This window comes from Microbacterium sp. 2FI (assembly GCF_005502885.1).
Classification (GTDB): domain Bacteria; phylum Actinomycetota; class Actinomycetes; order Actinomycetales; family Microbacteriaceae; genus Microbacterium.
The window spans coordinates 1-56,938 of the sequence record NZ_SCMR01000005.1; the positions used below are offsets into that span (position 1 = coordinate 1).

53 protein-coding genes and 1 riboswitch (1 of these 54 cut by a window edge) are annotated in these 56,938 nt (G+C 70.3%); of the genes, 29 read left to right on the plus strand and 24 right to left on the minus strand.

The window, feature by feature from the left end; translation table 11 throughout:
- Window positions 1–109: 109 nt before the first annotated feature.
- The 9 genes from FFS15_RS06220 (at window position 110) to FFS15_RS06260 (ending at window position 6,935) form a co-directional block, all read left to right on the plus strand.
- Entirely contained in the window at window positions 110–895 is a 786-nt protein-coding gene (locus FFS15_RS06220) for a fumarylacetoacetate hydrolase family protein (RefSeq protein ID WP_137844152.1), read from the plus strand.
- Window positions 880–1,689 carry an HpcH/HpaI aldolase/citrate lyase family protein gene (locus FFS15_RS06225; protein WP_137844153.1) on the plus strand — a complete coding sequence of 270 codons (810 nt, stop codon included), beginning with the start codon at window positions 880–882 and terminating at the stop codon, window positions 1,687–1,689. Before FFS15_RS06220 ends, FFS15_RS06225 begins: the two co-directional genes overlap by 16 nt.
- Before the next feature lie 76 nt (window positions 1,690–1,765).
- Window positions 1,766–2,563 (plus strand): transglutaminase-like domain-containing protein, encoded by a 798-nt coding sequence (locus FFS15_RS06230; RefSeq protein WP_137844154.1) that lies wholly within the window; start codon window positions 1,766–1,768, stop codon window positions 2,561–2,563.
- 39 nt (window positions 2,564–2,602) lie between these two features.
- Window positions 2,603–3,154 carry a hypothetical protein gene (locus FFS15_RS06235; protein ID WP_137844155.1) on the plus strand — a complete coding sequence of 184 codons (552 nt, stop codon included), beginning with the start codon at window positions 2,603–2,605 and terminating at the stop codon, window positions 3,152–3,154.
- A 131-nt stretch (window positions 3,155–3,285) separates the two neighbouring features.
- On the plus strand, window positions 3,286–4,143 hold the full coding sequence (locus tag FFS15_RS06240) for an ABC transporter substrate-binding protein (RefSeq protein WP_137844156.1): 858 nt from the start codon (window positions 3,286–3,288) through the stop codon (window positions 4,141–4,143).
- A 25-nt stretch (window positions 4,144–4,168) separates the two neighbouring features.
- A complete protein-coding gene (locus tag FFS15_RS06245; protein ID WP_137844157.1) occupies window positions 4,169–5,059 on the plus strand; it encodes an amino acid ABC transporter permease in 891 nt (296 codons plus the stop codon).
- Window positions 5,056–5,799 (plus strand): amino acid ABC transporter ATP-binding protein, encoded by a 744-nt coding sequence (locus FFS15_RS06250; protein ID WP_137844158.1) that lies wholly within the window; start codon window positions 5,056–5,058, stop codon window positions 5,797–5,799. The genes FFS15_RS06245 and FFS15_RS06250 overlap by 4 nt, the downstream gene beginning before the upstream one ends.
- Window positions 5,800–5,847: 48 nt before the next feature.
- On the plus strand, window positions 5,848–6,288 hold the full coding sequence (locus FFS15_RS06255) for a MarR family transcriptional regulator (protein WP_137844159.1): 441 nt from the start codon (window positions 5,848–5,850) through the stop codon (window positions 6,286–6,288).
- Window positions 6,285–6,935: an NAD(P)H-dependent oxidoreductase gene (locus tag FFS15_RS06260; protein ID WP_137844160.1), complete on the plus strand. Its 651-nt coding sequence runs from the start codon at window positions 6,285–6,287 to the stop codon at window positions 6,933–6,935. The genes FFS15_RS06255 and FFS15_RS06260 overlap by 4 nt, the downstream gene beginning before the upstream one ends.
- A 4-nt stretch (window positions 6,936–6,939) precedes the next feature.
- Here the strand turns inward: FFS15_RS06260 and FFS15_RS06265 are convergent, their stop codons facing one another.
- Complete coding sequence (locus tag FFS15_RS06265; RefSeq protein WP_137844161.1) at window positions 6,940–7,812, minus strand: bifunctional methylenetetrahydrofolate dehydrogenase/methenyltetrahydrofolate cyclohydrolase; 873 nt, start codon at window positions 7,810–7,812, stop codon at window positions 6,940–6,942.
- A gap of 2 nt (window positions 7,813–7,814) precedes the next feature.
- Window positions 7,815–9,089, minus strand: coding sequence for a serine hydroxymethyltransferase (gene glyA, locus FFS15_RS06270; RefSeq protein WP_137844162.1), 1,275 nt, complete (start codon window positions 9,087–9,089; stop codon window positions 7,815–7,817).
- 35 nt (window positions 9,090–9,124) lie between these two features.
- Window positions 9,125–9,208: riboswitch (ZMP/ZTP riboswitch) on the minus strand.
- A gap of 91 nt (window positions 9,209–9,299) precedes the next feature.
- On the opposite strand from glyA, the gene FFS15_RS06275 reads away from it, so the two are divergent.
- The 5 genes from FFS15_RS06275 (at window position 9,300) to FFS15_RS06295 (ending at window position 16,074) form a co-directional block, all read left to right on the plus strand.
- Entirely contained in the window at window positions 9,300–10,814 is a 1,515-nt protein-coding gene (locus tag FFS15_RS06275) for a beta-N-acetylhexosaminidase (protein WP_137844163.1), read from the plus strand.
- The gene (nagA, locus tag FFS15_RS06280; protein WP_137844164.1) at window positions 10,811–11,944 is read left to right on the plus strand and encodes an N-acetylglucosamine-6-phosphate deacetylase; all 1,134 of its coding nucleotides are present in this window, start codon (window positions 10,811–10,813) and stop codon (window positions 11,942–11,944) included. The genes FFS15_RS06275 and nagA overlap by 4 nt, the downstream gene beginning before the upstream one ends.
- A gap of 318 nt (window positions 11,945–12,262) precedes the next feature.
- Window positions 12,263–14,251, plus strand: a complete 1,989-nt coding sequence (locus FFS15_RS18950; RefSeq protein ID WP_137844165.1) for a sigma-70 family RNA polymerase sigma factor — start codon at window positions 12,263–12,265, stop codon at window positions 14,249–14,251.
- Window positions 14,252–14,314: 63 nt separating this feature from the next.
- Entirely contained in the window at window positions 14,315–14,707 is a 393-nt protein-coding gene (locus FFS15_RS06290) for a YrdB family protein (RefSeq protein ID WP_137844166.1), read from the plus strand.
- Window positions 14,704–16,074: an FAD-linked oxidase C-terminal domain-containing protein gene (locus FFS15_RS06295; RefSeq protein WP_249353785.1), complete on the plus strand. Its 1,371-nt coding sequence runs from the start codon at window positions 14,704–14,706 to the stop codon at window positions 16,072–16,074. The genes FFS15_RS06290 and FFS15_RS06295 overlap by 4 nt, the downstream gene beginning before the upstream one ends.
- A 6-nt stretch (window positions 16,075–16,080) precedes the next feature.
- Here FFS15_RS06295 and FFS15_RS06300 read toward each other — a convergent pair whose 3' ends face one another.
- The 6 genes from FFS15_RS06300 to FFS15_RS06325 all read right to left on the minus strand — a co-directional run bounded on the left by FFS15_RS06300 (window position 16,081) and on the right by FFS15_RS06325 (window position 22,551).
- The gene (locus FFS15_RS06300; RefSeq protein ID WP_137844168.1) at window positions 16,081–16,860 is read right to left on the minus strand and encodes a glucosamine-6-phosphate deaminase; all 780 of its coding nucleotides are present in this window, start codon (window positions 16,858–16,860) and stop codon (window positions 16,081–16,083) included.
- Window positions 16,853–17,788, minus strand: a complete 936-nt coding sequence (locus FFS15_RS06305) for an ROK family protein (protein ID WP_137844169.1) — start codon at window positions 17,786–17,788, stop codon at window positions 16,853–16,855. The genes FFS15_RS06300 and FFS15_RS06305 overlap by 8 nt, the downstream gene beginning before the upstream one ends.
- A 43-nt stretch (window positions 17,789–17,831) precedes the next feature.
- Window positions 17,832–18,803, minus strand: coding sequence for a carbohydrate ABC transporter permease (locus tag FFS15_RS06310; RefSeq protein ID WP_137844170.1), 972 nt, complete (start codon window positions 18,801–18,803; stop codon window positions 17,832–17,834).
- The gene (locus FFS15_RS06315) at window positions 18,800–19,774 is read right to left on the minus strand and encodes a sugar ABC transporter permease (RefSeq protein ID WP_137844171.1); all 975 of its coding nucleotides are present in this window, start codon (window positions 19,772–19,774) and stop codon (window positions 18,800–18,802) included. Before FFS15_RS06315 ends, FFS15_RS06310 begins: the two co-directional genes overlap by 4 nt.
- Before the next feature lie 182 nt (window positions 19,775–19,956).
- The gene (locus tag FFS15_RS06320; protein WP_137844172.1) at window positions 19,957–21,246 is read right to left on the minus strand and encodes an extracellular solute-binding protein; all 1,290 of its coding nucleotides are present in this window, start codon (window positions 21,244–21,246) and stop codon (window positions 19,957–19,959) included.
- Between the two features lie 105 nt (window positions 21,247–21,351).
- Window positions 21,352–22,551, minus strand: a complete 1,200-nt coding sequence (locus tag FFS15_RS06325) for an ROK family transcriptional regulator (RefSeq protein ID WP_137844173.1) — start codon at window positions 22,549–22,551, stop codon at window positions 21,352–21,354.
- 126 nt (window positions 22,552–22,677) lie between these two features.
- Between FFS15_RS06325 and FFS15_RS06330 the strand changes: the two genes are divergently transcribed.
- Both FFS15_RS06330 and FFS15_RS06335 read left to right on the plus strand, forming a co-directional pair.
- Window positions 22,678–23,157 carry a hypothetical protein gene (locus tag FFS15_RS06330; RefSeq protein ID WP_137844174.1) on the plus strand — a complete coding sequence of 160 codons (480 nt, stop codon included), beginning with the start codon at window positions 22,678–22,680 and terminating at the stop codon, window positions 23,155–23,157.
- Between the two features lie 123 nt (window positions 23,158–23,280).
- Entirely contained in the window at window positions 23,281–24,768 is a 1,488-nt protein-coding gene (locus FFS15_RS06335; RefSeq protein ID WP_137844175.1) for a L,D-transpeptidase family protein, read from the plus strand.
- A gap of 48 nt (window positions 24,769–24,816) precedes the next feature.
- On the opposite strand, the gene FFS15_RS06340 is transcribed toward FFS15_RS06335, so the two are convergent.
- Entirely contained in the window at window positions 24,817–27,036 is a 2,220-nt protein-coding gene (locus FFS15_RS06340) for an NADP-dependent isocitrate dehydrogenase (protein WP_137844176.1), read from the minus strand.
- A 156-nt stretch (window positions 27,037–27,192) separates the two neighbouring features.
- On the opposite strand from FFS15_RS06340, the gene FFS15_RS06345 reads away from it, so the two are divergent.
- Window positions 27,193–27,645, plus strand: coding sequence for a GNAT family N-acetyltransferase (locus tag FFS15_RS06345; protein ID WP_137844177.1), 453 nt, complete (start codon window positions 27,193–27,195; stop codon window positions 27,643–27,645).
- Between the two features lie 171 nt (window positions 27,646–27,816).
- Here the strand turns inward: FFS15_RS06345 and FFS15_RS06350 are convergent, their stop codons facing one another.
- From FFS15_RS06350 to FFS15_RS06365, 4 genes are all read right to left on the minus strand, one after another.
- Complete coding sequence (locus FFS15_RS06350; RefSeq protein WP_137844178.1) at window positions 27,817–29,634, minus strand: ABC transporter ATP-binding protein; 1,818 nt, start codon at window positions 29,632–29,634, stop codon at window positions 27,817–27,819.
- Window positions 29,631–31,454: an ABC transporter ATP-binding protein gene (locus FFS15_RS06355; protein ID WP_137844179.1), complete on the minus strand. Its 1,824-nt coding sequence runs from the start codon at window positions 31,452–31,454 to the stop codon at window positions 29,631–29,633. Before FFS15_RS06355 ends, FFS15_RS06350 begins: the two co-directional genes overlap by 4 nt.
- 344 nt (window positions 31,455–31,798) lie before the next feature.
- Window positions 31,799–32,299, minus strand: coding sequence for a methylated-DNA--[protein]-cysteine S-methyltransferase (locus tag FFS15_RS06360; RefSeq protein ID WP_137844180.1), 501 nt, complete (start codon window positions 32,297–32,299; stop codon window positions 31,799–31,801).
- Window positions 32,296–33,825, minus strand: coding sequence for an AlkA N-terminal domain-containing protein (locus tag FFS15_RS06365; RefSeq protein WP_137844181.1), 1,530 nt, complete (start codon window positions 33,823–33,825; stop codon window positions 32,296–32,298). Before FFS15_RS06365 ends, FFS15_RS06360 begins: the two co-directional genes overlap by 4 nt.
- Before the next feature lie 174 nt (window positions 33,826–33,999).
- Here FFS15_RS06365 and FFS15_RS06370 point away from each other — a divergent pair, with 174 nt between their 5' ends.
- Entirely contained in the window at window positions 34,000–35,424 is a 1,425-nt protein-coding gene (locus FFS15_RS06370) for an NAD(P)/FAD-dependent oxidoreductase (protein WP_137844182.1), read from the plus strand.
- 6 nt (window positions 35,425–35,430) lie between these two features.
- Here the strand turns inward: FFS15_RS06370 and purH are convergent, their stop codons facing one another.
- The 7 genes from purH to sucC form a co-directional block, all read right to left on the minus strand.
- On the minus strand, window positions 35,431–37,035 hold the full coding sequence (purH, locus tag FFS15_RS06375) for a bifunctional phosphoribosylaminoimidazolecarboxamide formyltransferase/IMP cyclohydrolase (RefSeq protein WP_137844183.1): 1,605 nt from the start codon (window positions 37,033–37,035) through the stop codon (window positions 35,431–35,433).
- Window positions 37,036–37,066: 31 nt separating this feature from the next.
- Window positions 37,067–37,666 (minus strand): phosphoribosylglycinamide formyltransferase, encoded by a 600-nt coding sequence (gene purN, locus FFS15_RS06380; RefSeq protein WP_137844184.1) that lies wholly within the window; start codon window positions 37,664–37,666, stop codon window positions 37,067–37,069.
- Window positions 37,667–37,670: 4 nt separating this feature from the next.
- Entirely contained in the window at window positions 37,671–39,032 is a 1,362-nt protein-coding gene (locus tag FFS15_RS06385) for a DUF6350 family protein (RefSeq protein ID WP_212743119.1), read from the minus strand.
- 168 nt (window positions 39,033–39,200) lie between these two features.
- Entirely contained in the window at window positions 39,201–39,944 is a 744-nt protein-coding gene (locus tag FFS15_RS06390) for a formylglycine-generating enzyme family protein (RefSeq protein ID WP_137844185.1), read from the minus strand.
- 16 nt (window positions 39,945–39,960) lie between these two features.
- Window positions 39,961–40,401 carry a nitroreductase family deazaflavin-dependent oxidoreductase gene (locus tag FFS15_RS06395; RefSeq protein WP_137844186.1) on the minus strand — a complete coding sequence of 147 codons (441 nt, stop codon included), beginning with the start codon at window positions 40,399–40,401 and terminating at the stop codon, window positions 39,961–39,963.
- A gap of 97 nt (window positions 40,402–40,498) precedes the next feature.
- Window positions 40,499–41,401: a succinate--CoA ligase subunit alpha gene (gene sucD, locus FFS15_RS06400; protein ID WP_137844187.1), complete on the minus strand. Its 903-nt coding sequence runs from the start codon at window positions 41,399–41,401 to the stop codon at window positions 40,499–40,501.
- Between the two features lie 23 nt (window positions 41,402–41,424).
- Window positions 41,425–42,588 (minus strand): ADP-forming succinate--CoA ligase subunit beta, encoded by a 1,164-nt coding sequence (gene sucC / locus FFS15_RS06405; RefSeq protein WP_137844188.1) that lies wholly within the window; start codon window positions 42,586–42,588, stop codon window positions 41,425–41,427.
- 139 nt (window positions 42,589–42,727) lie between these two features.
- Here sucC and FFS15_RS06410 point away from each other — a divergent pair, with 139 nt between their 5' ends.
- The 10 genes from FFS15_RS06410 (at window position 42,728) to FFS15_RS06455 (ending at window position 52,741) form a co-directional block, all read left to right on the plus strand.
- Window positions 42,728–43,411: a TetR family transcriptional regulator gene (locus FFS15_RS06410; RefSeq protein WP_137844189.1), complete on the plus strand. Its 684-nt coding sequence runs from the start codon at window positions 42,728–42,730 to the stop codon at window positions 43,409–43,411.
- Between the two features lie 72 nt (window positions 43,412–43,483).
- Complete coding sequence (locus tag FFS15_RS06415; protein WP_137844190.1) at window positions 43,484–46,195, plus strand: cation-transporting P-type ATPase; 2,712 nt, start codon at window positions 43,484–43,486, stop codon at window positions 46,193–46,195.
- A gap of 12 nt (window positions 46,196–46,207) precedes the next feature.
- Window positions 46,208–46,813: a hypothetical protein gene (locus FFS15_RS18755; RefSeq protein ID WP_212743120.1), complete on the plus strand. Its 606-nt coding sequence runs from the start codon at window positions 46,208–46,210 to the stop codon at window positions 46,811–46,813.
- A 168-nt stretch (window positions 46,814–46,981) separates the two neighbouring features.
- A complete protein-coding gene (locus FFS15_RS06425; RefSeq protein ID WP_137844191.1) occupies window positions 46,982–48,097 on the plus strand; it encodes an alcohol dehydrogenase catalytic domain-containing protein in 1,116 nt (371 codons plus the stop codon).
- Between the two features lie 19 nt (window positions 48,098–48,116).
- Entirely contained in the window at window positions 48,117–48,866 is a 750-nt protein-coding gene (locus FFS15_RS06430; RefSeq protein WP_137844192.1) for an SDR family oxidoreductase, read from the plus strand.
- Window positions 48,863–49,321 carry a MaoC family dehydratase gene (locus FFS15_RS06435; protein WP_137844193.1) on the plus strand — a complete coding sequence of 153 codons (459 nt, stop codon included), beginning with the start codon at window positions 48,863–48,865 and terminating at the stop codon, window positions 49,319–49,321. Before FFS15_RS06430 ends, FFS15_RS06435 begins: the two co-directional genes overlap by 4 nt.
- A gap of 30 nt (window positions 49,322–49,351) precedes the next feature.
- On the plus strand, window positions 49,352–49,999 hold the full coding sequence (locus FFS15_RS06440) for a QsdR family transcriptional regulator (protein ID WP_137844194.1): 648 nt from the start codon (window positions 49,352–49,354) through the stop codon (window positions 49,997–49,999).
- Window positions 49,999–50,406: a thioesterase family protein gene (locus tag FFS15_RS06445; RefSeq protein WP_137844290.1), complete on the plus strand. Its 408-nt coding sequence runs from the start codon at window positions 49,999–50,001 to the stop codon at window positions 50,404–50,406. The genes FFS15_RS06440 and FFS15_RS06445 overlap by 1 nt, the downstream gene beginning before the upstream one ends.
- Window positions 50,407–50,495: 89 nt before the next feature.
- Window positions 50,496–51,536: a phosphotransferase family protein gene (locus FFS15_RS06450; RefSeq protein ID WP_137844195.1), complete on the plus strand. Its 1,041-nt coding sequence runs from the start codon at window positions 50,496–50,498 to the stop codon at window positions 51,534–51,536.
- Window positions 51,536–52,741, plus strand: coding sequence for an acyl-CoA dehydrogenase family protein (locus FFS15_RS06455; protein WP_137844196.1), 1,206 nt, complete (start codon window positions 51,536–51,538; stop codon window positions 52,739–52,741). The genes FFS15_RS06450 and FFS15_RS06455 overlap by 1 nt, the downstream gene beginning before the upstream one ends.
- Window positions 52,742–52,766: 25 nt before the next feature.
- On the opposite strand, the gene FFS15_RS06460 is transcribed toward FFS15_RS06455, so the two are convergent.
- From FFS15_RS06460 to FFS15_RS06475, 4 genes are read right to left on the minus strand one after another with little or no spacing between them, the layout of a single operon-like run.
- Window positions 52,767–53,501: a glucose 1-dehydrogenase gene (locus tag FFS15_RS06460; RefSeq protein ID WP_137844197.1), complete on the minus strand. Its 735-nt coding sequence runs from the start codon at window positions 53,499–53,501 to the stop codon at window positions 52,767–52,769.
- Window positions 53,498–54,496, minus strand: a complete 999-nt coding sequence (locus tag FFS15_RS06465; RefSeq protein WP_249353787.1) for an NADPH:quinone oxidoreductase family protein — start codon at window positions 54,494–54,496, stop codon at window positions 53,498–53,500. Before FFS15_RS06465 ends, FFS15_RS06460 begins: the two co-directional genes overlap by 4 nt.
- Entirely contained in the window at window positions 54,483–55,073 is a 591-nt protein-coding gene (locus tag FFS15_RS06470) for a TetR/AcrR family transcriptional regulator (RefSeq protein WP_137844198.1), read from the minus strand. The genes FFS15_RS06465 and FFS15_RS06470 overlap by 14 nt, the downstream gene beginning before the upstream one ends.
- 17 nt (window positions 55,074–55,090) lie before the next feature.
- Window positions 55,091–55,843, minus strand: coding sequence for an SDR family oxidoreductase (locus tag FFS15_RS06475; protein WP_137844199.1), 753 nt, complete (start codon window positions 55,841–55,843; stop codon window positions 55,091–55,093).
- A 131-nt stretch (window positions 55,844–55,974) separates the two neighbouring features.
- Between FFS15_RS06475 and FFS15_RS06480 the strand changes: the two genes are divergently transcribed.
- Window positions 55,975–56,938 carry the 5' portion of an AI-2E family transporter gene (locus tag FFS15_RS06480; protein ID WP_137844200.1) on the plus strand. Its footprint extends 188 nt past the window's final position, so 964 of the gene's 1,152 nt are visible here — the first part of the coding sequence; its start codon is at window positions 55,975–55,977; its stop codon lies off the right edge, out of view.

A 56,938-nucleotide genomic window follows, 5' to 3' on the forward strand; every position in this document is an offset into this window, starting at 1 on the left:
GCCCCTGCCCCCGACCCGGCCCCCAGCCGTTTACGGACGGGACACGCCGCGTGTTCGCCCGCTCGGCGCAGCGTGTCTCGTCCGTAAGCGGATCGCAGAGGAGAGACGGATGCTGACACCCGACGACATCGCCGCGATCGCGCGGGAGCTCGCCGTAGCCGACCGCACGCACGGCGTGATCCCGCGGATCACGGCTCGGTATCCCGCTGCGACCGTCGAGGACTCGTACGCCATCCAGGCCGTGTGGCGGGACGCCAACATCGCCGCCGGACGCCGGCTGGTCGGGCGCAAGATCGGGCTCACTTCGAAGGCCATGCAGCAGGCGACCGGCATCAGCGAGCCCGACTACGGCGTGATGTTCGACGACACCGTGTACAGATCGGGCGCCGACATCCCCGTCGATCACTTCTCGAACGTGCGGGTAGAGGTCGAACTCGCCTTCGTACTGAAGGAGCCGCTCGAGGGCCCCGACGCCACGCTCGACGACGCGCTCCGCGCGATCGATGTCGCCGTGCCGGCGCTCGAGATCCTGAACTCGCACATCGAGCTCGACGGGCGCACGATCGTCGACACGATCGCGGACAACGCGGCATACGGCGCGATGGTGCTCGGCGACGAGCGCAGGCGCCCCGACGAGATCGACCTGCGATGGGTGCCGGGCGTCCTCTCGCGCAACGGCGAGATCGAAGAGACCGGGGTGGCCGCCGGCGTGCTCGGTCACCCGGCGACCGGAGTCGCGTGGCTCGCGAACAAGCTCCACCAGCACGGCGCCCGGCTCGAGCCGGGCGAGATCATCCTCGCCGGGTCGTTCACGAGGCCCGTGTGGGTCTCGCGCGGCGACACCGTGCGCTGCGACTACGGACCGATGGGAGTCATCGAATGCCGCTTCATCTGAACCCGACACTTCGCGCGCGCCTCGACGCCGCCGACCGCCCCCTCATCGGAATGTGGGTGACCTCGGGCTCGCCACTCGTCGCCGAAATCTGCGCCGGGTCCGGCCTGGACTGGGTGCTCATCGACATGGAGCATGCACCGAACGGGCTGGAATCCGTGCTCGCGCAGCTGCACGCCGTCTCGGCATACCCCGTGACACCGGTCGTGCGCGTGCCTATCGGAGACGTCGTCACGATCAAGCAGGTGCTCGACCTCGGGGCGCAGAGCATCCTCGTGCCGATGGTGTCGTCGGCAGGCGACGCGAGCGCCGTCGTCGAAGCCGTGCGGTATCCCCCGCGCGGCCGGCGGGGCGTCGGCTCGGCGCTCGCGCGCTCTGCCCGCTGGAACCGCATCGACGGCTACCTCGAAGGCGCCGACGAGCACGTGTCGCTGTTCGTGCAGATCGAAACGGCGGCGGGTGTGGATGGCGCGGCCGAGATCGCCGCGGTCGACGGCGTCGACGGCGTGTTCGTCGGCCCGAGCGATCTCGCGGCATCGATGGGGCTTCTCGGCCGGCAGACGCATCCCGATGTCGAAGCCGCCGTTCGACGCACCTTCGACGCCGTCCGTGGCGCCGGAAAGCCCGTCGGCGTGAACGCGTTCGACCCGGTGCTCGCAGATCGGTACCTCGCCGCCGGGGCGTCGTTCGCCCTCGTCGGCGCCGACGTGTCGCTCCTCGCCCGCGGCTCCGAAGCCCTCGCCGCCCGCTTCATCGGCGACGGCGGGAGCGGCACGGAGGATCGCGCCTCGTACTGACCCGACGCAGCGCGCCGCTGTCAACCCCCACGGCCCGGTAACGTCCCCGGCACCATGACGTGTCACGCTGTCTGACATGAAGAGAGACGTCGCGAGCCGCATCGAACTGAATGTCACCGAGCCCGCAGAGCTCGTCTTCTCGGTGGCGGTGAACGCCGACTACGCACCGACGACCGAGAACGTCACGTTCACGCTGGACGGAGAGCCACTCCCCGCCGAGGAGGTTCCCGACGCACACGGGACGCGCCTCCATAGCGTTTCGAGCCCCGTCGGCACCCTCGTCGCGACCTATGAGGCGTCGATCCAGGGCGAGGCGGCCTCGGCGCCGGCGAGCGCGACTGATCTGATCACCTACCGCCGGCCCAGCCGCTATGCCGAATCCGACGCTCTGGGCCCGACCGCGTTCGCCGAGTTCGGCACCATCGCCGATCCCGCAGAGCTCCTCGCTGCCGTGTCGGCCTGGGTCGGCACCCACCTCTCATACGTCAGCGGATCGAGCCTGCCGACCGACGGCGCCACCCGCACTCTGCTCGCCCGTCAGGGCGTCTGCCGCGACTACGCCCACCTCACCGTCGGCCTGCTGCGCGCGCTCAACGTGCCCGCGCGACTTGTCTCGGTATACGCCCCGGGCCTCTACCCGATGGACTTCCACGCGGTCGCCGAGGCGTGGGTCGAAGACGGCTGGCACGTCGTGGATGCGACGACGCTCGCCCCGAGATCGTCGCTCGTGCGGATCGCCACGGGACGGGATGCCGCAGACTCGGCGTTCCTCACCGTGATCTCGGGCCGCACCGATCTCGTCGACATGCAGGTCACCGCGGTCGTCGATGTGCTGCCCGACGACGATCTGACCCAGCTCGTCACCCTGCGCTGACGCTCGCACGACGCCCACCGGGCATGGCACAGTGATTCCATGAAGAAGTGGGCTGTCCGATTCCTGTCGCTGCTGGTGTTCAACGTCGTGGTGCTGCTGCTGATCGGGTTCTTCACCCCCGCGCGCGTGGGATGGTCGGCGCTCTGGGCCGGCGTCATCCTGACCGCGCTCGTGATCTGGATCAAGCCGCTCGTGCACAAGTGGTTCGCCTCGATGGCGGCGAAGTCCGCCGGTCAGCGCACCAAGGTCGGTGAGAAGCTCGTCGAGTTCTTCGTCGCGTTCGCCGTGGCGTTCCTGGTCTGGATCGTCACCGTGCTGCTCTCGGGCGTGAGCGTCGGCGGGTTCCTGTGGGGCTACGTTCTGCCGCCGATCATCCTGCTCATCGGGTGGGCGATCTACGACGCGATCGACGACAAGGTCGAGGCCCAGACCGCCGCGCTCTACGACAAGGCGACCGGCGGCAAGGCGACGACGACGGATGCCGCGTCCCCCGCCATCCCGAGCCCCGAGACGGCTTCCGCCCGACGCGAGCTGAACGACGGCCTGACCGAGGAGCAGCGGCGCATGCTTGACGAGCTCGGCAAGGGCTGACGCCTCAGCATCCGCGCTCCTCGTAACATTCCGACGTGCGAGGGCCGTCCGCCCGGTCCCGCGCCCAAGATGGATGAAGCGGCCCCCGACAGCACGGCGTGCCGCACCGAACCCGACTCCCGGAGGCTCGAATGTCGCGTCGCACCCCCTCTCTCCGCATCGCCGCCGCCGGCGCGGCGCTCGCCGTCCTCGCACTCACCGGCTGCGCCTCAGGCGCCCCGGCCGGCGGCGAATCCGATGCACCGGCCGACGCGGGGTGGGTCACCGACGGCGTCTTCACCGTCGCCACCGGCGAGCCGGCGTACTACCCGTGGGTCATCGACGACGCGCCCGAGAGCGGCGAAGGGTTCGAGGCCGCCGTCGCCTACGCGGTCGCCGCAGAGCTCGGCTTCGCCGCCGAGGACGTCGTGTGGGTGCGCACCGGCTTCGAAGAAGCCATCGCGCCGGGACCCAAGGACTTCGACGTCAACCTGCAGCAGTTCTCGATCACCGACGAGCGCAAGGAGTCGGTCGACTTCAGCTCGGCGTACTACGAGACCACGCAGGTCGTCGTCACGACGGGTTCGTCACCCGCCGCCGCGGCCACCTCGATCGCCGATCTCAAAGACCTGCTCATCGGGGCCCAGACCGGCACCACGAGCTTCACGACGATCGAGTCGGTCATCGCCCCCACGCAGGGCGCCCAGGCCTTCAACACCAACGACGATGCCAAGCTCGCCCTCGAGAACGGCCAGGTCGACGCGATCGTCGTCGACCTGCCGACGGCCTTCTACATCTCGGGCGTCGAGCTCACCGATGGCGTACTGGTCGGCCAGCTGCCGACTCCGGAGGGAGCGACCGGCGACCAGTTCGGCTTCGTGCTCGCGAAGGACTCCCCGCTCACCGATCAGGTCACCGCCGCCGTCGATGCGCTCCGCGAGGACGGCACGCTGGACGAGCTGGCCGCGCAGTGGCTCGGCGGCGAGGGCCAGGCTCCGCTGCTGAAGTGACCCGGCATCCCGTTAGCCTGACCGGATGACATCCTCATCCGGCCGGGAGGCCGTGGCGGTCGATGGGGCGCGGCGCGAAGTGAGCGTCATCGAGCTCGAACGCCGCGCGTTCCGAAAGCGACAGGGCGCTCGCTCGGTCGTCATCAGCCTCGTCTCCACCCTCGTCCTCGCGGCGATCGTCTGGGTGCTCGTGCTCAACACCCCGGGCTGGGATCGGGTGCAGCAGCAGTTCTTCAACGGCGAGGTGTTCCTCGCCTCGCTCCCGCGCGTGTGGGACGGATTCCTCCTGAATCTGCGCGTCCTCGCGATGGCGGCCGTCCTGGTGCTGATCTTCGGCCTGCTGCTGGCGACGCTGCGCACGCTCCGCGGTCCCGTGTGGCTGCCGCTGCGCGCGATCGCGGCCGGGTACACCGACCTCTTCCGCGGCATCCCGCTCATCATCGTGCTGTACCTCGTCGGCTTCGGCATTCCGGGGCTCCAGCTCATCCCGGTGCGGATGCCGTACGAGTTCTGGGGCACGATCGCGCTCACGCTGACGTACTCGGCGTACGTGTCGGAGGTCTTCCGGGCCGGCATCGAGGCGGTGCACCCCTCTCAGCGGCACGCCGCCCGCTCGCTCGGGCTGAGCCACGGTCAGACGATGCGGCTCGTCGTCGTCCCCCAGGCGGTGCGCAAGGTCACCCCGGCGCTCATGAACGACTTCGTCGCCCTGCAGAAGGACGTCGGCCTCATATCGGTGCTCGGCGCGATCGACGCGGTGCGCGCCGCGCAGATCGAGACGGCCGCGTACTTCAACTTCACTCCGTATGTGGTCGCCGGGCTGCTGTTCGTGCTGCTGGCGATCCCCACGATCCGCCTCACGGACTGGTACACCGCGCGCGTGCGCTCTCGCGAGCAGATCGGAGGGATCGTATGACCGGCGCGAACCCCGTGCTGCGGCTCGACGACGTCTGGAAGGCGTTCGGCGACCACCATGTGCTGCAGGGCATCGACCTCGAGGTCGCGCCCGGTGAGGTCGTCGCGCTCATCGGCGCGAGCGGCTCGGGCAAGTCCACCCTCCTGCGCACGGTCAACCTCCTCGAGCCGATCGACGACGGTCGCATCTGGCTGAGCGGCGCCGACATCAGCGATCCGCGCACCGACGTCGACGCCGTGCGCGCTCGTGTCGGCGTGGTGTTCCAGCAGTACAACCTGTTCCCCCACCTCACGGTGAAGGACAACATCACCCTCGCGCTCCGGCACGTCCACCGGTACTCGCGCAAGACCGCGGATTCAGCAGCCCTCGCGCTGCTGGAGCGCGTCGGGCTCGCCGATAAGGCCCGTGACCATCCCGACCGGCTCTCGGGAGGCCAGCAGCAGCGTGTCGCGATCGCGCGCGCTGTGGCGACCACGCCCGATCTCCTGCTGCTCGACGAGATCACGTCCGCGCTCGACCCCGAACTCGTCGGCGATGTGCTCGATCTCGTGCGCGCACTCGCCGATGAGGGGATGACGATCGTCATGGCGACCCACGAGATGGCCTTCGCACGCGACGTCGCCGATCGCGTGGTGTTCCTCGATGCCGGACGCATCCTCGAGCAGGGCACGCCCGCGGAGGTATTCGGCGCCCCGCGCGAGGAGCGCACCCGCACGTTCCTCTCGCGGTTCACCGCGTAGTCGAGTCAACCTGTTGACATCAGCCGTGTCAACTGGTTGACTCAATGCGTGTCCGATCGCCTCACCTTCACGCTCCACGAAGTCGTGGCCGCCATCGACTCCTATGCCGACAGTGTGCTGCAGGAGCGCTACGGCGTGACCTTCAACCACTTCCACTTCCTCGCCGTGCTCTCAGATGTCGAGCCGTCCGACATGACGACGCTCGCCGCCTGTCTCGGCATCACGAAGGCCGCCGTCAGCAAGCGCGTCCCTGCCCTCGTCGCCGACGGCTGGATCACCTCTGAGGCGGGCGTGGGGCGCAGCATCCTGCTCACGCTCACGCCGCGCGGTGCCGCCCTCGTGCGCGACGCCGGCAGCGCTCTCGAAGCCGAGTTCACCGCGCTCGTCGGCGACCCGGCACTCGGCGCCGATCCGATCGACGCGCCCCGGCTGAACCGCCAGCTTGCGGCGCTCGCCACTCTCGTCCAGCAGAAGGAGCACCACGCATGACCTCGCCCGCCCGCATCCTCGTCGTCATCGGAAGCCCGATCCCCGATAGCCTCAACCACGCGCTCGCCGAGTCCTACGCTGAGGCGGCCGCCGCGGGTGGGGCCGAGGTGCGAATCGTCGATCTCGCGCAGGACGCCGTGCCGCAGCATCCGTCCTCACGCGGCGAGCTGCGCACCCCGCGCACCGACGACGACCCTGCCCTCGCCGACGAGGTCGCCGCCTACACCGCCGATGTCGCGTGGGCCGACCACCTCGTGTTCTTCTTCCCGCAGTGGTGGGGTGGGTACCCCGCAGTGCTGAAGGCGTGGATCGACCGCGTGTTCCTGTCGGGCTTCGCGTTCCGCTACCGCGAGCGCGGCCGGTTCTGGGACAAGCTGCTCACCGGACGCACCGCGCGCATCGTCATGACGATGGACTCCCCCGGCTTCTGGAACGCATGGGTGTACCGCGACGCGGCGATCCGGCAGCTCCGAAACGCGACGCTGACGTACTGCGGCATCCGCGTCCGCGGCGTCACGCGCCTGTCGGAGGTGCGCCACCGCGCCGATGCCGACCGCACGCGCTGGGTGGGCGGCATGGCCTCTTTCGGGGCGACGGATGCCGAGGCCGTCGTGCCGCGCGTGCGCGACGCGCTCGTGCCGGCCTGAGCTGTTACAGCCGCTCCGCCGCCTCGACGACGTTCGTCATGAGGAGCGCCACCGTCATCGGACCCACGCCGCCGGGGTTCGGCGAGAGGAAACCGGCGACTTCTGCCACATCGGGATGCACGTCGCCGTAGACCCGGTTCTTGCCGGTCTCGGGCTCGGTCTCGCGTGTGACGCCGACGTCGAGCACGGCGGCGCCGGGTTTGACGTCCTCTGCCCGCACGATGTGCTTGACGCCCGCCGCCGCGACGATGACGTCGGCCTGCCGCAGGTGATGGCCGAGGTCGTTGGTGCCCGTGTGGGTCAGCGTGACCGTCGCGTTGTACTCGCGGCGCGTGAGCAGCAGGCCGATCGAGCGGCCGATCGTGATGCCGCGGCCGACGACCACGACGTGCTTGCCGTTCAGGTCGTATCCGTTGCGGTCCAGCAGCTCGATGACGCCCCGGGGCGTGCACGGCAGGGGCGAGGTGATCGGCGTGTTGACGTTGAGCACCAGGCGCCCGAGGTTGGTCGGGTGGAGGCCGTCGGCATCCTTCGCCGGGTCGATCCGCTCGAGGATCGCGTCGGTGTCGAGGTGCTTGGGCAGCGGCAGCTGCACGATGTAGCCGTGGCACGCCGGGTCTGCGTTGAGCTCGTCGATCAGCGCTTCGACGTCTTCCTGCGTGGCGTCCTCCGGCAGCTCACGCTGGATCGAGTTCATGCCGATCGACTCGGACTCGCGGTGCTTCCTGCCCACGTACAGCTGCGAGGCGGGGTCGGCGCCGACGAGCACCGTCGCGATGCCGGGCGTGATCCCGCGCTCCGCGAGGGCCGCGACCCTCGCGCGCAGCTCTTCCTTGATGCCTGCCGCGGCCGCGCGTCCGTCCAGAATCTGCGCCATGACTACTGCTGCAGGCCCGGGTACAGCGGGAACGCGGCCGTCAGCGCGGCGACGCGGGCGCGCAGCGCCTCGACGTCGGAGCCGGGGAGGAGAGCGAGCGCGATCACGTCGGCGACCTCGGTGAACTCGGCGTCGCCGAAGCCGCGGGTCGCGAGCGCCGGGGTTCCGATCCGCAGGCCCGAGGTCACCATCGGCGGACGCGGGTCGTTCGGCACCGCGTTGCGGTTCACCGTGATGTGGATCTCGTGCAGCAGGTCTTCGGCCTGCTTGCCGTCGATCTCGGCGTTGCGGAGGTCGACGAGCACGAGGTGCACGTCGGTGCCGCCCGAGCGGACCGAGATGCCGGCACCGGCGACATCGGCCTGCGACAGGCGCTCGGCGATGATGTGCGCGCCGCTGAGCACCCGCTGCTGGCGCTCCTGGAACTCCGGAGTCGCTGCGAGCTTGAACGCCGTCGCCTTCGCCGCGATGACGTGCATGAGCGGCCCACCCTGCTGACCCGGGAACACCGCGCTGTTGATCTTCTTCGCGATGTCGGGGTCGTTCGTGAGGATGAAGCCCGAGCGGGGTCCGCCGATCGTCTTGTGAACGGTCGAGGAGACGACGTGCGCGTGGGGAACCGGGTTCGGGTGCAGGCCGGCTGCCACAAGGCCTGCGAAGTGAGCCATGTCGACCCACAGGAGAGCTCCGACCTCGTCGGCGATCGCACGGAACGCGGCGAAATCGAGCTGTCGCGGGTATGCCGACCAGCCGGCGATGATGACCTTGGGCTGGTGCTCGATCGCGAGGCGGCGCACCTCGTCCATGTCGATGATCGAGGTCTCGGGGTCGACGCCGTACGCGACGATGTTGAACAGCCGGCCCGAGAAGTTGATCTTCATGCCGTGGGTGAGGTGACCGCCCTGGTCGAGCGAGAGACCGAGCAGCGTGTCGCCGGGGCGGGCGATGGCGTGAAGGACCGCAGCGTTCGCGGTCGCGCCCGAGTGAGGCTGGACGTTCGCGAACTCGGCGCCGAACAGCGACTTCGCCCTCGCGATGGCGAGCTCTTCGGCGACGTCGACCTCTTCGCAGCCGCCGTAGTAGCGGCGGCCCGGGTAGCCCTCGGCGTACTTGTTGGTGAGCACCGAACCCTGCGACTGCAGGATCGAGACGGGCACGAAGTTCTCGGACGCGATCATCTCGAGATAGCCGCGCTGGCGGTCGAGCTCGCGCTCGAGCACCTGTGCGATCTCGGGATCGACTTCGGCGAGCGGGGCGTTGAAGAACTGATCGGTCATGACTGGCTCCTGACGTATGACGGCAAACGGGAATCCGCATCGGCCCAGGCGCGCGGTCGAATGCCGTGTCGATCGCTCCCCGGTGGTGGTCCACCTCAACGCCAGTCGCGACCGTCCGAGCATAACCGATGCCACACGCCTCGACCTCGCCGATGACGTCCTGCTAGGCTGACGTCAGCCTTTTGTTAGGACTCTTTACAAGGAGGCGCCGTGCCGCTCCCCGCCCTCGTGCCCGCTGTCGCGTCCATCGACGCGTCGGGCGACGCGCCCTTCCACCTCACCTCCGACGTGAGGATCGAGGGCGAGACGGATGCCGCGGCCGCGCTCTCGGCGATCCTCGAGGCCCGCACCGGACTCGCTCTCGGCGCCGACGGCGGTCCCGCCACGGTGACCCTGCAGGTCGAGCCCGGCGGCGCCGCCGAGTCGTATCGACTGACGACTGATGCCGACTCCGTAGTCGTCATCGGCGCTGATGCAGCGGGCCTCTTCTACGGCGTGCAGACGCTCGGCCAGCTCGTGGCCCGCGGCGACGACGGATGGGTGGTCCCCGCCGTCACGATCGAGGACTCCCCCCGCTTCGCGTACCGCGGCGTCATGCTCGACGTCGCGCGGCACTTCCACCCGGTGAAGACCGTCGAGGCCTACATCGACCGCGCGGCGACCCTCAAGTTCAACGCGCTGCACCTGCACCTCACCGACGACCAGGGGTGGCGCCTCCATCTCGATTCGCGGCCCGAACTGACCGCCGCCGCCTCGGCGACCTCGGTCGGCGGCGATCCCGGCGGCTTCTACTCGAAGGCCGACTACCGCGAGATCGTCGCGTATGCGGCATCCCGCCACATGATCGTGGTTCCCGAGATCGACATGCCCGGCCACACCCACGCCGTCGGCCTCGCCTACCCGGCCCTCGTCGAGGAGCCCGTGCTCAGCGAGCACATCCACGAGACGGTGCGGGTGTACGGCGGCGACCTGCCGGTCACCGGCGTCGCGTACGACGGCATCGCGGTGGGGTTCTCGTCACTACGGATCCACGATGAGGCGACCTACGAATTCGTCGCCGACGTGTTCGGCGAGCTCGCCGGCATGACCCCCGGCCCGTACCTGCATCTCGGCGGCGATGAGGCGCTCGGCACCGCCCCCGAGGACTTCGCCCAGTTCGTCGCTCGTGCGAGCGACATCATCGCCGACCTCGGCAAGACCCCGGTCGCGTGGCACGAGGCCGGAGCCGCCGCCGGGCTCGCCGACACCACGATCGGCCAGTACTGGGGCTTCGTCACCCCGACCGACGGCATGGACGACCGTGCGCGCGCGTTCGTCCGCAACGGTGCACAGCTGATCCTCTCGCCCGCAGACGCGATCTACCTCGACATGAAGCACTCCGCAGACTCACCGCTCGGCCTCGTTTGGGCGAACGGGCCGACGAGCGTCGCGCGCGCGTACTCATGGGAGCCGTCCGACGTCATCGCGGGCATCGACGACACCGACATCCTCGGCGTCGAGGCGCCACTGTGGACCGAGACGATCCGCGCCCTCGACGACATCGACGAGATGACCTTCCCGCGCATCGCGGCCGCGGCCGAGGCGGGATGGTCACCGGCCACCGGAGCGAGCGACCTGCGCACGTGGGCGTCGTTCCGCGAGCGCGTCGGCGCCCAGGGTCCGCTCTGGGCGAGCCTCGGCATCCGCTTCCACGCCTCCGACGAGATCCCGTGGGTCGCCGAGTGAGCACGATCGTCCACTCGGCGCGTCTCGTCGGCGCCGAAACCGCCGCGAGCGGGAACGACGCGTGGGTGCGCTTCGACGACGGCCGCGTGAGCGCGATCGGCTCGGGGACGGACTGGCACCAGCAGAGTGCCGACGCGATCGTCGACGGACAGGGCGGATGGCTCTCGCCCGGGTTCATCGACATCCACGGCCACGGCGGCGGCGGCGCGAGCTTCGACGACGGTCCCGTCGCGATCCGCGCGGCCCGAGACCTCCACCGTGCCCACGGCACGACGCGCGCCGTCATCTCGCTCGTCACCGCGTCGATCGACGACATGGTCGCGCGCGCGTCGATGGTCGCCGACCTCGCCGCGACCGACCCGACCATCCTCGGCTCGCATCTCGAGGGCCCCTTCCTCGACCCGGGGCACAAGGGCGCGCACACTGCGGCGCTTCTGCGGGCGCCCGACGCGGCATCCGTCGACCGACTCCTCGAAGCCGGACGCGGCACGATCCGGCAGGTGACGATCGCCCCCGAGATCCCGGGCGCCGATGCCGCGATCGCGCGGTTCGTCCACGCCGGCGTCGTGGTCGCGGTCGGACACACGGATGCCGATGCCGACACCGCACGCCGGGCCTTCGACGCCGGCGCGACGCTGCTCACGCACGCGTTCAACGCGATGCCCGGCATCCATCACCGCGCGCCGGGACCTGTCGTCGCGGCGCTGCGAGATCCACGCGTGACCCTCGAGATCATCGCCGACGGCACCCACGTCGACCCGGACCTCATCGCGATCGCGTTCGACGCGGCACCAGATCGCATCGCGCTCGTGACCGACGCGATGGCGGCAGCGGGCGCCGGCGACGGCGCCTACGTCCTCGGCGGACTCCGCGTCACCGTCGCCGACGGCGTCGCCCGCCTCGACGACGGCGGCGCGATCGCCGGTTCGACGCTGACGCAGGATGCCGCACTGCGGTGCGTCGTCGAGGCCGGCGTCGCTGTCGACGCTGCGATTCGAGCAGTCACGGCGACGCCTGCGCGCGCCGTCGGTCGCGGCGACCTCGGCACGCTGGCCGTGGGCGCGATCGCAGACGCCGTGCTGCTCGACGACGCTCTGCGCGTCCGGCGCGTGTGGGTCGACGGGGTCTGAAGACCCTGGATCGGAGAGGGTGGGGCTGGAGGTCCCTCCCCCGAGTTCCCTCCAAGCCCCACCGCCGGGTCGATCGGCGATCGCCACGACCCGATGTCCGCTCATGCCCCCAGCACGGGGCGGACAGTGTCTCCTGCCCCAAGAGATGCTCCGGAGACTGATCCATTACGCGAGTCGTCGAGAATTTCTCGTCGGATCCCGGAACCACGCGAGAACCTGGCGGAAAGGCGCGCGAGCGGCGAGAATGGTCAGGCCCGCCTCGGCGCCGATCCGTTCGGCCCGAGACCCTGAACGACACACCGCAGTGGCGGAGAGCCGATGACGATGCACCACGACGAGACGCATGTCGATGCCGTCGCCGACCTCGGCGACGCCGATCTCGTCCTGCGCACTCGTTCGGGCGACCCCGATGCGTACGGCGAACTGTGGCGGCGCCACTACCGAAGCGGCATGACCGTCGCACGGAACGTCTCGACAAGCCTGGATGCCGACGACCTCGTGCAGGAGGCCTACACCCGCATCTACCAGGCCATCCGCACCGGCGGTGGTCCGACCGGGTCGTTCCGCGCCTACCTGTTCACCAGCATCCGCAACACCGCCGCCGGCTGGGGCCGCGCTCGGCGCGAGACCGCGGTCGAGGCGCTCGACACGGTGGAGGATCCTGCCACGACTGAGCAGGCGACGAGCGAGGCGCTGGATCGAAGCCTCACCCACCAGGCCTTCCGAAGTCTGCCCACGCGGTGGCAGGAGGTGCTCTGGTACTCCGAGATCGAGGGAATGAAGCCGGCTGAGATCGCGCCTCTGCTCGGCATGAAGGCGACCGCAGTCGCGCAGCTCACGTTCCGCGCACGCGAGGGCCTGCGTGAAGCCTGGATCCAGGCGCACTTGAAGTCGGTCGTCGACGGATCGCCCTGCCAATGGTCCATCGAGCGTCTCGGCGCCTACGCCCGCCACAACATCGGCCAGCGCGACCGCGCCAAGGTCGAGGATCACCTCGCGTCGTGCGTCCGCTGCGCGATCGTAGCCAGCGAGGCGAAGGAGGTGTCGGGTCGCCTGGCGCTCGTGCTGCTGCCGCTCGCGGTCGGCGCGACCGGCACCGCCGGCTACCTCGCCACCCTGCAGGCCGGCGCCGTGCCGACCATCGCCCTCGCGGCGATGCCGTCCGCGGTCATGCAGGGCGCCGTCACGGTTATTCCGCTCGCCCCCGCAGCCTTCGGGGTCGGCGCGGGCGGATTCTCGTCGGTCGGCGCGGCCGGCCTCGGCACGGCCGGAACCGCCGGGGCGGCGGGCACCGTGAGCGCGGGTGCCGCGGCGACCGCGGCGGCCGCAGGGGCAGGAGCCACCGGAGTCGCCGCGGTCGGCGCGGGGACGGCCGCGACGGCAGCCGCTGCCGGCGGCATCCTCTCTGGAGTGGGCGCCGTTGCCGGCGCGATCAGCGTCGGCGCCGTCATGGTGACCACGGTGGTCGCCGCCGCCATCGGAATCCCCGGTATCTCCGCCGCCGATGCGATCACCCCGCAGACCAGACCCGCCATCGTCATCGAGGCTCCCGACCGCGCGCCTGCCGATGTCGCGATCGGCGGCGAGGAGGACGCGACGGATGCCGTCGGCGAAGTCCCGCCGGCCACGCCTGTCACGCCCGCGGCACCCGAGACCGCGCCTCCTGCCGCCGTCGAGACCGGTGCGCCGACATCGCAGGGGGCGACGCCCGCGACGCCGGCCGCGCCCGCCACCCCGGCGGAACCCGCTTCCCCGGCGACGCCGGTTGCCCCAGCGGAGCCCGCCCCGACCGAGCCGGCTGCTCCGGCCACGCCGGCGACGCCTGCCACCCCGGCGACGCCCGCAACGCCCGCAGAGCCCGCCACTCCCGCCAAGCCGGCGACACCCAAGCCCGCGACACCGAAGCCCGGCAACAAGCCCGCCGACGCCGGGCTCGGCAACAAGCCGGCCGACGCCGGTCAGAGTGGCGGCGCCGTCCAGGGCAACGCCGCGGGCACGGGTCAGGAGCGCAAACGCACTCTGCCGGACGGCGTTCCCGCAATCGTCGGCGGATCTTCTGCGGCCGGAGTCGCCGAAGGAGAGACTGTGGTGACCATGACGATCACCGGTGAGCCCGGCGCCATCGTCCAGGCTCGCCTGCGGGGCGCGGTGCGCGCCACGCAGACGATCGACGAGACGGGCTCTGCCGTACTCGCCGTCGCGGTCGACGCCCTCGAGGTCCGGACGGATCAGCGCGTCGAAGTGCGGTATGTGAACGGCCCCCACTCCGGCAACCCGGCTTACGCGAAGCTCTCGACCCTGCGCTGAGACTCCCCGCGGACGCGATGCCACCGCCGTCTGGGGCGACCCCCTCGCCGTAGAATGGAGGCCATGTCCGATCTGCCTGCCGTCACGCCGCACAAACCCGCGGAACCCACGCCGGGAATGCGGACGCCGCTTTCGGCGATCGACCTCCTCGCCTTCGTGTGCGAGCTCTTCGCCTTCGCGACCCTCGCGATCTGGGGTTTCGCGTCCTGGCTGTTCCCGTGGAACATCGTCGCGGGCATCGCCGCCCCGCTCGCCGCGATCGTGGTTTGGGCGCTGTTCGTCTCGCCGCGCGCGGTGCTCGCTGTGCACCCGTTCGTGCGCGCCCTCGTCGAACTGCTGGTGTATGCCTCGGCGACGATCGCATGGTGGAGCATGGGTCAGGCATGGGTGGGCCTCGTCTTCGGAGCGATCGCCGTCACCGTCGGCGTGATCGCCGGTCGGCGCCGGTTCGCGTGACCGCACCCGCCCGGGTCCTCGATCGGCTGCGGGAAGCGCTCGGCGATCGCGTCGACACCGGTTCCGAAGCGCTCGCGGCCGCACGCGCCGACGAGTCGGGGCATGCGGCAGTCGGCATCCCCCTCGCCGTGATCCACGCGACCTCGACCGCCGACGTCCAGCAGACCCTCCGCATCGCGAGCGAGACGGGCACACCCGTCGTGACACGCGGCGCCGGTACCGGGCTCGCCGGCGGCGCCAATGCCGGTGCCGGCGAGATCGCACTGTCGCTGCGCCGCATGGACCGCATCCTCGAGGTTCGACCCGACGACCTGCTCGCCGTCGTCGAACCCGGTATCCTCAACGCCGACCTCAACGCCGCGCTCGCCGAACACGGACTCTGGTGGGCGCCCGATCCTGCGAGCCGCGCGATCTCGACGGTCGGCGGCAACATCGCCACGGGTGCCGGGGGTCTCCTGTGCGCGAAGTACGGGGTCGTGCGCGATGCCGTCCTCGGCATCGACCTCGTGCTCGCCGACGGTCGGCTGATCCACCTCGGCCACCGCAGCGTCAAGGGCGTCACCGGACTCGATCTCACGTCCCTCGTCATCGGATCGGAGGGCAAGCTCGGCGTCGTCGTCGGGGCGACGCTCAAGCTCCGCCGGCTCGTCCCCGGCGAGGTGTGCACGATCGCGGCGACCTTCCCCGATGTGCGCTCTGCCGCCACGGCATCTGCCGCCGTCACGGCGTCGGGCGCCCAGCCGGCGATCATGGAGCTGCTCGATGCGGCGTCGCTCGCGGCGATCCACGCCCTGCTGGCGTTCGAGCAGCCCGCACCTCGCACGGCTCAGCTGACGATCCAGACCGATGGCCTGCAGGCTGCCGCCGAGGGCGATGCGATCGCCGGATTGCTGCGCGGTGCCGGCGGCACCGTCACGATGACCCACGATCGCGCCGAGGGCGAGCGACTGCTCGCGGTTCGACGGTCGATGCACGCGGCGATGGCGGCCCTCGGCACGACCCTCATCGAAGACGTCGCGGTTCCCCGCAGCGCCCTGCCGGCGATGTTCGATGAGATCGCACGCATCGAGGGCGAGTACGGGATCGTGATTCCGACCGTCGCGCACGCGGGCGACGGCAATCTGCATCCGAACTTCGTCTTCGACGGCCCCGACGTGCCCCCGCACATCTGGGATGCCGCCGACGACCTCTTCCGCTCGGCGCTGCGGCTCGGCGGCACCCTCACCGGCGAGCACGGGATCGGCGTGCTCAAGCGCCGGTGGCTCGTGGACGAGCTCGGCGACGACCAGTGGGAGCTGCAGCGTCGGATCACCGCGGTGTTCGACCCCGCCGGCATCCTCAACCCCGGCAAGGTCTTCGCGCGATAGCGCCCGCTAGAGTCCTTGCCACTCCGGCTTGTTCGCGAAGGCGTAGCGATAGTAGTCGGCGTGGGCGAGGGCGGATGCCGCACTCTCGTCGACGACCACCGTCGCGTGCGGGTGCAGCTGGATCGCCGATCCCGGGAGCGACGCCGTCACGGGGCCTTCGACCGCACCGGCGACCGCTTCGGCCTTGCCCGCGCCGAACGCGAGGAGCACGATGTGGCGCGCCCGCATGATGGTGCCGAGCCCCTGCGTGATGCAGTGCCGCGGCACGTCGTGGACGCTGTCGAAGAATCGTGCGTTGTCCTCGCGGGTCTGCTCGGTGAGGGTCTTCACGCGCGTGAGAGATGCGAACGACGAACCGGGTTCGTTGAAGCCGATGTGCCCGTCGGTGCCGATGCCGAGGATCTGCAGGTCGACGCCGCCTGCTTCGACGATCGCACGCTCGTAGTCCTCGCCCGCGTGCTCGATGCCCGCGAGGGAGCCATCGGGAACACGCACACGCGCCGGGTCGAGCCCGAGCGGCTCGACGACCTCGCGCGCGATCACCGCGCGGTAGCTCTCGGGGTGCGCGGGGTCGATCCCCACGTACTCGTCGAGCGCGAAGCCGCGCAGCTGCGAGACGTCGACGCCTGTCAGACGAGCACGCAGCGCCTCGTACACCGGAAGCGGGGTCGATCCGGTCGCAAGACCGAGCACCACGCGCGGGTCGAGACGTACGATGCGGGCGATCTCGTCGGCGACGATCGCGCCCGCCTCCGCCTGGTCGCGGACGATTACGACCTCAGCCACGGCTGAGCACCCCGGTCTGGTCGAGCTCGCTGCGCGATGCGCCGATGAGCGCCGCGCCGAGCGCTGCTGCGGGCGAACCCGCCGGCAGCAGCTCGACGCGATCCTGCAGATGCAGCGAGCGCATGAACGGCGAGGCCTCGGCACTGGCGGCGAGCTCAGCGGCGACATCGGCCATCAGCCTGTCGCCGAGTGCGGTCACGCCGCCCCCGAGCACGACGACGTCGACATCGGCGGTGAGCACGAGCACCCGCACCGCCGCGGCGACACCGGTCGCGAGGCCTGCGCGCAGGGCCCGCGCGGCAGGGTCTCCCGCGTCGGCGGCGTCGAACACGTCACGGACCGGCAGTGCCCCGGGGCGACCCCAGCGCTCGGCGATCGCGCCGCCGCCCGCGAGGGCTTCGATGCAGCCGTGCTGCCCGCAGCGGCACAGGGGGCCGCGGGGATCGACCGAGATGTGTCCGACCTCACCGGCGGTGCCGCGCGCGCCGCGCCACAGGGTTCCGTCGGAGACGATGCCGGCCGCGATCCCCGTGCCGAGGTTGAGGTAGGCCATCGAGCCCGAGCCGCCGTGCAGGGCGAAGGCGCCGAAGGCCGCGGCCTTCACGTCGTTCTCGACCTGCACCGGCACACCGAGGTGGGGCGAGAGCGCGGCGGCGAGATCGAGTTCGTCGACACCGAGGTTGACGGCGTGGACGACGCGAGCCGTGCCCGGCTCCACCTGACCCGGGATGCCGATGCCCACCGAGCGGATGCTCGAGGCATCGACGGCGTCCTGCGTGCCGAGGACGCGAACGGCCTCCAGCACCGTGCGGATCACGGCATCCGGGCCCCACCCTGTGGCGAGGCGGACGCGGCCTGCGATCTCGCCGTTGTCGTCGACGGCGACCGCGTCGGTCTTCGTGCCGCCGATGTCGAGCCCGACCTTCATCGGCCGACTTCCCGACGGAAGGCGGCGGTTCGATCAGCGTGCATCAGCCCTTGACCGCCCCCGACACGAGCCCACCGGTCATACGACCCTGGACGAAGAGGAAGAAGACGACGACCGGGATCGCGATCATGGTGGACCCGGCCATGACGGCGCCCCAGTTGACCGAGCCCCCGACGGAGGACGACTGGAAGGCGTTCAGCCACGGCATGAGAGTGAGGTTGTACCCGCTCATCAGCAGCAGCGCCATCGTGAACTCGTTCCATGCCTGGATGAAGGCGAAGATTCCGGTGGAGACCAGGCCCGGTGCGAGCAGCGGAAAGGTGACCTTCCAGAACGCCTGCGACTTCGTGCACCCGTCGATCATGGCGGCCTCTTCGAGGTCTGCCGGGACGCCGGCGACGAAGCCCCGCAGCGTCCAGATCGTGAACGGGATCACCGCGGCCGTGTAGACGATGCCGAGGCCGAGCATGGTGTTGATCAGGCGCCAGTCGTCCAGCATCCCGTAGATGGTGAACATCATCGCCTCGCCCGGGATCATCTGCACGATCAGCACCGAGACGATGAAGGTGCGACGACCCTTGAAGCGGAAGCGCGCGAGTGCCACCGAGGCGAGGAAGGCGAACAGGAGCGCCGCCACCAGCACGCCGGCGGTCACCGTGAGTGTCGTGCCGAGCGCGTGCGGGAAGTCGGTCTGCCCCTGGGCGGCCTCGCGGGTCCACGCCGTCACGAAGTTGTTGAACGTGAGGTGGATCGGCACGAAGCTGGGGGTGCGCGTGATGATCTCGGACGTCGGCGTGAGCGCGAGGTTGATCATCCAGTACACCGGGAAGACCGACATCACGAAGACGATCAACGCGGCGATGTTGAGCGCCGTGCGGGTCACCACACGGCGGCCCGAGGGCCGGCGCGCCTGGATCGAGCCGCGCTTGGGACGCTTTGCGTTGCCGACCTCGCCGATGACCTCGTCGACGCCGACCGTCGTCAGCTGCGTGCCGACGCTGACCTGAGTGCTCACAGCTCTTCCTCCTTGAGCGTGGTGCGCACGTACCCCCATGAGAGGACGAGCAGCAGAATGACCATGACCACGCCGATGGCGGCGGTGCTGCCGAACTCGCCCACTCCCTGACGGAAGAGGTAGGTGCCGAGCACATTGGTCTCGGATGCGAGTCCGCCGCGCTCCTGCAGGGAGTAGACCTGCGTGAAGATGCGGAGGTTCCAGATGATCTGGAGCACGAGGACGACGGTGAGGATGCTGCGGAGGTACGGGAAGACGACGAGCCAGAACCGCTTCCAGCCGGTCGAGCCGTCGAGCGCCGCGGCCTCGAGCACCTCACCGGGCACCTGGCCGAGTCCGGCATAGGTGGTGAACGCCACGAACGGGATGCCCTGCCAGACCACGATGATCGTGAGGACGAAGAAGAACGACCAGGGGTTCAGCAGCCACGAGTGGTTCGTCCAGTTCTCGGTGCCCGTGATGGTGTTGAGCATCCAGTTCACGAGACCGTACTGCGTGTCGAAGATCCAGCCCCACACGACCGTCGCCGTCAGGGGCGGCATCGCCCACGCCAGCAGCAGTCCGACCGAGACGGTGATCCGCCACGTGCGACTGAGTCGCGTCATCAGGATCGCGACGAGCACGCCCAAGACGATGATGAGCACGGTGAGCACGACCATGATCCCGAGGCTGCGCATCAGCACCGCCGGGAAGTCGGACTTCGTGACCAGGTCGGTGTAGTTCTGGAGGCCGATGAACTCCGGCCACGTGCCCTGCACCTTGTTCTTGACGGTGTAGTCGGTGAACGACTGGATCACCATCAGCACGGCCGGGTAGCCGACCATGACGCCGAGGATGATCAGGGACGGGCCGAGCAGGCCCCAGGCACCGCGCGCCTCAGCGCGGGCGCGGCGCTTCTCGCGCGAGACGGACGGTCGGGCGCTGCGCGGTGCCTTCTCGGCTCCGCGCACCGCGGTTGCGGTGTCGCTCATGTCGTCTCCTTCCTGCAGGTGGGGTGGGCATGCTTCGCAGGCCCACGTATGGGTTCGTGTGGACGGGACCGGTCTCCAGGTCAGATGCAGGCGAGCGGATGCCGCACTCCTGAGTCTGGCCAGGCAATCGGTCCGTGGCGAGGGGTCCCGGCCCCGGAGAACCGGGACCCCTCACTGCGGAATTACTTGTTGAGGATCTCTTCGATCGCCGCGTCGAGCTCGGTCGCGATCTCCTCGACGTCGCCGCCCTGAGCGATCTTGACGAGCGCGTCGGGGATGATCTGCGCCGACTCGACCTCAGCCCAGTTGGGGCTGGTGGGGGTGAACTTCGAGTTGGCGAGCGCCGCGGCCTGAGCCTTGGCGATCGCGGTGTCGGGGAGGAACTCCGCCGCCGACTTGATTCCCGGGGTCAGGCCCTGCTCGGCGAGCAGCTTCTGGTAGCCCTCCGAGAGCATGATCTTCAGCGCAGCCTTGGCCTTCTCGGGCGAGTCGCTCTTGTACGCGACGCCGATGTTCGATCCACCCGCGAAGACCGGAGCGGTCTCACCGGCGGTCGCACCCGGGAGCGCGAACGCGTCGAGGTCCTTCGCGTAGGTGTCGGGGCAGCCGGCCGAGACTTCCTCGCCCGCCGCCTCGTCGCCCCACGGCCAAGCGCCCGTGAGGTTGCCTGCGGCCCACGCGGGGCTCATGAGGTACGCGGCCTCGCCCGCGCAGAACGCGATGTTGCCGAGACGCTCGTCACCGTCGACCGGGGCGACCGAGGCGTTGAGGTAGACGTCCTGGAGGAGGTTGAGGCCCTCGAGGCTCTCGTCGCTGGACAGCTGCGCGTCCCACTCCTCGCCGTCCTGGACGGCGATCTCGCCGCCGAAGGTCCAGACGTAGGCCAGAGCGTCGTACCAGTCCTTGCCCGGGGCGTAGATGCCCGAGACGGTGTCGGTCGTCAGCGTCTTGGCGTGCTCGACGAAGTCCTCGAGGGTCTCGGGGATCTCGGCGCCGGCCATGCTGGGCGAGTAGAAGATGACGCTGCCACCGGCGTAGTACGGAGCCGCGTACAGCGCGTCCTCGTACGTGCCGGCGTCGACGAGACCGGCGAGCAGGTCGTCGCCGCCCAGATCTTCCTTGATGTCGGTGATGTCGAGCAGCAGACCCGCGTCGGCGAAGCCGAGTGCCTGGGTGTTGCCGACCTCGACGAGGTCGGGAGCGTCGTTGCTGGACAGTGCCGCGGTGTACGTGTCGTTGGTGTCAGCCCACGTCTTCTCCTCGATCGTGAGCGTCCAGCCCTCGTTCTCGTCCTCGAACGTCTCCTTGAGGTAGTCGCGCGCGGTCGGCGGCGTATCCGTACCCACGAGCCACACGGTCAGGTCGCCGGTCGAGGGCTCGCTGGGAGCGGGGGCACCGCTGCCACCTGCGCAACCGGCGAGAAGGACCGCCGAAGCGCCGACGAGCGCGATTGCTCCGAGCTTCTTGTTCATGGTGTCTTCCTTGTTTCTCTCTTGATGGTTACCGGGGGGTCGGGTGACCCGTCCGGGGGGGATTCCTGCTGGTTCGGGGGGATCCAGCCGAAGCAGGGTGTGTCGCTACGACACCCCGAGTTGTCCGGAAAGGACCATGACGGCGGCACCTCGCAGGACGATGTCCTGGCCTTGCGCCGTCATCCTCACCCGCACGCCGTCGTGAAACTGCGCGAGCGTCCGGGAGCGGAGGGTCTCGACGGCCTGCTCTGCGAGCGGGCCGTCGAGAAGTTCGGTGGGGCCGGAGAGGATGATCTCCGACAGGTCGAGAACGCCGACGACGGGAGCCAGGGCGATGCCCAGCCGCTCCCCCGCGTCGCGGAGGATCCCGTCGCGCTCTTCGGGAGTGGGTGCCGCGGCCAGCCGCGCGGTGAGCGCGGGCGCAGACAGCCACGCCTCGAGGCATCCGATCTTGCCGCACACGCATTCGGGGCCGCCGTCGGTGCCGACGGTGACGTGGCCGATCTCGCCCGCCGCGAAACGGCTGCCGCGCATGGGCTGACCGCTGGCGAGGAGGCCCGAGCCGACACCGCGGCCGACCTTCACCAGCAGCACGTCGTCACGAGCGCCGCCGAAGGTGTACTCGGCGAGCACCGCGGCGTTGGCGTCGTTGGCGACCAGCACCGGGAGGCCCAGCGCGGACTGCAGTTCCCCCTCGAGGTCGAAGCCGGCCCAGCCGAGGTTCGGCGCGCTGAGGATCACGCCGTGGTCGTCCACGACACCGGGTGTGCCGACGCCGATGCCGAGCACGGGAGCGTGCGAGTCGGCGACGAGGGCGCGGGCCAGGTCGATCACGGTCGAGACGAGGTCTGCAGCCTCCGGCAGCGCGACCTCGCGCCGCACGACGATGTCGCCGTCGAGGGTCAGCACCGCTCCGCTCAGGCTGTCGCTGCCCGACAGGTCGAGCCCGACGATGCGGTGGCCGTCGCGGTCGAGGTCGAGGAGGATGGCGGGCTTGCCCGGGCCGGATGCCTCGCGCACACCCTTATCGGCGACGAACCCGTCGGAGATGAGTTCGGCGACCAGATCCGAGATCGTGACGCGTGTGAGGCCCGTCTCTCGCGAGAGGTCGGCGCGGCTCATTGCGCCCTGGTGGAACAGGGTCTGCAGCACGAGCGCGCGGTTGTGGCCGCGGGCGTGCTCGGGAAGGACCTTGGAACCCTGGCGCAGGGCGCGACCGGGTCCGAAGGAACGGCCGTTCCCGTGAGAGGTAGGGTGCGGCGACTCGAGTGTGGAAGAGCCGCGCTGCACTTCCGATGCAGACATGTTTGTTAGTAGACCTTACGAACAAACAATCCGCAACCCGTTCCGCCAATTTGAACGGCGTGTTTACAAAACTGTTACACAGCGTGATCAGCTCGTCGCGGATCGCGTCTCGCCTAGTCTGGAACGATGACGCCGTCGCTCCTGCCCCGCCGCATCGCCGCCGTGACGATAGCAGTCGTCGCCGTATTCGGCGTCACCGCCTGCTCCGCCTTCCCTCTCGGCGGCCCCGCCGCCTCCGAGACCGCGGCTCCGAGCGAGGCCGATGCAAGCGGCGACGAGGGCCAGAGCACACAGGACGCGTGCGCCCTCGTGCAGGAGACGATCGAAGAGGCGACCGCCGAGTTCGACAACCTCGACGCCGAGAACCCCGCGGCCGTCGTCGAGGCGATGGAGGCGGCCGCCCAGAGCCTGGCCGACGTCTCATCGGAGGTCACGAACGACGAGGTCGCGGCGCTCCTGCCGTCGCTCGAGTCCATGTTCGAGCAGGTCTCGGAGGTTATGGCCGCGATCGTCGCGGGCGAGACCGACAAGCTCACCGAGCTCTCGGACCTCGGCACCAGCTTCCAGGAGACGACGACCCAGTTCCAGGAGCTCTGCGCGGCCTGATCCGCCGGCCGAGTCAAGCGGCTCCGGCATCCCCCTCCCCCGCACGCGCGACGTGCATGCGCGCACCCGCATGCACGTCCCTTACCATGGGAGCTACGTCTTAAGCTGCCGGGGGGTGATGACGTGACGGATCTGGCGACCAAGCCGGGCGCGGAGAGCGCCTCTGCCGAAGACGCGACGCTCGAAGAGACCGCGCCGATCACGGATGCCGATGACATCGATTCGGGCGATCCCGGGTCCCCCACCTACGCGTGGGCGCCGGCAGAGCCCCAGCCCCGCAAGCGCCGCACCGGCCTGTGGATCGGGCTCGCCGCAGGCGGCGCGGTCGTCGCACTCGTGGCGTCGTCTCTCGTCCTCATCGCGCCGGGAACCTCGATCGCCGGCGTCTCGGTCGGCGGGCTCACGCCCGGTGCCGCGGCGGAAGCCATCCAGCAGCGTCTCGCCGACACCGTCATCGTCCTCACCGGTGACGGCGGCGACGCCGAAGTGACCGGTGCCGATCTCGGCGCATCCGTCGACGCCGCAGGGCTGTCCGAAGCGGCGTTCGCCGCGAACCCGATGTGGAATCTCGGGGCCTGGTTCCCGGCATCCGTCGATGCGAACGTGCGCCTCGAAGCGGATGCCGCCAACTCGGCGCTTCGCGCCGCGGCGCCCGATCTCTACACCGACCCCGTCGACGCGACGCTCGCGTTCGACGCGGCTGCGGCGACCTACGTCACGACCCCGGCCGTCGACGGCGCCGGCGTCGACATCGACGCCGTGCGCGAGGCCCTGCAGACGGCCTTCGCCGCCGGCGAGACCCGTGTCGAACTCGACGCGACGCTGGCCGCGGTGACGCCCGGCACCCCGACATTCGTCGCGGAGTCGACAGCCGCCACCCTCAACAGCGTGCTCGACGACGCCGGGTTCTATGTCGGCGCGGAGCGCACCGTTCCGATCGACCGCGCGGTCGCGGCATCCTGGCTCACCGTCACTCCCGGCGAACGCGGCACCTTCGACATCTCGGCAGACGAGGCCGCGATCGAAGAGGTCGTCGGGACGCTCGCCGCCGCCGTCGATCGCGAGAAGGTCGACGCGTCGGTGATCACCGATTCCGACGGTGCGGTGCTGCGCGAGATCACCGCCGGCGTCAACGGCCGCACGCTCGGCGACACGTCCGATGTGGCCGGCGAGTTCGCGGCGGCGCTGGCCGGCGGCGACGGCTCGTACGAGCTGCCGGTCACCGAGACCGAATTCGCCACCAGCGCGGTCGCACGGCGCATCGAGGTCGACCTCGGCGCTCAGCGCGCGTACCTGTTCGAGAACGGCAAGGTCATCCAGTCGTACGCGGTCTCGTCTGGTCTTCCCGGCACTCCGACGTTCACCGGCAGCTACCGCATGTTCGCGAAGGTGCCGATGCAGGACATGGGCTGCTTCGAGGGCGCGCCGTACTGCACCGAGAACGTGCCGTGGGTGTCGTACTACAACGGCGACCAGGCGCTGCACGGCGCCTACTGGCACAACAACTTCGGCAACCAGATGAGCCACGGCTGCGTGAACCTTCCCGTCGACATCGCGAAGTTCGTCTACGACTGGGCTCCGATCGGCACCGAGGTGTGGGTTCACGCCTGACCCGTCGTGCCGGATGCGGCCACCCCCGCATCCGGCACGCTGCACGGATCAGCCGATCGCGTCGATGATCTCGTTGAAGGTCGCCGACGGGCGCATGACGGCCACCACGCGCTCGGTGTCGGGTCGGTAGTACCCGCCCACGTCGGCGGGCGAACCCTGCGCGGCGTTGAGCTCGGCGACGATCTCGCCTTCGCTCGCGGCGAGCTTCGCGGCGATCGGGGCGAACGCCGCCGCCAGCTCGGGATCGGCCTGCTGGGCCGCGAGCTCCTGCACCCAGTACAGGGCCAGGTAGAAGTGGCTGCCGCGGTTGTCGATCGTGCCGAGCGCACGACCCGGCGACTTGTCGTTCTCGAGGAAGGTGCCCGTCGCGGCATCCAGCGTGTCGGCCAGCACCTTCGCCTTGGCGTTGCCGGTGAAGGTCGCGAGGTGCTCGAACGACGCCGCCAGCGCGAAGAACTCGCCCAGCGAGTCCCAGCGCAGGTAGTTCTCCTCGACGAGCTGCTGCACGTGCTTGGGCGCGGAGCCGCCGGCACCGGTCTCGAACAGACCACCGCCCGCGAGCAGCGGCACGATCGAGAGCATCTTGGCGCTGGTGCCGACCTCGAGGATCGGGAACAGGTCGGTGAGGTAGTCGCGCAGCACGTTGCCGGTGACCGAGATGGTGTCCAGGCCATGGCGCATGCGCGCCAGCGTGTAGCGGGTCGCCTCTTCCGGCGCGAGGATCGCGATCTGGATGCCGTGGGTGTCGATCAGGGCGAGCGCCTGGTGCACCTTCGCGATGAGCTGGGCGTCGTGCGAGCGGTTGACGTCGAGCCAGAACACGGCAGGGTCCCCCGTGGCACGCGCGCGCTTGACGGCCAGGCGCACCCAGTCCATGACGGCGATGTGCTTCGTCTGGGTCGCACGCCAGATGTCGCCGGTCTCGACGTCGTGCTCGATGAGCACCTCGCCCGCCGAGTCGAGGATCTGCACGACGCCGGGCGCGGCGATCTCGAACGTCTTGTCGTGACTGCCGTACTCCTCGGCGGCCTGCGCCATGAGGCCGACGTTGGGGACGGTGCCGATCGTGGCGGGGTCGAGCGGTCCGTTCGCGATGACGTCGTCGATCGTCGCCTGGTAGACGCTCGCGTACGACGAGTCGGGGATCACGGCGAGCGTGTCGTCCTCGCCTCCGTCTGCACCCCAGAGCTTGCCGCCGTTGCGGACGAGCGCCGGCATCGACGCGTCGACGATGACGTCGGAGGGCACGTGAAGGTTCGTGATGCCCTTGTCGGAGTTGGTGTACGACAGGCGGGGGCCACGCTCGAGGTCTGCGGCGAAGGCGGCTGCGATCTCGTCGCCGCCCTCGACCTCACCGAGCCCGGCGAGGATCGACCCGAGACCGTTGTTCGGGGTCAGGCCGGCCGCCGCGAGACGCTCGCCGTACTTCTCGAACACGTCGGGGAAGTAGGCCTTGACGACGTGCCCGAAGATGATCGGGTCGCTGACCTTCATCATGGTCGCCTTGAGGTGCACCGAGTAGAGGACGTCGGCGGATGCCGCGGCCTCGAGTGTCTCGGCGAGGAACGCGTCGAGGGCTGCCGCCGACAGGAACGTCGCGTCGATGATCTCGCGCGGGAGCACCTTGAGGTCGTCCTTGAGGACCGTCACGGTGCCGTCGGCGGCGACGTGACGCACCGTGAGCACGTCGTCGTGGGCTGCGACCCACGACTTCTCGTTCGACTTGAAGTCGTCGTGGCCCATCGTCGCGACGCGAGTCTTCGACCCATCCGCGAACGGCTTGTTGCGGTGGGGGTGCTTGCGTGCGTAGTTCTTCACCGACAGGGGTGCCCGGCGGTCGCTGTTGCCCTCGCGGAGCACCGGGTTGACGGCCGACCCCTTGATGCGGTCGTAGCGCGCCCGCACGTCCTTCTCTTCGAGCGTCTGGGGCTCGTCGGGGTACTCGGGGATGTCGAATCCGCTCGCGCGGAGCTCGGCGATCGCGGCCTTGAGCTGCGGGATCGAAGCCGAGATGTTGGGGAGCTTGATGATGTTCGCCTCGGGGAGCGTGGCGAGACCGCCGAGCTCTGCCAAGGCGTCGCCCACCTGCTGCTCAGGCGTCAGATTCTGCGGGAATGCCGCCAGCACACGGCCGGCGAGCGAGATGTCGCGGGTCTCGATGTCGACGCCCGCCTGGCCTGCGACGGCCTGCACGATCGGGAGGAAAGATGCTGTCGCGAGAGCCGGAGCCTCGTCGGTGTAGGTGTAGATGATGGTGGAGTCGGTCACCGGTCTCGTCTTTCGTTCGGGGCGTCCGATCAGCCTATCGCACGAGGCGAAACTATCTCGACGTCGAGATAGTTTGGCGCGCACCCCCGCGTGAAATCCTCGTTAAGGTGCGATCACGATCGTGCTCGCGATGTGCATCCGGGCTAGCCTGTGCGTATGGCAGAGTTCCGACTGGTCGAACTGTCCGCTTCGACGATCGTGGCGGTCAACAACCTGTCGCTCAAGCCCGGGCAGGAGCAATTCCTGGCACCGGTGAGCTACGGCATCGCAGCGACGGTCGTGAACCCGCAGACCACGTGGCAGCGGGTCGTGCTCGACGGCGACGAGGTCGTGGCGTTCGTGAGTGCGAACTTCGACGGCGAGGCTCCGGTCGAGCATTTCCAGTCGGTGCTGTGGCGCATCAACGTCGACGCCGATGACCAGGGTCGCGGCGTCGGCCGCTACGCCGTCGAACAGCTTCTCGCCGAGGCCCGCGAGCGCGGCATGGACCGCGTCGACGTCATCTACGAGGCAGGCGAAGGCGGCCCCGAGGCATTCTTCGCGCGTGTGGGGTTCACGCCGGTGGGCGAGACCGAGTACGGTGAAGTGATCGCGGAGATCAGGCTCTAGTTCCCGGAGCTCCGCACGCCCGAATCACGCAGCGACGACATCCCGTTCCCGGGCACCACAGACCGGCGGCGGGGCCTCGAATACCCCTCCCCCATCGAGGCCCCGTCGCCTTTGTGATGCCCGTCGCCTTCGTGATCCGCAGAGCCGCCGGCTTCCCGGCGGCCCCACGGATCAGACCAGCGACTCGCGCCAGGCTGCGTGCAGCCGGGCGAACTTCCCGTCGCCCCCGATGAGGTTGTCGGGAGTGTCGTCCTCGATGATCCGGCCGTGCTCCATCACCAGCACGCGGTCGGCGATCGCAACCGTCGACAGGCGGTGCGCGATGATGATCGCCGTGCGGTCCGCCAGGAGCGTCTGGAGCGCGTCCTGGATCATCCGCTCGCTCGGGATGTCGAGCGACGCCGTCGCCTCGTCGAGGATCAGCACGGCCGGGTCGGCGAGGAACGCGCGGGCGAACGAGATCAGCTGCCGCTGACCGGCCGACACCCGGCCGCCGCGCTTGTTGACGTCGGTGCCGTAGCCGTCCGGCAGCGCCTCGATGAACGCGTCCGCTCCCACCGCGCGCGCCGCGGCCTTGATCTCGTCGAGCGTCGCGTCGGGCTTGCCGAGCGCGATGTTGTCGGCGACGGTTCCGCTGAACAGGTAGGCCTCCTGCGTGACCATGACGATCGCGCGGCGGAGATCCTTCGGGTGCAGGCGACGCAGGTCGATGCCGTCGAGCGTCACGGCGCCGTGTGTCGGGTCGTAGAACCGCGACACGAGCTTCGCAAGCGTCGACTTGCCCGCACCCGTCGTGCCGACGAGCGCGATGGTCTGGCCGGCGGGGATGTCGAGCGTGAAGTCCGGAAGGATCACGCGATCGTCGGAGTAGCCGAAGAGCACATCGTCGAAGCGGATGCCGCCGCGCGCGCGCCAGAGATCGACGGGCTTGGCCGGGTCGGGCACGGTCGGCTCCTCTTCGAGGACGCCCGACACTTTCTCCAGGGCAGCGGTCGCCGACTGGTACGAGTTCAGGAAGAACGCGACCTCCTGCAGCGGCGCGAAGAAGTTGCGCACGTACAGGACGGCGGCCAGCAGCGTTCCGATCAGGAGCGTGCCGTCGACGACGCGGATGCCACCCCACAGCAGCACGAGCGCGACCGACACCGACGCGACCGCCATGAGTCCGGGCTCGAACGTGCCGAAGAGGCGGATCGAGCGCATGTTCACGTCGCGGTAGTCCAGTGCGAGACCACCGAATTCGTCGTCGTTGCGCACCTCCTTGCGGAACGCCTTCACAGCGCGGATGCCGGTCATCGTCTCGACGAACTTCACGATCACCTGTGCGCTGATCACGCGGGACTCGCGGTAGACGAGCTGCGAGCGCGTGTAGAACCATCGCATCAGGAGGAAGAGCGGAACGCCCGCCGCGATGAGGATGACGCCGGACTGCCAGTCGATGATCAGCAGCATGATGAGCGTGAACGCACCGAACAGGATGCCGGAGACCAGCTCGTTGAGACCGCCGTCGAGCAGCTCGCGAATGGTGTCGAGGTCGCTCGTCTGGCGCGAGATGATGCGGCCCGACGTGTACGACTCGTGGAACTCGAGGCTCAGCCGCTGCGTGTGCAGGAAGATGCGCTTGCGGAGGTCGAGCATCACGGCCTGCGTGAGCCGCGCGGCGACCACGACGTACCAGCCGATGAGCACGGCACCGCCGATCGCCGTCACGAGGTACACGAGCACGACGCCGATGGTCGGCAGCCAGTTCATCTGGTCGACGGCCGCGGGCAGCGCCGTGTTGAGGCCGTACGCGATCAGCGCGGGACCGGCCACCCGGAGCGCGGTCGAGACGATGAGCACGGAGGCGGCGAGCACGAGCTGCCACCGCAGCGGCGAGACGAGCGAGCCGAGAAGCCGCAGCGACCGGCGGCGGATGGCGCGACTCTCGTCGCGCGAGTAGTCGGAGCGGTCTTCGCCGCTGGTTCCAGTGACGGTGGCGGTGCTCACAGGGTCACCTCCCTTTCTCGCATGCGGGTTTGCTCGTCCTCGAGGCTCGAGATCACGTGGCGGTAGTGCTCGCTCTCGCGGAGCAGATCCGAGTGGCGGCCGACCGCGGTGATGCGTCCCGCCTCCAGCAGCGCGACGCGGTCTGCGAGCATGACCGTCGAGGGGCGGTGCGCCACGACGAGCGCGGTGGTCGCGTGCAGCACCTCGCGCAGCGCGTCTTCGACGAGGGCCTCGGTCTCGACGTCGAGCGCCGAGAGCGGGTCGTCGAGCACGAGCACGGCGGGCCGCGCGGCGACGGCGCGCGCGAGCGCGAGACGCTGACGCTGGCCGCCCGAGAGACTCATGCCCTCTTCGCCGATGATCGTGTCGACGCCGTCGGGCAGGTCGTCGACGAATCCCGCCTGAGCGACGCTGAGAGCTTCTCGCAGCACCGCCTCAGCCTCAGCGCTGCCGGGCTCGAGATCCTCGCGTCCGAGCAGCACGTTGTCGCGGACGCTCTGCGAGAACAGGGTCGCGTCCTCGAATGCCATCCCGACGTGGCGGCGCAGCTCTTCGAGCGTGAGGTCGCGGACGTCGACGCCGTCGAGCGTCACGCGTCCGCCCGTCACGTCGTACAGGCGCGCGGGCAGCGTCGTGAGCGTCGTCTTGCCGCTGCCGGTGAGACCGACGAGGGCCATCGTCTCGCCCGGCTCGAGAACGAGGTCGACACCGTTGATGAGATCGCGCTCGCGGGCCGCGGCATCCTGATAGCGGAAGTGGACGTCCTCGAAAACCAGCGCACCGCGCGGGTTCGCGATCGTGGTCGGCGTCTCGGGGTCGACGATCGGGTTGTCCTCGTCGAACACCTCGAAGATGCGGTCGGTCGCGGTGCGTGCGTCGAGCATGAACGAGAAGAGGAAGCCGATCGACTCCATCGGCCAGCGCAGCACCGTCGCCATCGCGAAGAACGCGACGAGCTCGGCGGTGTTGATCTGACCGAGCGCCGCGAGGTAGACGCCCGCGCCGAGGCACAGGGCGAACGCGATGTCGGGAAGCAGCACGAGCCAGAACCAGATCCAGCCGATCGCGCGCGCCTTGTGCAACTCGGTCTCGCGCAGGGTCTCGGCCTGACGGGTGAACTTCTGCAGCGCGTGCTTGCCGCGGCCGAAGGCCTTGAGCACACGGATGCCGTGGACGCTCTCCTCGACCGCGGTCGCGAGGTCGCCGGCCTGGTCCTGACTCTGGCGCGCGAGGCTGCCGTAGGTCTTCTCGAAGCGGTAGCCGGCGTACCAGAGGGGCGCCGAGGTGACGAGGAAGATCGTCCCGAGCAGCCAGTGCCAGCGGAACAGCAGCACCGAGCCCACCGCGATCGTGAGCACGTTGACCACGAGGAGAACGAGGCCGAAGGCGAGCCAGCGGCGCAGCATGCTGATGTCCTGCATCATGCGGCTGAGCAGCTGCCCCGACTGCCAGCGATCGTGGAACGAGACGGGGAGTCGCTGCAGACGGGCGTAGAAGCTCTGGCGGATCTCGTACTCGACGCGGGTCGCGGGGCCCAGCACGAACCAGCGGCGCAGCCACACCATGAGGGCCTCGGCGAGACCGAGGAAGAGGATCGAGACAGACCCCCAGGCGATCAGCGCGATGTCGCCCGAGGCGATCGGGCCGCCGACGATCTGTTCGAGGACGAGAGGCATCGCCAGCGCCAGCAGGCTCGCGCCGAGAGCGCTCGCGGCGCCGAGGGCGAGGCGCGGCAGGACCGGCTTCGCGAAAGGCAGCAGCCTTCCGAGAGCACGCGCGGTGGAGAGTTCGGACCGTTTCGGTTCAGCTTCGGTGGTCATGATCCTTGTGGGGAGGGTGGTGCGAATGCCCTGGTTGGGGCGCGGAGCGCGCTGGGCGCGGCGGAGGTCCTGCGAGAAGGAACGCTCCGGAGTGCGGCGATATGCCGAGACCGGCGGAAGCCGGAAGACGTCGTGGAGCGATTACCCCTGAATGCGAGGGCGCGGGTGTCCTGCACCGCGCGACCCGGCGGCACGGAGGACGAAGACGGTCTTCGCGACGATGGCGGCCTGATACATGGCATCCTCCTGGATCTGCGTGGACGGGGGCTGTGCGCGAGCGCGACAGCCCTCCAGCCTATACCTGAGATTTCGCTGAATGCAACAACCGCTTTCCCACGCGGGAATCAGACCAGGGTGCGTCCGGCCTCGCGGTCGAGCAGGCGGCGCTTGACGTCGAGTCCCCACGCGAAGCCGCCCAGCGCTCCCCCGGTGCGCAGCACGCGATGGCACGGCACGAAGAGGGCCGGCGCGTTGCGCGCGCAGATGGATGCCGCGGCCCGCACGGCCGTCGGGGAACCGAGCACTGCGGCGAACTCGGCGTAGGTGAGCGGATGCCCCGGATCGATCCCGCGCAGCGCGCTCCACCCCGCCAGCTGCATCGCGGTGCCCTGCTGTGCGACGGCGACGGTGTCGATGGCGGCGAGGTCGCCGTCGTAGTACGCGTGAACGGCGGCCGCGGCATCCGTCTCGCCTTCGCGCACGGCGTCGGGGCGCGCCCGCAGCCGGGCGAGGATCGCGTCGGGGTCCGCGGTCCATCCGGAGGCGAGCACCCGCCCGCGCTCGTCGGCGAGGATCGTGAACGCCCCGTCGGCGGTGTCGAGGGTCTGGATGGTGGCGGTGGTCATGAGACGGTCGCTTTCGTACGGGGTGCCGGGCGGGTGGAGGGTCGCGCGACGGGGGCCGCGCGCCAGAGGTGGGCGGTGAGGTAGCTGCGCCAGGGCGCCGTGCGGATCGTCCAGGCGGCGAGCGCCTTCGGGTCGGCGGGGAGACCGGACGCGACGGCCCCCGACCGCACGGCGACATCGCCGGGCAGGAAGACATCGGGGTCGCCCAGCACCCGCATCCGCACATAGTCGGCCGTCCAGGGTCCGATCCCCGGCATCGCGAGGAGTGCGTCGCGCTGCGCAGCGCCGTCGTCGCCCGTGCTGAGTGTCAGGGTGCCGTTCGCGAGTGCCGCGGCGGCGCCCGTGATGGCGCGGGTGCGCGCCGCCGGGCCCCGCAGCACCGCGGCGCCGTGCTCGGCGATCGCGGCCATGGTCGGGAAGAGACGCGCGTGCTCGCCGAACCCCGCGATCTCCTCGCCGAGTGCGGCGGCGAGGGTGGTCAGCGCGGTGCGCGCCGCCGCAACCGTGATCTGCTGCCCCACCATCGCGCGGATGAGCATCTCGTGCGGATCGGCGGCACCAGGGACGCGGATGCCGGGCGTGCGCGCGACGAGCGGAGCGAGCTCGGGATGCCGCGCCAGCGCGTCGTCGATCGCGATCGGGTCGGCATCGAGGTCGAAGAGCCGCCGTGCGCGGGCGACGAGCGAGGACAGGTCCGACAACTGCGTCAGCCGCGCCCGCAGCCGTACGCGCCCCGCGTCGTCGAGCCGCAGCTCGAACCACGCGGGGCCGCCCTCGAGGCGGAGGGTGCGGGCGAACGAAGCCGGGCCGGCGACCTCGATCCCCGCGAGCGCGCGCGCCGACATCCACGCGAACAGTCCGGTCGCGTCGAGCGGTCCGCGGTGGGGCAACACGAGGTCGAGGGCGCCCGGAACGTCGGCCGACGTCTCGACACCCCACCGCTGCGGCCGGCGTGCCCGGAGCTCGAGCGGCGGCATCCCGAAGACCTCGCGCACCGTGTCGTTGAACTGCCGGACGCTCGAGAACCCCGCAGAGTACGCGACATCGGCCGCAGACAGATCGGTGCCGACGAGCAGCATGCGCGCCGTGTGCGCACGCTGTGCGCGGGCGAGGGCAAGGGGTCCCGCGCCGAGTTCCGCCGTGAGCAGCCGCGTGAGGTGGCGGGACGAGTAGCCGAGGCGGCGGGCAAGCCCGGGCACGCCTTCGCGCTCGACGACGCCGTCGGCGATGAGCCGCATCGCTCGCCCGGCGGTGTCGCCCCGCAGGTTCCAGTGCGGCGAGCCGGGCGCGGCCTCGGGCAGGCACCGCTTGCACGCGCGGTAGCCCGCCTCGTGGGCCGCGGCGCTCGTCGGATAGAAGGTCACGTTCACGGGCTTCGGGGTGCGCGCGGGGCAGCTCGGGCGGCAGTAGATGCCGGTGGAGCGGACGGCGGTGACGAACTGTCCGTCGAACCGTGAATCGCGCGAGTCGATCGCGCGATAGCGCTCGTCGAACGTCATCGACGGGACGGCGGCGATCGAGGACATGCATCCAGCCTGACACGGCGTGCGCAGCATCCCTAGCGGAAAACGGACACGGCTGTGAAGGCGGTGGGCGCCCTTCGTCTCGGTCGCTTCGCTCCCTCGCTCAGGGACAGGACCACCCGGTCGCTGAGCGAGCGAAGCGAGACGAAGCGGCAGACCTGGGGCTAGCGTGAAGTGATGAGCGCACGCGAGTACGACGTCATCGTGATCGGAGCAGGGGCCGTGGGCGAGAACGTGGCCGACCGGGCGACGCGGGGCGGTATGCGGACCGTCATCGTCGAGGCCGAGCTCGTCGGCGGTGAGTGCTCGTACTGGGCGTGCATGCCCTCGAAGGCGCTGCTGCGCAGCGCCGCGGCCGTGCGCGCCGCACAGGACGTCGACGGCGCCACCCAGGCGGTGACCGGTGCCGTGGACCCCGCAGGCGCCCTCCGTCGCCGCGACCGCATCGCCCACGACTGGGACGACGGGTCGCAGGTGCGCTGGCTCGACGGCGCGGGCATCGACCTCGTGCGCGGCCACGCCTCCTTCACCGGCGTCAAGCGCGTCGACGTCACCGCCTTCGACGGATCGGTCACCGAGCTGGTCGCGCGCCACGCGGTCGTGGTGACGACCGGATCGGCGGCGCTCCTCCCCGACACTCCGGGACTGCGCGAGATCGAGCCCTGGACCAGCCGCGATGCGACAAGCGCCCGCGCGATCCCGGCGTCGCTGGCCATCATCGGCGGCGGTGTCGTCGGCGTCGAGATGGCGACCGCCTACGCCGGCCTCGGGGCGAAAGTCACCCTCATCGCGCGGTCCGGGTTGCTGGGCAACCTCGAGCCCTTCGCGGGAGAGATGGTGGGGGCATCCCTCGCCGATCGCGGCGTCACCGTCCGCACCTCCGTCGAGGTCACCGACGCGCACCGCACCGAGCGCAACGCCGTGCTGAACCTGACCGGCGGCGGGAGGGTCGTCGCGGAGCAGGTGCTCGTCGCCGTCGGCCGCACGCCGCGCACGGGCGACCTCGGACTCGAGCGCATCGGCTTCGAGCCGGGGGCGTGGCTCGCCGTCGACGACACGATGCTCGTCCGCGGCACCGACTGGCTGTACGCGGCCGGAGACGTCACCCACCGGGCCCTGCTCACGCACCAGGGCAAGTACCAGGCACGCGCGGCGGGCGACGTCATCGCCGCCCGCGCTAAGGGGCTCCCCGTCGACGATCGACCGTGGGGTGCGCATGTCGCCACCGCTGACCACGAGGGCGTTCCCGAGGTGACCTTCAGCGACCCCGAGGTGGCCTCGGTCGGCCTCACGGCGGCCGCCGCCGAGGCTGCGGGCCGCCGCATCCGCGTCCTCGACTACGACCTGTCGTGGGTCGCGGGCGCGACCACTCGCGCCGACCACTACGAGGGCCGGGCACGCGCGATCGTCGACGAAGACCGCGGCGTGCTCATCGGCGCGACCTTCGTCGGCCCCGACGTCGCCGAGCTGCTCCACGCGGCCACCATCGCGATCGTCGGCGAGGTGCCGATCGCGCGTCTCTGGCACGCCGTGCCCTCGTACCCGACCCTCAGCGAGGTGTGGCTGCGCTGGCTCGAAGACTACGGCCGCCCGACGACCTGACCCGCGTCAGTGGAAGAAGTGCCGCTCGCCCGTGAAGAACATCGTCACGCCCGCGGCCTGCGCGGCGTCGATGACCTCCTGGTCGCGCACCGATCCACCCGGCTGGATGATCGCGCGGATACCGGCGTCCAAGAGCACCTGGGGTCCGTCGGCGAAGGGGAAGAAGGCATCGGATGCCGCGACCGAGCCCGCGGCGCGATCCCCCGCCCGCTCGACGGCGAGTCGGCATGAGTCGACGCGGTTGACCTGGCCCATGCCGATGCCGACCGTCGCGGACTGCTTGGCCAGCACGATCGCGTTGGACTTGACCGCGCGGCACGCCTTCCAGGCGAAGATGAGGTTCGTCATCTCGTCGTCGGCGGGCCGCTCCCCCGACACGAGCTGCCAGTCCTTCGCGACCGACTCGATGTCGTCGGGGAAGCGGTCGGCATCCTGCAGGAGGAGTCCTCCCGAGACCAGGCGCACGTCCATGCGCTCCTGCTGCCAGTCGGCGGGGAGCTTCAGCACGCGCAGGTTCTTCTTCAGGCGGAAGACCTCGAGCGCTTCGGGCTCGAAGTCGGGGGCGACGATGACCTCGGTGAAGATGTCGCGCAGGTTCTCGGCCATCTTGAGGGTGACGGTGCGGTTCGCGGCGATCACGCCGCCGAACGCCGAGACAGGGTCGCACTCGTGGGCTCGGAGGTGGGCGCTGGCGATCGGGTCGAGCGCGTTGGGCGCAGACACCGCGATGCCGCACGGGTTCGCGTGCTTGATGATCGCGACGGCGGGCTTGACCATGTCGAACGCGGCGCGCAGCGCCGCATCGGCGTCGACGTAGTTGTTGTACGACATCTCCTTGCCCTGCAGCTGCATGGCCTGGGCGATTCCGTGGCCGCCGACGCGTGAGTAGATCGCAGCGCGCTGGTGCGAGTTCTCGCCGTAGCGGAGGGTCTCAAGACGCTCGGCCTTGATCGTGAGGTGCTGCGGCAGGTCGGCGCCGCCGAGCGTCTCCTCGGCGAACCATGTCGCCACCGCGCGGTCGTACTCGCACGTGTGCGCGAAGGCGCGGGCGGCGAGATCGCGGCGCTGCGTGAGCGTCGTGCCTCCCGAGCGCACCGCGTCGATGATCGCGGGATAGGACTCGGGCGAGACGACGATCGCGACGTTGGCGAAGTTCTTCGCCGATGCGCGCACCATCGCGGGGCCGCCGATGTCTATCTGCTCGACGACGTCATCGCCCTGAGCGCCGGAGCGCACCGTTTCTACGAAGGGGTAGAGGTTGACCACGACGAGCTCGAACGGCTGGATGCCGAGCTCGCCGAGCTGCGTCTCGTGGTCTTCGAGGCGAAGGTCGGCCAGGAGACCCGCGTGGACGCTCGGGTGGAGCGTCTTCACGCGACCGCCGAGCGACTCGGGGAACCCGGTGATCGCTGCGACGTCGGTCACGGCGAAGCCCGCATCGCGCAGGAGAGTCGCGGAGCCGCCTGTCGAGACGATCTCGACGCCGGCTGCGGCGAGCGCGTCGGCGAGGGCGAGCAGGTCGGTCTTGTCGCTGACCGAAACCAGCGCGCGGCGGACGGGAACGACGTCGCGGTGACGGTAGAGGGCGGGGTCGTGGCTGGGGCCGGCCATGGCAGGTCTCCTCGAGGATCTGGTGCGAGAGTCAGGGTGCGGTGGATGCGACGGCGTTGAGATCGAGATCGCCGATCGCGATGCGGCGGACGACGTCGATGAGGAGACGTCGCTCGACCGGCTTGATGCGCTCGTGCAGGCTGGCCTCGTCGTCGCCCGTCAGCACGGGAACGCGCTCCTGCGCGAGGATCGGACCGCTGTCGACGCCGTTGTCGACGATGATGACGCTGGCACCGGTCTGCGAAGCACCCGCTGCGAGCGCGTCGCGCACGCCGTGGGCTCCCGGGAACTCGGGCAGGTATGCGGGGTGGGTGTTGATGATGCGGGGCGCCCACTCGTCGACGAGCGTGGCCGGAAGCAGCCGCATGAGCCCGCTCAGCACGACGAGGTCGGGCTGCCACACGGCGAGCTGGGCACCGAGTTCGGCGCCCCACTCCTCACGTGTGGCGAACTGCACCCAGGGAACGAGGAACGCAGGGATGCCGTACTCCTCGGCGTGGGCGAACCCGTCGGCCTCGCGATCGGCGCCGACGACGACGATGCGCGCGGGATAGTCCGGTTCGGCCGCCGCATCCAGCAGAGCCCGCAGATTCGACCCCGCGCCGGAGATGAGGACGGCGACCGTGAGCACGCGGTCAGTCTACCGGCGCGTCGGGGCCGCGCAGTCGTGGCCCGAGGTCGAGCGTCTCGGCGAGGTCGGGGTCGGGCTGCTCGACGGGGGTCGTGTCGCGGTCGTCCGCGACGGGGTCTGGCTGCTCCTGACGGCGCTCGCGGCTCTTCCCCCGCGGCGAAAGCAGCAGGATGCCGGCGCCCAGCGCCACCTCGAGCCCCACGGCGAGTGCGACCGGTCCGGGCGACGGTCCGACCGCAGCGAGCGAGCCCGGGCCGATCGATCCCGACGCGACGAATGCGAGGAGCGCAGCGCCGGAGGCCGCGAGAACGGAGATCCCCGCGGCGATCGCGAGGCGGGCGGCGATCGGGTCTTCGGCCTCGGCGTCCGGGGCGCCGGCCGCCGGCGCGACCAGGCGCGACCGCGCGAACCAGCCCGCGAGCGCCCCGAGCGCGACCGGCAGGAGGGCGAGCAGGAGCAGCCACGACGTGGTGGAGTCGGGCACTGCGCCCAGCAGCGGGATCCCGGGCACGACGCCGGCTTGTGTTCCGGCGGGAGAGACCGTCGTCCCGGTGCCGATCGAGAACCCGGGGCCGGCGATGAAGGACATGCCCCACACGACCGCCGTGGGCAGGTACGCGAGCTGGGCGAGGGTCAGCATCGTCGCGCCGAGCCCGTCGACGTTGCCGGCCTCGTACAGCGCCACGACCTCGCCGCCGCTGGCGAACAGGGCGACCGCGGTCAGCAGCGCACCGAGCCCGATGAGCCCCACGACTACGGTCGCTGCGCCTTGGACGGTGAGTGCCGGAGCGAGCCCCCAGCCGTGCGGCGCCGCCTCGACGCGATCGCGCACCCGGGCGATGACCCCCGACCCGGCCTCGCGCCACTCGGTGGCGATCGCGGCGACGAGCGCAGGCAGCGCGAAGACGAGGACCGGCACGAGGATCGCCTGCCAGAGCGTGACCGTCGCCGCGTCATTGCCGGAGGTGAGGGCGATCAGGGTCGCGAGGGCTGCGTAGACGGCTGCGCCGGTGGCGACGCCCCAGCCCCACGCGTCGGCCTGCGATGCGCGAACGCCCGATCGCGCCGCGAAGACCCCGGTGAACGACGCAAAGGCGAGCGGGGCGAGCGAAAGGGTGAAGGATGCGGCTGCCGGATCGATCCCGGTGGCGGCGAGATAGTCGGCGGGCAGCGTCACCGCGAGCGGCACGAGATTGCCGAACTGCCAGATCGTCGCGCTCGCGGGCCACAGCGCACCCCAGTCGGCGTCGCCGCCGAGCCCGAACACCCACACGAGTGTCAGCGGAGCGAGGGTCGCCGCGATGCCGACGGCCACCGCGATGGCGGCGTCGACGGCGGCGAGGATGACGACGATGAGGCGATGCATGCCCCATCGACCCTACCTACCGCCCGCGCGCCTCCCCGCCCGCGGCACGGCATGTTCGGCGCCGCGACACGCTCGCGCGCTTCGCGCGGTCGAAACCGCCACTCGCTGTCGCTTGATTCGGCCGCGTTCGGCGGTTTCGACAGCGCGACGGCGACTGCGCCCGACGCCTCAGCGCCGGGGCGTCCAGCCCGGCGGCAGCGGTCCGTCGAGCTCGGCACGCTCGCGGTCGACCCGCGCGGACCAGCCCTGTGCGGCATCCGATCCGTCGAAGCCGCCGCGCGCCACCCGGAAGCCGACGTCGTCGTGATGCATCCGCGGCGCGCCGCCGCGGCGCACCGAAGCCCGCACGCTCCAGGCGTCGTCGGCGAATCCACCACCGCGGAATACGCGATAGGCGTCGTAGCGGGCCGGATCCAGCGGGTCCCAGCACCACTCCCAGACGTTCCCGAGGGTGTCGAACAGGCCGTTGAGGTTCGGCATCCGTCCCCCCACGTCCTGCGGCGCGGTCACGCCGTCGGCGGCCGTCCACGCGATCTCGGCGAGCGGGCCGTAATGCGGTGCCGTCGATCCCGCGCGGCAGGCGAACTCCCACTCCGCCTCGGTGGGCAGGCGGAAGCCGTCAGAATCGACGTGCCAGGTGACGTCTTCGCCGTCGAACGAGTAGGCGGGGTCGAGCCCTTCCCACTCCGACGCGGCGTTGCAGAACCGGATCGCGCGCAGCCAGCTCACGTCTGTCGCAGGTCGGCGCGGATGCGCGGCCGTCTCGCCGATGATCTCGCCCAGCTGCTCCTGCGTGACGGCGAAGACGCCGATCTCGAACGGCTCGAGCTCCACCGTCCACCGAATCCTCCGGCGAGCATCGTGGAGAGTCACGGCGCCGGCCTCGATGCGTGCCAGCGCGATGTCGGTCACGCCGCGTTCCTCGCGATCAATCGCCGAGCGGCTCGAGCAGGAACAGCGCGATCTGACGGTCGGTCTTGGTCTGGTAGACGTCGTAGTCGGGCCACACCGCGACCGCCCGCGCCCACCACTCGGTGCGCTCGTCGCCCGAAAGCTCGCGCGCGAGGTAGTCGTGCTTCTCGGCGAGGTCCTGCAGCTCGACGTGCGCGTGGCGGCGCATGTTCTCCGCCCACTTGGGCTCGTCGGGTGCGCCGCCCTTCGACGCGACGACGACGTAGCGACCGTGGTGCTCGACACGCATGAGCGCGGTCTTGCGCAGCGCCCCCGACGTGGCGCCCACCGTGGTCAGCACGATGATCGGCACTCCGCGCAGGAGGTTCGCCTTCTCACCCCCCGACGCTTCGAAGGTCTCGGCCTGCTTGCGGGCCCACTCGGACGTCGACGGCTTGTATTCTCCGGTCAGCGGCATCCCATCACCCTAACCGCGCACGCGCCGGTGGGGCGGAGGAGACGACGAGGGGCGGATGCTGAGCGCAAAGCTCGGCATCCGCCCCTCGTGGTTCGAACTACAGCGCTGCGATGATCTCGCGCATCAGGTCGGCGGTCTCGCTCGGGGTCTTCCCGACCTTGACGCCGGCGGCCTCGAGGGCCTCCTTCTTCGCCTGTGCGGTGCCCGCGGAACCCGACACGATGGCGCCGGCGTGGCCCATGGTCTTGCCCTCGGGAGCGGTGAAGCCGGCGACGTAGCCGACGACGGGCTTGGTGACGTTGGCCTTGATGAAGTCGGCCGCGCGCTCTTCGGCGTCGCCGCCGATCTCGCCGATCATGACGATCGCCTTCGTCTCGGGGTCGGCCTCGAACGCCGCGAGAGCATCGATGTGCGTCGTGCCGATGACCGGGTCGCCGCCGATGCCGATGGCCGTCGAGAAGCCGATCTCGCGCAGCTCGTACATCATCTGGTAGGTCAGGGTGCCCGACTTCGACACGAGGCCGATGGGTCCCTTGCCGGTGATGTTCGCGGGCGTGATGCCCACGAGCGACTCGCCGGGCGTGATGATGCCGGGGCAGTTGGGTCCGATGATGCGGGTCGTGTTGCCCTTGGACTGCGCGTAGGCCCAGGCCTCGGCGGTGTCGCCGACTGGCACGCCCTCGGTGATGACGACGAGGAGCGGGATCTCGGCGTCGATGGCCTCGACCATCGCGCTCTTGGTGAAGGCCGGGGGCACGAACGCGATCGAGACGTCGGCGCCGGTCGCTTCGATCGCCTCGGCGACCGAGGCGAAGACGGGCAGCTCGACGGGGTTGCCGTCGGCGTCGTGGTGGAGCACCGTGGTGCCGGCCTTGCGGGCGTTGACGCCGCCGACGACCTGGGTGCCGGCCTTGAGCATGAGGGCGGTGTGCTTGGTGCCCTCGCCGCCGGTGATGCCCTGGACGATGACCTTGGAGTCCTTGTCAAGGAAGATCGACATGTTTCTGGTTCCTTATCTCAGTCTCAGGCGTTCGCGAGCTCGGCGGCCTTGTCGGCGCCTTCGTCCATGGTCGATGCGAGGGTCACGAGCGGGTGGTTCGCATCGCGCAGGATCGCGCGGCCCTCCTCGACCTTGTTGCCGTCCAGGCGCACCACGAGCGGCTTCGAGGCGCTCGCGCCGAGCTCGGCGAGCGCGCCGACGATGCCCTTCGCGACCGCGTCGCACGCGGTGATGCCCCCGAAGACGTTGACGAACACGCTCTTGACCTGCGGGTCGCCGAGGATGACGTCGAGCCCCGCGGCCATGACCTCGGCCGAGGCGCCGCCGCCGATGTCGAGGAAGTTCGCGGGCTTCACGCCGCCGTGGTTCTCGCCGGCGTAGGCGACGACGTCGAGCGTCGACATCACGAGACCCGCACCGTTTCCGATGACGCCGACCTCGCCGTCGAGCTTGACGTAGTTGAGGTCGTTGGCCTTGGCCTTGGCCTCGAGCGGGTCGGCGGCATCCTTGTCTTCGAGGAGCGCGTGACCGGCGTGACGGAACTCGGCGTTCTCGTCGAGGGTGACCTTGCCGTCGAGGGCGATGATCTCACCCTCCTCCGACAGGATGAGCGGGTTGACCTCGACCAGGGTCGCGTCCTCGCCCTTGTAGACCGAGTAGAGCGTGACGAACACGTCGCTCACCTTGTCGACGAGCTCGGGGGCGAAGCCCGCCGCCTCGGCGATCTCGACCGCCTTCTGCTTGTCGATGCCCTGCAGCGGGTCGACCGCGATACGCGCGAGCGCCTCGGGGCGCTCGACCGCGAGCTCCTCGATCTCCATGCCGCCCTCGACGCTCGCGAGCGAGAGGTAGGCGCGGTTCGCGCGGTCGAGCAGCACCGAGAAGTAGTACTCCTTGTCGATGCGCGCGCCCTGCGCGACCATCACGCGCTTTACCACGTGGCCCTTGATGTCGAGGCCGAGGATGGCCTTGGCCGCCTCGTAGGCCTCATCGGGGGTCTTGGCGACCTTCACGCCACCGGCCTTGCCGCGGCCGCCGGTCTTGACCTGCGCCTTGACGACGACGACTCCGCCGATCTTCTCGGCTGCGGCCCGCACCTCCTCCGGCGTGTCCGCGACGATGCCGGCAAGAACCGGCACCCCGTACTTCTCGAAAAGGTCACGTGCCTGGTACTCGTACAGATCCACAGTGCATTCCTTCGCAGGTGGCGAATGGGGTGGGGTCGACGCGAAAAAAGCGTCTTGACGTCGAGATATCGACCAATCCCCCAGCCTACTACTGGTCGCCCGACGCCTCGAACCGGCGTCGACTAGGCTCTCGTGCGAGATGTCCGACACCACCACCGCCGCTGCCACCCCCGCCCGCACCGCGGTCGTCGCCGCAGCCCTCGAGCTGTTCTCCGCGCAGGGATTCGACCAGACCTCGGTCGAGCAGATCGCGCAGGCGGCCGGCATCTCGCGTTCGACCTTCTTCCGCCAGTTCGGCGGCAAGGACGACGTCGTCTTCGCCGACCACGAGCTGCTGCTCGAAGAGCTGCGCGGAATCCTCGCGCAGCAGCATCCCGATCCGTGGGCTGCCGTCTGCGACGCGTCGGTCCACGTCTTCGAGCACTTCACCGCCGATCCCGAGCTCGCGCGCCGCCGCTACAGCGTCGTGCGCCAGGTGCCGGCGCTGCGCGAGCGCGAGATCGTCACGGTGTTCCGCTACGAGCGCCTCTTCGACGAGTACCTGCGCGGCGCGCTGCCGGGCCTGGACCCCCTCGACGCCGTCGGCTTCTCGGCGCTGGTGACCGCCGTGCACAACCACGTGCTGCGTCAGCTGCTGCGCGGCCCCAAGAAGATTCCGGTGTCGGTGCTGCGCCGCGCCCTCGACGATGCGATGCGCCGGTTCGGCGTCGGGCCCGGCGGCGAGGCGCGCGATGCCGCGGCCGACGACGTCGTCGTGGCCGTGTTCCCCCGCGCGATGCCGACCGCCGAGGTGGCGCGCCGCCTGCAGGAGCGCCTGCACTGACCGCAAAGATCACCCGAAAGGGCTGACCTCGGCCTCTTCTAACCCACCCGAGCGCGGGGCTAGGGTCGAGCCATGACCTCTGTGGACACGACTGCCTCCGCTCCCTGGTTCACGCAGGACCCCGACGCGGCCGTGACGGCCCTCGGGACCGACCGTGAACGCGGGCTCACGCAGGCAGAGGCCGCACGCCGGCTCGCGGAGCACGGCCCGAATGCGATCGCCGCCGAGAAGCCGCCGTCGCTCTGGCAGGTCTCGCTCAGTCAGCTCGCCGACCCCATGAACGTCATGCTCGTCATCGTCGCGGTCATCAGCCTCATCATCGGCCAGGTGAGCGTCGGTCTCGTCGTCGGCGGACTCGTGATCCTGAATGTCTTCCTCGGCGCCAGCCAGGAGATGAAGGCCAAGGCCTCCGTCGACGCGCTGTCGAAGATGCAGATCCCGAGGGCCCGCGTGTTCCGCGATGGCGCCCTCGTGCAGATCGCCTCCACGGATGTCGTGCCGGGCGACATCGTCGCGCTCGAAGCCGGCGATATCGTGCCGGCCGACGGGCGGATCCTGCGCTCGGCGACCCTCGAGACGCAGGAGGCGGCCCTCACCGGCGAGAGCGCGCCGATCCCGAAGGATCCTGCGACGATCGCCGATCCCGACACGACGCTCGGCGATCGGGCGAACTCGGTCTTCCAGAACACGCAGGTCACCCGGGGCACCGCGACCGTCGTCATCACCGACACCGGCATGACCACCCAGATGGGCCAGATCGCGACGATGCTCTCGTCGGTCAAGCAGGCGAAGTCGCCGCTGCAGCGAGAACTCGATTCGCTCACCGGCGTGCTCGGCTGGATCGCGTGGGGCGCGGTCGCGGTCATCGTCATCACGGGCCTTCTCCGCGGTCAGGAGATCGCGTCGGTGATCCTGCTCGGCATCTCCATGGCGATCTCGGCCATCCCCACCGGCATGCCGTCGTTCGTGCAGGCGATGCTCTCGTTCGGCTCGCGGCAGCTCGCCGAGCACAACGCGGTCGTGAAGAACCTCACGGATGTCGAGACGCTCGGGGCGACGAGCGCGATCAACTCCGACAAGACCGGCACGCTCACGATGAACGAGATGACCGTCGAGTCGCTCTACCTCGCGAGCGAGTGGTACTCCGTCGGCGGCAGCGGGTACGAGAAGACCGGCGAGATCCTCCAGGTGGCGGGCAAGCCCAACCCCGACTTCACTCAGCTCGCCCTGGGCCTCACGCTCTGCAGCGATGCGACGGTGTCGGATGACGGCGACGTGATCGGCGACCCGACCGAAGCCGCGCTCGTCGTCCTCGCCGCCAAGATGGGCGCCGATGCCGCGCTCACCCGCGCGCAGTACCCGCGTGCGGCCGAGGTGCCGTTCGACTCGGCGTACAAGTTCATGGCGACGTTCCACGAGGTGACCCGGGACGGCGTCCCACACCTCGTCGAGCTGGTCAAGGGCGGGCCGGACGTCGTGCTCGAGCGCTGCTCGACGGTCGCGACTCCGGACGGCCCGGTGTCGATCGAGACACAGCGCGACGTCGTCCTCGCCGCGAACCGGAAGCTGTCGGAACAGGGTCTGCGGGTGCTCGCCTTCGCGGTCCGCCGATTCGCGCCCGGCACTGCGGTTCCGGCAGACCCGATGAGCGCGGTGATGGACCTCGAACTGGTCGGCCTGGTGGGCATCATCGACCCGCTCCGCCCGTCCTCGAAAGAGGCGGTGCGCATCGCACACGAGGCCGGCATCGAAGTGCGCATGATCACGGGCGACCACGCGATCACCGCCGCGGCGATCGGCGCGAAGCTCGGCCTCGGCCCGGGTGCCGCCAGCGGCGCCGATATCCAGGCGATGACCGACGACGAGCTCAAGGCGGCGCTCCCGAACCTGCACGTGTTCGGCCGCGTGACCCCCGAGGACAAGCTGCGCCTCGCCCGCCTGATGCAGGAGAACGGCGATGTCGTCGCCATGACCGGTGACGCCGTCAACGACGCCGCCGCGCTCAAGCAGGCCGACATCGGCGTTGCGATGGGATCGGGCAGCGAGGTGACCAAGCAGGCCGGGAAGATGATCCTGGTCGACGACAACTTCGGCACCCTGGTCACGGCCGTCAAGCTCGGCCGGGCGATCTACGAGAAGATCGTCAGCTACGTCCGCTACCAGATGTCGCAGCTGTTCTCGCTGGTGCTCCTCTTCCTCGCCGCCAGCCTCTTCAACATCAACCAGGGCGTGCCGCTTCAGCCGATCATGATCCTGTTCCTGAACTTCTTCGTGGCGATCTTCCCGGTCATCGTGATCCTCCTCGATCCGGTGCCCGACAGCATCATGCTCAAGACCCCGCGCGACCCCAAGAAGCCGATCGCCAATGCCGGGGCCATCACACTCTGGTTCATCTACGGCGGACTGCTGTTCCTGATGACGCTGATCCCGCTGCTGATGTACCCCGAGCAGCTCAGCCCCACCGAGCCGAACGTGCCCGTGACGATGACCTTCGTGGTCGCGGCATTCGGCGCCGTCTTCGGCGGACTCGCGATGCGCCGCGACCCGGAGGCGGGCCTCACCGCACCGATCCTCGCAGCCGTGAAGTGGCTGTCGATCCCGGTGGCGCTCACCGTCGCCGTGGTCGAGATCCCCTTCCTTCAGCGGCTCGTCCTCACCACCTCTCTGGACGGCCCCGAATGGCTCATCTGCATCGGGCTCGCCTTGGTCATCCCGCTGTTCGTCGAGGTCGAGAAGTGGATCCGCCGGGCGCGGATCGCAAAGCGCACCGCGGTGCGCGGCTGAGGACACGGACGGATGCTGACGGGAGCGCGCTCGGCGCTGCGAATCGCCGCGGCGGGCGTGCTGGTGACGGCCGTGATGGCGATCGCCGGATGCGCCGGGGGAATCACGCTTCCGACCGCCTCGCCGACGGTCTCGCTGCCCACTGCCCTCCCGACGCGCACGCCCGTAGAGACGCCGACTCCCACGGCCGAGCCCACGCCCACGCCGGAGCCCACACGCACGCCGATCCCACGCCCGACGCGGACACCGTCGCCAGAGCCAACGGCCGAGCCGACCGTCGAGCCGACGCCGACGCCGACACCTGAACCCGTGCCGACGCCGACGGCGGAACCGACCGTCGAGCCGACCGTCGCACCCACCGTCGAGCCTGTGCCCACCGCGATGCCCACACCGACACCGACACCGACTCCCACTCCCACCCCGACGCCTACCGCGACGGCCACGCCGACGCCCTCGCCGACCGCCGACGCGGCACCCGACGATGTCGCACCCGCATCCGCGTGGCTCCCCTGGCTGATCCCGCTGGGGCTCCTCGCGGTCGGTGTCGGAATCGGCGTCTACTTCCTGATCCGCCGCCGCTCGGCCGCCGCAACTCCGCCCGCCGACGGCACGCCGTAGTCCCACGACGGCGCCAGTTTGCGGCATCCGCTGCACAAATCGATGGCGTGGATGCCGCAAACTGCAGCCGTCGTGTGTCGGAGGTCATGGTCATCGACTCGCGCGACATACCGCACGGTCGGTATGCTTGCCCGCAGCGTCGGTGCGGCGTGACGACGAGGAGGTCGTGTGGACATCATCGGAGCCGTCCTCGAGCGCTCGGGGGCACCCGCGCCGTTCGCCGAGTCGAGGCCCTTCACCGTCGGCGCGCTCGAGCTCGATCCGCCCGGGCCGGGCGAGCTGCTGGTGCGCATCGAGGCGGCGGGCGTCTGCCACTCCGACCTCAGCGTCGTCGACGGCAATCGCGTGCGCCCGACGCCCATGCTCCTGGGTCACGAGGCGGCCGGAATCGTCGAGACGGTCGGCGAGGGTGTGACGGATGCCGCACCCGGCGATCGCGTCGTGATGACGTTCCTGCCGCGCTGCGGCGCGTGCGACGGCTGCCGCGCCGACGGCCGGCTTCCCTGCACCCCCGGCACCGCGGCCAACAGCGCCGGCACACTCGTGGGCGGCGGCATCCGTCTCCACCGACCCGGCGCCCACGGCGCGCCCGAAGCCGTCCACCACCACCTCGGCGTCTCGGCGTTCGCGACCCATGCGGTCGTCAGCCGCACCTCGGTCGTGCCCGTCGACGCCGATGTGCCCGCCGAGATCGCCGCACTCCTCGGCTGCGCGGTGCTCACCGGCGGCGGAGCCGTGCTCAACGCCGGCCGCCCGGCGCCGGGCGACGCCGTGGTCGTCGTCGGGCTCGGCGGGGTCGGCATGGCTGCGGTCCTCGTCGCCCTCGCGCTCGGGCATGAGGTGATCGGCGTCGACGCCGTGCCCGCCAAGCTCGACCTCGCCCGCGAACTCGGGGCCGCGCTGGCGCTGAGCCCCGCGGATGCCGTGGACCGCGGCATCCGCGCTCCTGTCGTCATCGAAGCCGCCGGCGCCGTGCGCGCCTTCGAGACCGCGCTCGCCCTCACCGCGCCGGGCGGCACCACCGTCACGGTCGGCCTTCCGGCGCCCGACGCGCGCGCGAGCGTGTCGCCGCTCGTGCTCACCGCCGAGGCACGCACGATCATCGGCAGCTATCTGGGCTCAGCGGTACCCAGCCGCGATATCCCCCGCTACGTCGAGCTGTGGCGGGCGGGGCGCCTGCCCCTGGAGCGCCTCGTCTCGTCGCGCATCTCGCTCGACGGCATCGACGCGGCGATGGACCGCCTCGCCGCCGGCGGCGAACTCCGTCAGCTCATCACGTTCTGAACCCCGAGAGGACCAGCACATGACCCGCACCGCCATCGTCACCGGCGCCGCGCGCGGCATCGGCGCAGCCACCGCCGCACGACTCGCCGCCGACGGCAACGCCGTCGCCGTCATCGACCTCGACGAGGCGCACTGCGCCGACACCGTGGCGCGGATCACGGATGCCGGCGGCCGAGCGATCGGCATCGGCGCCGACGTCTCCGACGCCACAGCCGTGGCGGATGCCGTCGCCCGCGTCGAGGCCGAGCTCGGCGCCCCCACGATCCTCGTCAACAACGCCGGGATCATCCGCGACAACCTGCTGTTCAAGATGACCGAAGACGACTGGGATGCCGTCATGAACGTGCACCTGCGCGGGGCGTTCCTGATGTCGCGCGCGGTGCAAGCCCACCAGGTGAAGGCCGGGTGGGGACGCATCGTGAACCTGTCGAGCACGTCGGCGCTCGGCAACCGCGGCCAGGCGAACTACGCCGCAGCGAAGGCCGGCCTGCAGGGCTTCACCAAGACCCTCGCCCTCGAACTCGGCCGCTACGGCGTCACCGCCAACGCGATCGCGCCCGGCTTCATCGTCACCGACATGACCCGTGCGACGGCCGAGCGGATGGGTGTCTCGTTCGAGGACTTCGTCACCGGCGCCGCCGCCGAGGTTCCGGTGCAGCGCGCCGGCTACCCCGACGACATCGCCGCGGCGGCCTCGTTCTTCTGCTCGGAAGAGGCCGGATTCGTCTCGGGCCAGGTGCTCTACGTCGCCGGGGGTCCGCGCGCATGAGCATCTCGGTGTCTTCGCCGGCAGAGCTCGAGTCCGCGATCGGCCAGACCGCGACCGGCGAGTGGTTCGCCATCGATCAGGAGCGCATCCAGGCCTTCGCCGATGCCACCGAGGACTGGCAGTGGATCCATCTCGATGCCGAGCGCGCGGCATCCGGTCCCTTCGGCGCGACCATCGCCCACGGCTACCTGACCCTGTCGCTCATCCCGCGCCTCACCGCGGGACTCCTCGCGATCGACGGCGCATCGATGATCGTCAACTACGGCCTCGACAGGGTGCGGTTCCTGCAGTCGGTGACGAGCGGGTCGCGCGTGCGGGCCTCGATCGAGGTGACCTCGGTCGAAGCGAGCCTGCAGGGGCACCGCGTCGGAATCGCGACGACGGTGGAGATCGAGGGGGCGTCGCGGCCCGCGCTGGTCGCCGGGAGCATCGCGCTGGTCGTCCCGGCGGCCTGACGCCCGTTATCACGGGCGTAGAGTTCCCGCATGACCACGGCCACGGCATCCCGCGTCCCGATCGCGACGGTGGGGGTGGATGCCGCGCCCTCCTGGCTTTCCGAGAGACTCGCGTCCGGCGCGCACCCCGACGCCGTCCGGGCCTTCGAGCGGGCACGAGAGACGTTCATCGCCGGCTACCGCATCGACATGGGCGGGCTCGCCGGATCCCTCGGCGTCGACCGCACGTCGCTGTTCCGGTGGGTCGGCAACCGGGATGCGCTGCTCGGCGAGGTGCTCTGGTCGCTCGCGGTGCCCACCCTCGTGCAAGCCGAGCGCGCGAGCGAGCGCCTCGCGGGCGGCGAGCGCATCGCCGGCATCCTCGCCCACTTCGTCGACGACCTCATCACCGCCGACTTCTTCCGGCAGTTCCTGCGCCGCGAGCCGGCACGCGCCCTGCGGCTCCTCACCACGAAGGAGAGCCCGATCCAGCGCCGCTATGTCGCCACGAGCGAGTGGCTCGTGCGCCGCGATCTCGGCGACGAGCCCCTCCGCGGTGCGATCGATCCGGCAGGGCTCGCCTACCTGCTCGTGCGCATGTCGGAATCGTTCACCTACGCCGATCTCATCTCGGGCGATCAGCCGAGCTCGGAACGCGCGCGCGTCGCGTTCCGGCTGCTGCTGCGCGTCGACGCGTGATGGGCGCGTTCGCCGTCCGCGCGCCGTTCGGCACGCGCTGGAACGACAACGACCAGTACGGGCACATCAACAACACCGTCTACTACGAGGCGATGGACACTGCCGTCAACGCGTGGATGATCAGCGCCGGCCTCAATCCGCAGGGCGACGCGATCGCCCTGTGCGCCGCGTCGTCGTGCGAGTTCCACGCGTCGGCGTCGTTCCCCGAGCCTCTCGAGGTCGGCATCGGCATCGAGAGCCTCGGCACCACGAGCGTCACATGGTCACTCGGCATCCTGCGCGCGGGTGAGGACGATCCGATCGCGACAGGGCGCTTCGTGCACGTGTTCGTCGACGCCGCCACGCGGCGCCCGACGCCGGTGCCGGCGGCGATCCGCGCCCAGATCGAGGCGCGCCTGCTCGCGTAGTCATCGCGGAACACGGGTGATCCGACAAACCGACCAGGCGGTATGGTGGGGAGGATGCTGCACCGACGCGGCACGGAGAGGCGGGGCCGATGGCGACCGATGTGCCCGGGCTCGACGTCGCGGGGCTCACCGCATGGATCGCCGACGCGCACCCAGACCTCGCGGGCGGCGCGCTGTCGGCATCCGTCATCGCGGGCGGCCGCAGCAACCTCACGTACGCCGTCGAGGGGGCGCGGATCCCCCTCATCGTGCGCCGGCCGCCTCTCGGCCACGTGCTTTCGAGCGCCCACGACATGCGGCGGGAGCACCGGGTCATCTCCGCCCTCGCCGGAACCGGCGTTCCCGTCCCCCGCACCGTCGACGTCGTCGACGACACCGCGGCGGGGCAGGTGACCGGCACCGTGTTCTTCGTCATGGAGCGCGCGCCCGGTCGCGTCCTCGCGCACACCTCGCAGAACGCGGCCTACACCCCCGCGGGGCTCCGCTCTCTCAGCATCGAACTCGTGCAGCACCTGGCCGACCTCCACCGCGTCGACCCCGAATCGGTCGGGCTCGGCGACTTCGGCCGCCCCGACGGGTATCTCGCCCGCCAGCTGTCGACGTGGCGACGGCAGCTGGATGCCTCGCGCTCGCGCGAGACGCCCGCGCTCGACGCTCTCCAGGACTCGCTCGCAGGGGGCATGCCTGCGACGACCCGCACCGGCATCGTCCACGGCGACTTCCGCCTCGACAACGCGCTGGTGGTGGGCGACGCCGGTTCGCCCCACATCTCCGCGATCCTCGACTGGGAGATGGCGACCCTCGGTGACCCCCTCGTCGACCTCGGGATCTTCGCTCTGTACTGGGACATCAGAGGCCTGCCCGGAGGTTTCGCGGGCGCCGTGCCGAGCGCCGTGGATCCGGATGCCGGGTACCCCGCGTTCGACGAGCTCGTCGACGTGTACGCAGAGCGATCGGGCGGCGGCATCCCGGATCTCCGCTGGTACCGCGCCTTCGCCGCGTACAAGCTCGCCGTGATCCTCGAGGGGATCCATTTCCGCTTCCAGGCCGGCGACACCGTCGGCGAAGGCTTCGATCGGATCGGCGCGCTCGTCGAGCCGCTCGCCCGGAAAGGACTCGAGGTGCGCTGATGGACTTCGCCCCCGACGACAGCATGCGTGAACTCACGAAGCGCGTGCGTACATTCCTCGACGAGCATGTGCTGCCTGCCGAGCCCGTGCTCGAGGCGCAGCTCACCGCCGAACGCGAGCGGTGGGGCGGGTGGCCCGTCGTCGCCGACCTGCAGGCGAAGGCGCGCGCGCAGGGACTGTGGAACCTCTTCCTCCCCGGCGACCACGGCGGCGCCGGCCTCACGAACCTGCAGTACGCCCCCCTCGCCGAGATCACCGGGTGGAGCCCGAGACTCGCGCCGGTCGCTTTCAACTGCGCCGCTCCCGACACCGGCAACATGGAGGTGCTGAACGACTTCGGCACGCCCGCGCAGAAGGAGCAGTGGCTCCAGCCGCTGCTGCGCGCCGAGATCCGCTCGTCGTTCTGCATGACCGAGCCCGAGGTGGCGTCGTCCGATGCGACGAACATCGGCACCCGCATCCGCCGCGACGGCGACCACTACGTCATCTCCGGTCGCAAATGGTGGTCGACCGGCGCCATGAATCCGGATGCCGCGCTCTTCATCGTGATGGGCAAAACCGATCCCGATGCCGATCGCCACCGCCAGCAGTCGATGATCCTCGTTCCCCGCGACACCCCCGGGGTGCGGATCGTGCGACCCCTCAGCGTCTTCGGATTCGACGACCGCGACCACGGCGGACACGCCGAGGTCGCCTTCGACGACGTGCGGGTGCCGGCGGCGAACCTCATCGGCGACGAGGGATCGGGCTTCGCGATCGCGCAGGCCCGGCTCGGACCCGGCCGCATCCACCACTGCATGCGCGCGATCGGCATGGGTGAGCGCGCCCTGTCGCTGCTGCGCACCCGCGCGAACGAGCGGCACGCGTTCGGGCGGACCCTGGCCGATCAGGGCGTCGTCCGGGAATGGGCGGCCGAGGCGCGGATTCAGCTCGAAGCCCTGCGCCTCCTCGTGCTCAAGACCGCCTGGCTCATGGACACCGTCGGAAACCGGCAGACGATGACCGAGATCCAGGCGATCAAGATCGCGGTGCCCCGGGCGATGCAGACGATCATCGACCGGGCGATCCAGGTGCACGGCGGCGCAGGGGTCTCGAGCGACACCCCGCTCGCCGAGCTCTATGCCGGCATCCGGTCGCTGCGCATCGCCGACGGACCCGACGAGGTGCACCTGTCGAGCCTCGGCCGCGCCGAGCTTCGTCGCTGACCCCCGCTCCCGCTACCCGCGGCTGCTACTTGTGCGGGATGCCGGCGATCATGCCGCCGTCGACCACGAACTCGCCGCCGCTCGTGAACGCCGAGGCATCGCTCGCGAGGAAGACGATGGTCCCCGCGACGTCGGCGGGATCCCCCGGGCGACCGAGCGGAATGTCGAGACGCGAGGGATCGATCCGGGTGGTCATGTCGGTGCGGATGAAGCCCGGGTGCACCGAATTCACGCGAATGCCGAACGGGCCGAGCTCGACGGCGAGCGACTGCGTGAGTCCGCGCACGCCGAACTTCGCGGCGGTGTAGCCGTGCAGGCCGGGGCTCCCGCGCATGCCCTCCACCGACGAGATGTTGATGATCGCGCCGCGCCCCTGTGTCTTCATCACCGGAACCACCGCGCGGCATCCGAAGAAGGTGCCGGTGAGGTTGACGGCGATGACGGCGTCCCACTTCGCGGTCGTGAAGTGCTCGATCGGCGCGGCGTTGGCGATCCCGGCGTTGTTGACGAGCACGTCGATCCCGTCGAAGGCGGCGACGGATGCTGCGACCGCGGCATCCCACTGCGCCTCGTCCGTGACATCGAGCGTGACGAACAGTGCTCGGGCCCCGAGCTCTGCGGCGAGCGCCGCTCCCTCATCGGCCAGGATGTCGGCGATCACGACCCGGGCACCCGCCGCATGCAGCGCCCGAGCATAGGCGGCGCCGATGCCGCGTGCGCCCCCGGTCACGAGGCACACGCGCCCGCCGAGGTCGCTCACCCCGCGACCTCGATCACGACACGGCCCACCGTCGCGCCGGAGGCGAGTGCGGTCAACGCCTCGGGCGCCCGCTCGAACGGCACGACGTGGTCGACGATCGGGTCGATCGCTCCGGTCTCGAGCAGCCGGACGAGGTCGGCGTGCGCCTCGGCGACGAGGTCGGGGAAGCGCTCCTGGTAGAGCCCCCAGTAGAGGCCGAGCACGCCGTAGTTCTTCACGAGCGTGTGGCTGGCGGTGAGCGTCGGGATCTCGCCGCTCGCGAAGCCGATCACCACGATCCGGCCCTCGAAGGCGACGCACCGTGTCGATGCCTGGAACGCGTCGCCGCCCACCGGGTCGAACACGACGTCGGCGCCGTGGCCGCCGGTGGCCTGCTTGACGGATGCCGCGATGTCGTCGCGGCCGCGCACCACGACGTGCGCGGCTCCGGCTGCGCGGGCGACCTCGGCCTTCGCATCCGAGCCGACCACCCCGATCACGCGGGCACCGGCGGCGACGCCGAGCTGCACCGCGGCAGCTCCTACGCCGCCTGCCGCGGCGTGCACGAGCAGCCACTCCCCCGGCCGGATCGCGGCGCGACGATGCAACGCGAACCACGCCGTCTGGTATGCGATCGTCAGGCCGGACGCGGCGACGAGCGAGACGGCATCCGGAATGCGGTGCACGGCTGGGGCCTGGACCACCGCGTACTCGGCGAGCACGCCGATCTTGGCGGCGACGACGCGGTCGCCCGCGGCCAGACCGTCGACGCCCTCACCGACCCCGGCGACGGTGCCGCTGCACTCGACCCCGGGCACGAACGGCAGCTCAGGCCTCACCTGGTACTGGCCCCGCGCGAGCAGCACGTCGGGGAAGTTCGCCGCGACCGCGCCGACCCGCACCAGCACCTCGCCCGGGCCCGGTTGCGGCGTGTCGACCACGTCGAGCGAGAGGGCTTCGGCGGGCTCGCCGAGCCGTGCGACGCGCCACGCGCGCATGGTGTCAGGCAGGGGCATCCGTTCTCCTGATGCTGGTGAGGAAGAGGTCGGTGAGCTGCTGCGCCACGACGGTCTTGTCTTCGGGGCCCTCTGGCGAGTACCAGTGCGAGAGGTAGTGCAGGTCGCTGAAGAAGTGCGCGACGAGGACTGCGACGGGGATGTCGGTGCGGAAGCGGCCGTCGCGCCCGCCGCGTTCGATGAGCTCTGCGAACTCGTCGTGATACGCCCGGCGGCGGCGCGTGACCTCCTGCCGGCGCGGCGCGGAGAGCATGTGCATGCTGCGGAAGAACACCGTGCCCTCTGCCATGTGCTCGATCGACGTCTCGATCACGTCGACGCACACGGCGCGCAGCACGTCTTCGACCGCGCCCCCGCGGGCGATGATCTCGTCGAGCCGCGCCTTCTGCAGCGACAGGAGCGTCTCGTAGATGCCGAAGAGCAGATCGTCCTTCGACTCGAAGTAGTGGTACATCGCGCCCTTGGTGACGCCGGCGGCCTCGACGATCTGCTGCACGCTGGTGTTGGCGTAGCCCTGCTGCGCGAAGAGCTCGACGGCGGCACGGGTGACGTCGTCGGCGACGTTGGAGTCCTTCATGCGTTCATCCTTCCCGGTCACAGGAACGGGCGGATGCCGGCTCCGCCGTCGATCGGCAGGGTCTGGCCCGTGATCCATGCGGCATCGTCCGAAAGCAGGAAGGCGACGGGGCCGGCGACATCGGTCGTCTCGCCGAGTCTCGCGAGCGGATACGCGGCCGACGCCTCAGCCTCGTGGCCCTCGTAGAGGGCACGCGCGAACGCGGTCTTGATGACGGCGGGGGCGACGGCATTGACCCGGATGCCGGGGGCGAGCTCGTACGCCAGCTGCACCGTCAGGTTGATGAGGGCAGCCTTCGAGATGCCGTAGAACGCGATGCCCGGACTCGCTCCGAGCCCCGCGACCGAGGCGATGTTCACGACCGAGCGACCGAGGCCCGCGGCGACAGCGGCGCGGGTCCACTCGAGGGTCGCGACGACGTTCACCTCCATGATCTTGCGCGCGGCATCCGCATCGACCCCGATGAGCGGGCCGTAGACGGGATTGATGCCGGTGTTGTTGACGAGGTGGTCGAGGCGGCCGCGACGCTCGGCGATGTGGGCGAAGACCACTGCCCGGTGGTCGGCGTCGTCGGCGCGACCGGCGACGGCGGATGCCGCGGGGCCGAGCTCGGCGAGCGCGGCGTCGAGGGAGTCCTGCTTGCGGCCTGTGATGACGACCGACCCGCCCTCGTCTACGATCCGTCGTGCGATGGCGAACCCGATTCCCCGGCTCGCGCCGGTGACGAGCGAGACCGTTCCCTCGAATCGCTGCCGTGATGCTGCGGGCATGGCGCCTCCTTGCGCTAGGGACATACCGGCTGGTCGGTTTTGTGAGAATAGCACGCCGCGCATCATGCCGCCTTGGCCGCCCGGCGGCAAGCCTTCCGGGCGAATGACGTCGCCCGCCTAGCCTCATTCGCATGGGACTGTTCCGAAACGACCCGCACCGGGTACAGCTCGAGTCGACGGACATCGAGCTGAAGGCGACCCGGGCGCCGTGGAGTCTGTGGGCCGACGGATTCGGCATGCTCAGCATTCGTGCGCTGCAGATCATCGTCGTGGTGGCCGTCGTCGCCGGGATCATCTTCGCGATCCAGCAACTGACGCTCGTCACCATCCCGCTCGTGATCGCGCTCATCCTCGCGTGCGCCTTCAACCCCGTCATGAGCTGGATGCGGCGACGGGGCGTCCCGTCGGCACTCGCGACGACGATCACCCTTCTGACGATCGTCCTCATCCTCACCGGCCTCGCGTTGCTCATCGTGTGGGCCGTCCGCGACCAGTGGGACGAGCTCTACGCTCGGGCCGAGGACGGGGTCGGGCGTGTCATCGACTGGGTGCAGACGCTGCCGTTCGCACCGACGCGGGATCAGCTCGACGAGTGGCTCGCGACCCTCACCGACTTCGTCACGAGTGCGCAGTTCGGCTCGGGGGCGCTGGCCGGCGTGAGCGCCGTCGCGAACTTCGTGACCGGACTCGTGCTCATGGTCACGATCCTGTTCTTCTTCCTGAAGGACGGGCCGCAGATGTGGGAGTTCCTGCTGCGCCCCTTCCGGGGCGAGCACTACGTGCGTGCCCGTCGCATCGGCGACAAGACGACCACGGTGCTGGGGTCGTATGTGCGCGGCACGGCGACCGTCGCCGCCGTCGACGCGATCGGCATCCTGATCGGTCTGCTGATCCTGCAGGTTCCGCTGGCGCTGCCGCTCGCCGTGCTCGTCTTCCTTCTCGCGTTCATCCCGATCGTCGGTGCGACCGTCGCCGGCATCGTCGCGGCGCTCGTCGCCCTCGTGGCGAACGGCTGGTTCAACGCTCTGCTGGTGGTCGGTGTGGTCGTGCTCGTGAACCAGCTCGAGGGCAATTTCCTCCAGCCGGTGCTCATGG

Excerpts from the sequence above, each read along its gene's own strand:
- FFS15_RS06355 (WP_137844179.1), bottom strand. The coding sequence starts at position 31,454 with ATGACCACCGAAGCTGAACCGAAACGGTCCGAACTCTCCACCGCGCGT.
- purH (WP_137844183.1), bottom strand. The coding sequence starts at position 37,035 with ATGGCCGGCCCCAGCCACGACCCCGCCCTCTACCGTCACCGCGACGTC.
- FFS15_RS06235 (WP_137844155.1), top strand. The coding sequence starts at position 2,603 with ATGAAGAAGTGGGCTGTCCGATTCCTGTCGCTGCTGGTGTTCAACGTC.
- FFS15_RS06325 (WP_137844173.1), bottom strand. The coding sequence starts at position 22,551 with ATGTCTGCATCGGAAGTGCAGCGCGGCTCTTCCACACTCGAGTCGCCG.
- FFS15_RS06410 (WP_137844189.1), top strand. The coding sequence starts at position 42,728 with ATGTCCGACACCACCACCGCCGCTGCCACCCCCGCCCGCACCGCGGTC.
- FFS15_RS06470 (WP_137844198.1), bottom strand. The coding sequence starts at position 55,073 with ATGAAGGACTCCAACGTCGCCGACGACGTCACCCGTGCCGCCGTCGAG.
- FFS15_RS18950 (WP_137844165.1), top strand. The coding sequence starts at position 12,263 with ATGACGATGCACCACGACGAGACGCATGTCGATGCCGTCGCCGACCTC.
- FFS15_RS06290 (WP_137844166.1), top strand. The coding sequence starts at position 14,315 with ATGTCCGATCTGCCTGCCGTCACGCCGCACAAACCCGCGGAACCCACG.
- FFS15_RS06260 (WP_137844160.1), top strand. The coding sequence starts at position 6,285 with ATGACCTCGCCCGCCCGCATCCTCGTCGTCATCGGAAGCCCGATCCCC.
- FFS15_RS06440 (WP_137844194.1), top strand. The coding sequence starts at position 49,352 with ATGACCACGGCCACGGCATCCCGCGTCCCGATCGCGACGGTGGGGGTG.
- FFS15_RS06415 (WP_137844190.1), top strand. The coding sequence starts at position 43,484 with ATGACCTCTGTGGACACGACTGCCTCCGCTCCCTGGTTCACGCAGGAC.
- FFS15_RS18755 (WP_212743120.1), top strand. The coding sequence starts at position 46,208 with ATGCTGACGGGAGCGCGCTCGGCGCTGCGAATCGCCGCGGCGGGCGTG.
- FFS15_RS06250 (WP_137844158.1), top strand. The coding sequence starts at position 5,056 with ATGACCGGCGCGAACCCCGTGCTGCGGCTCGACGACGTCTGGAAGGCG.
- FFS15_RS06230 (WP_137844154.1), top strand. The coding sequence starts at position 1,766 with ATGAAGAGAGACGTCGCGAGCCGCATCGAACTGAATGTCACCGAGCCC.
- FFS15_RS06320 (WP_137844172.1), bottom strand. The coding sequence starts at position 21,246 with ATGAACAAGAAGCTCGGAGCAATCGCGCTCGTCGGCGCTTCGGCGGTC.
- FFS15_RS06465 (WP_249353787.1), bottom strand. The coding sequence starts at position 54,496 with ATGCCCCTGCCTGACACCATGCGCGCGTGGCGCGTCGCACGGCTCGGC.
- FFS15_RS06345 (WP_137844177.1), top strand. The coding sequence starts at position 27,193 with ATGGCAGAGTTCCGACTGGTCGAACTGTCCGCTTCGACGATCGTGGCG.
- FFS15_RS06240 (WP_137844156.1), top strand. The coding sequence starts at position 3,286 with ATGTCGCGTCGCACCCCCTCTCTCCGCATCGCCGCCGCCGGCGCGGCG.
- FFS15_RS06455 (WP_137844196.1), top strand. The coding sequence starts at position 51,536 with ATGGACTTCGCCCCCGACGACAGCATGCGTGAACTCACGAAGCGCGTG.
- FFS15_RS06435 (WP_137844193.1), top strand. The coding sequence starts at position 48,863 with ATGAGCATCTCGGTGTCTTCGCCGGCAGAGCTCGAGTCCGCGATCGGC.
- glyA (WP_137844162.1), bottom strand. The coding sequence starts at position 9,089 with ATGACCGATCAGTTCTTCAACGCCCCGCTCGCCGAAGTCGATCCCGAG.
- FFS15_RS06305 (WP_137844169.1), bottom strand. The coding sequence starts at position 17,788 with ATGAAGGTCGGGCTCGACATCGGCGGCACGAAGACCGACGCGGTCGCC.
- FFS15_RS06450 (WP_137844195.1), top strand. The coding sequence starts at position 50,496 with ATGGCGACCGATGTGCCCGGGCTCGACGTCGCGGGGCTCACCGCATGG.
- FFS15_RS06445 (WP_137844290.1), top strand. The coding sequence starts at position 49,999 with ATGGGCGCGTTCGCCGTCCGCGCGCCGTTCGGCACGCGCTGGAACGAC.
- FFS15_RS06315 (WP_137844171.1), bottom strand. The coding sequence starts at position 19,774 with ATGAGCGACACCGCAACCGCGGTGCGCGGAGCCGAGAAGGCACCGCGC.
- FFS15_RS06385 (WP_212743119.1), bottom strand. The coding sequence starts at position 39,032 with ATGCATCGCCTCATCGTCGTCATCCTCGCCGCCGTCGACGCCGCCATC.
- FFS15_RS06475 (WP_137844199.1), bottom strand. The coding sequence starts at position 55,843 with ATGCCCGCAGCATCACGGCAGCGATTCGAGGGAACGGTCTCGCTCGTC.
- FFS15_RS06225 (WP_137844153.1), top strand. The coding sequence starts at position 880 with ATGCCGCTTCATCTGAACCCGACACTTCGCGCGCGCCTCGACGCCGCC.
- FFS15_RS06365 (WP_137844181.1), bottom strand. The coding sequence starts at position 33,825 with ATGTCCTCGATCGCCGCCGTCCCGTCGATGACGTTCGACGAGCGCTAT.
- FFS15_RS06330 (WP_137844174.1), top strand. The coding sequence starts at position 22,678 with ATGACGCCGTCGCTCCTGCCCCGCCGCATCGCCGCCGTGACGATAGCA.
- FFS15_RS06360 (WP_137844180.1), bottom strand. The coding sequence starts at position 32,299 with ATGACCACCGCCACCATCCAGACCCTCGACACCGCCGACGGGGCGTTC.
- FFS15_RS06245 (WP_137844157.1), top strand. The coding sequence starts at position 4,169 with ATGACATCCTCATCCGGCCGGGAGGCCGTGGCGGTCGATGGGGCGCGG.
- FFS15_RS06395 (WP_137844186.1), bottom strand. The coding sequence starts at position 40,401 with ATGCCGCTGACCGGAGAATACAAGCCGTCGACGTCCGAGTGGGCCCGC.
- FFS15_RS06430 (WP_137844192.1), top strand. The coding sequence starts at position 48,117 with ATGACCCGCACCGCCATCGTCACCGGCGCCGCGCGCGGCATCGGCGCA.
- FFS15_RS06265 (WP_137844161.1), bottom strand. The coding sequence starts at position 7,812 with ATGGCGCAGATTCTGGACGGACGCGCGGCCGCGGCAGGCATCAAGGAA.
- sucD (WP_137844187.1), bottom strand. The coding sequence starts at position 41,401 with ATGTCGATCTTCCTTGACAAGGACTCCAAGGTCATCGTCCAGGGCATC.
- FFS15_RS06370 (WP_137844182.1), top strand. The coding sequence starts at position 34,000 with ATGAGCGCACGCGAGTACGACGTCATCGTGATCGGAGCAGGGGCCGTG.
- FFS15_RS06220 (WP_137844152.1), top strand. The coding sequence starts at position 110 with ATGCTGACACCCGACGACATCGCCGCGATCGCGCGGGAGCTCGCCGTA.